This is a genomic window from Streptomyces roseicoloratus (genome assembly GCF_004117935.1).
GTDB lineage: Bacteria > Actinomycetota > Actinomycetes > Streptomycetales > Streptomycetaceae > Streptomyces > Streptomyces roseicoloratus.
Window position 1 is genome coordinate 57,672 of record NZ_SDOY01000131.1, and the last position, 57,671, is coordinate 115,342.

A 57,671-nucleotide genomic window follows, 5' to 3' on the forward strand; every position below is an offset into this window, starting at 1 on the left:
GGCCGTCGCCCACCAGGTCGCCGAGATGGCCACCCGCACCGAGGCCGCGCGGCTCCTGGTGTACGCGGCGGCCGAGGCGTACGACCGGGGCGACCCGGACGTACCGCGCCGCGCGGCCATGGCGAAGCTGCTCGCCACCGAGACCGCGCAGTACGTCGTGGACGCGGCGGTGCAACTGCACGGCGCCCGCGCCCTGCAGCGCGGCCACCTCCTGGAACACCTCTACCGCGAGGTCCGGGCGCCGAGGATCTACGAGGGCGCCACGGAGGTGCAGCGCACCATCATCGCGAAGGAGCTCTACCAACGGCGTCGGCCCGCCACGCCCGCACCCACGCCGGAGCCGCCCTCCGCACCTTCCCAGCCCCCCGCGCCACCGCGGTACCCGGCACCTCCGCAGCCTCCGGAGACCCCAGCGCCGCCGCAGTCCGCCGCGCAGCCACAGCCCCCGGCATCTCCACAGTCCCCCGCCACTCCCTCCCTCGGAGCCGTGTCATGAGCCTGCACCGGCACAACCCGGCCGACCTGTCCCCGCCCACCGGGTTCTCCCACGCCGTCACCGCCACGGGCACCCGGCTGGTCTTCCTCGCCGGACAGACCAGCCTGGACCGCGACGGCAAGGTGACCGGCGAGACCCTGCCCGAGCAGTTCGAGACCGCGCTCGGCAACCTGATGGCCGCCCTCCGCCACGCCGGCGGCTCGCCCGCCGACCTCGCGCGGGTCACCGTCTACACCACGGACGTCGCCGCGTACCGCCGCCACGCGCACGAACTCGGCCGCATCTGGCACCGGTTGGCCGGCCGGGACTATCCGGCCATGGCCGTGATCGGGGTCGTACGCCTGTGGGACGAGCAGGCGCTGGTCGAAGTGGACGGCTTCGCGGTCGTCGACTGACGGCCCCGGACGGCCCGTAGGCCGCGCCGACGCGCCTCCGTACCGCCTCCGTACCGCCCCCGAGCCGCCTCCCTCCCGCCCCCGAGCCGCCTCCGTCCCGCCCCCGAAGAGATCAACTGGTCACCTCTGGGGGCGGGGCTTAGTGTCGAAAGGTGGACTGACCGGCCCACGGCTCCCCCAGGTGAGCGATGTGCCATGAGCAATCCCAAGCCGACCACCCCGCAGAAGACCGTCGCCCGCAAGGCGGATGGCGACGGCAAGGGCATCGCGCTCTTCGTGATCGCTTCCTGCCAGCTGATGGTCGTCCTCGACATCACCATCGTGAACATCGCGCTCCCGCACATCCAGAGCGCGCTCGACTTCTCGACGACCAGCCTGTCGTGGGTGGTCAACGCCTACACGCTGACCTTCGGCGGTCTGCTGCTCCTCGGCGGGCGCACCGGCGACATCCTGGGGCGGCGCCGGGTCTTCGTCTTCGGCGTCCTGCTCTTCGGACTCGCCTCGCTGTTCTGCGGACTGGCGCAGGAGGAGTGGCAACTCCTCGCCGCCCGCGCCCTCCAGGGCGTCGGCGGCGCCATCGCCTCGCCGACCGCGCTGTCCCTCATCACCACCACCTTCGAAGAGGGTCCCGAACGCAACCGTGCCTTCGGCGTGTTCGCCGGTGTGTCGGCGGGCGGCGGCGCGATCGGCCTGGTGGCCGGCGGCATGCTCGTCGAATGGCTCGACTGGCGCTGGATCTTCTTCGTCAACGTGCCGATCGCCCTGCTGATCGCCTTCCTCACTCCGCGCCACGTCAAGGAGTCGGAGCGGCACCCCGGCCACTTCGACCTCGCCGGCGCGCTCACCTCCACGCTCGGCATGGTGGCGCTGGTGTACGGCTTCATCCGGGCCGCCCAGGAGGGCTGGCGCGACCCGTACACGATCGGCTCGTTCGTCGCGGCGATCGTGCTCCTGACCGGGTTCATCCTGATCGAGCGGCGCTCCCAGCAGCCCATCACACCGCTGCACATGTTCGCCGACCGCAACCGCTCGGGCACGTACGCCATCATGCTGTGCCTGGCGGCGGCGATCTTCGGCATGTTCTTCTTCCTGACCCTCTTCGTCCAGCAGGTCCTCGGCTTCAGCCCGCTGGCCACGGGCTTCGCGTTCCTGCCGGTCAGCGCGATCATCGCGGTGGGCGCGGGTCTCACCTCCAACCTGCTGCCCCGATACGGGCCGAAACCCTTCATGGTGACGGGCTCCGTGTTCGCGGCGGTGGGCCTGTCGTGGCTGACCCTGACCGACGTGCACTCCACGTACGCGGGCAGCATCCTCGGGCCGATCCTCGTCTTCGGCTTCGGCATGGGCCTGATGTTCGTCTCGCTGACGATCATGGCGCTGTCGAACGTCGAGCAGCGCGAGTCCGGCGCCGCCTCCGGACTGCTCAACGCGACCCAGCAGGTGGGTGGTTCGCTCGGCCTGTCCATTCTGGTCACGGTCTTCGGCACGTACAGCCGTGACGAGGCGCAGACCCAGGTCCCCGCCTTCCTCTCCCAGGCGACCCCGCTGCAGAAGGCGGCGTTCGCCCGCACCGGCGAGCTTCCGCCGCCGTGGGGCAACGAGGTGCTGACCGCCGGCGTCTCGGCGGGCTTCGTCACGGCCGCGATCTTCGCCGTCGTCGGAGCGCTCATCGCCCTCTTCGTGATCAAGGTCCGCCCCTCGGACATCGAGCGCCTCAAGGGCGGCGCGGGCATGATGCCGGGCGGCTGAGCGGCCCCGGTCGCGACGACGGCGGCTCGGTCGACGTCACGGGGTGGCGTCGGGGGCACGGGGTGGCGTCGAGGGACCAGGTGGCGCCGGGGCGAGGGACCGGGTGGCGCCGAGGAGAGCGCCGGATGGCGCCGGCGTCGCCAGACATCGCGAGTCGACGCCGGACGTCGCCCGGTCGACAGGCGTCGCCAGGCGTCGACAGGCGTCGCCAGACGTCGTCAGACGTCGAGCGTCGACGGGCGGGCGATCGGGTGAGCGCGATCGGGTGAATTCGCCCGACTGCCGCGCCGCGCTGATCCGAAGGAGTGGCGGCCGGTGCCAGTCTGACCGCCATGATCAACCGTCGTACGTTCATCCATATCTCCGGCGCGACAGCGGCCGGAACGGCAGCCGCGACCAGCCTTCCCGGAGCCGCCCAGGCGGCACCGGCCCGCCCGGCCCCCGGGGCCGCACCCGGCCGCGCGCCGTCCGGCTCCGCCCGCGCCGAGGCCGCCCTCACGATGGCGCGCCGGGTGCTGCTGACGGACGACAAGCACACCGATCTGACCCTGCGCTATCTGCGGCTCCTCACCGGCGACGCCCGCCTGCCCCGCAAGGCCAGGCGGCGGGTGGTCGTCGTGGGCGCCGGTGTCGCCGGGCTGACGTGTGCCCGGCTGCTGACGGCGGCCGGACACGACGTGCGGGTGATCGAGGCCAACAGCAACCGGATCGGCGGGCGGATCAAGACCTTCCGCGGCGACGTCTGGCAGGACCCGCGGCTGCGCGCCGAGGCCGGGGCCATGCGCATCCCCTCGACCCATGTGCTCACCCTGGCGCTCGCGGACTCGCTCCGCGTGGCCCGCAGGCCCTTCCACCTGCTCGACGTACCGCCCTCTCCGGACCTGGTCTCGGGCGACAGCCGGATCACGTACCGCTCGTGGACCGGGGAGACGTTCGCCACCGGCACCCGGGCGCCGTACCGGGCGACGGCGTCCCAGGGCAGCCGGTTCCTGCACGTCAACGGGCAGACCGTGACCAAGGCCGAGTACCTGCGTGACCCGCGGCCGATCAACAAGAGCTTCGGCTGGGACAGCGCGACACCCGCCTCCCAGGCCTGGGCCGAAGCCCTGGAGAAGACCCGCGCCTACACCCGGACGCGGAAGGCGGACGGGTCGTGGGGGGAGAAGCCCATCGTGGAGCGGGTGGAGGGCATGGCCCGGCTCCTGGACGACCTGGGCGACATGTCGCTGCACCAGTACCTCACCGGCGTCGCGGGATGGGACACCGCCCAGATCCAGGCCGTGGGCACCCTGGAGAACCTGACCAGCCGACTGTCCTACGGGCTGCTGCACTCCGCCTTCGGCGCCCTGGACCTCAACCCCTCCATGACGTACTTCGAGTTCACCGGCGGCACCGACACCTTCACCCGGGCCCTGTCCCGCGGCCTGCGGATCGAGACCGGCCGCGTCCTGACCGGCGTGAGCCGGCACGGCAGCGGCGTCACCCTCCACGCCGCGCCCGAGACGGGCCCCGAGGACGAGGCGTACCAGGGCGGCACGGGACCGTCGCGGTACACGTACGAGGCCGACGCCGTCGTGCTGGCGGTGCCCTTCGCCGCGCTCCGGCACGTCACGTTCGATCCGATCCTGCCGTACGGCAAGAGGCGCGCCGTCATCGAACTCCACCACGACACCGCGCACAAGGTCCTGGTCGAGTTCACCCGCCGGTGGTGGGAGTGGGACGAGGACACCTGGAAGGCGGAGCTGGGCAGCGCCTACCGGCCCGCGCCGCACGGCCCGGCCGTGCCGGCCGTCGGCGGCGGCTGCGTCTCGGACGAGGCCTGCCGGTTCGTGTACTTCCCGTCCCACCCGTCCGACGACGGCGCACCGGGCGGCGTGGTGCTGGCGGCGTACAACTGGGCGGGCGACGCGCTGCGATTCGACGCCCTGACCCCGCAGGACCGGCGCACCGAGGCCCTCGACCACCTCGCCTCGCTCTACGGCGACCGCATCCGCCGGTACGCCACCGACCGCTGCGTCTCCCAGTCCTGGCTGCGGAACCGCTGGGCCCTCGGCGAGGCCGTCATCGAGACGCCGGGGCAGCTCCTCAGCCTCGGTCCGCACGTCGCCGCACCGGTCGACGACGTCCTGTACTTCGCGGGCGACCACTGCCAGCCCCGCTACCACGCCTGGATCGCCGGAGCCATCGCCTCCGGTACGGAAGCGGCACTCCAGGTCACCGATGCCCCCTGACCCCGGCCACGGAGCCGACCCGCACCGCCCGGGCGTTGCGGGAGGAGCGAAGAAACGTTGATCCTCACCTTCACCCTCATCCCCGCCGTCACCGTCCTCTACAGCGTCGGCCTCCTCCTCGCGATCGGCCGGCGCCCCGATGACGACTCGTCACCGCACGCGGCCCTCACCGCGGTCCCCAACGTCCTGTCCGCCGTCTTCATCCTCCTGTCGAGCTTCGAGGTCGTCACCGGCTGGGCGAACCGCACGGCGGACGAGCCCACCAGGCCGCCGGCGATCGTCTTCATCGTGAACGTGGTCGCCGCCGCCGCCCTCCTCGCCTACCCGGCCCTGGCGGGCCTCTCCAACACCCGCCGCCACCGCGTCCTGCTGGGCCTGTTCGCGGTCCAGGTGGGCGCGATCCTGAGCTTGGCCTGGTACCTGCAGAACTGAGGCCCGGTCCGGCACGGACCGACGGCGCCCCGCCGGCTCCGACGGGGCGCCGCGGTGCTTCCCGTCCCTCTCCGACAGCAGCCCGGACACGGGTGCCGCACCGTTCGGCGTATGACGACACGTCACGACCACGCCATGCGTGCACAAAATTCACATAACGGACTGTCAGTGCACGGGCACGTGGGGTCGGACTGCCCCCGTGCGGGAAGGCGAGGGCCTGCATGGCGAGCGGTCGCACGGTGGCGAGGGCGAGGTCCAGGACCAGGGCGGGAGCCGGGTCGGGGTCTGGGGCGGGTGCGGGGGCGGCGGTGCTGCGGCGGCGTACGGCCGCGTACGCGATCCCCGGCGTGCTGGTGGGGGCGGTGCTCTCCGGAGCGTCGGCGCTGCCCGCGACGGCGGCGCTTCCCGCGCTCCCGGACGGGCTGGGCAGCGGATGCGTCCACGGGACGTCGCACCCTACGGACCGTCAGGCGGCGCTCGGCGAGGCGGGTCGTCGGGCGCCCGGTGAGACGGCCCGTCAGACGCTGGGCGAGACCGGCCCTCAGGCTGCCCCGGACGGTCGGCGGGACTGCGCGACGGAGGAAGGCGGCTCGTCGCGAACCGGCGGCTCCGGGGCCGGGCCCTCCCGCTCACCGGAAGCGACGACCGGGCCCCGCACCCCGAACGGCGACCGGGAGGAGGACGGCCCGGTGACGGGTCGCCAGACGAAGCCGGGCGCGGGGACGACAGCGGCGGGAGCGACGGCTGCAGAGAAGCCGGGGGCGGAAGCGACGGCCGCGGGGAAGCCGGGGGCGGGAGCGACGGCCGCGGGGACGGCGACATCGGGGAAGCCGGGGGCGGTGGCGACGCCTTCGGGAAGGCCGGGCGCCGACACGCCGGCTGCTGCCCCGCCGGGCGCCGGGCCCGCGGCCACAGAGCCGGCCCCCGGCGGCACCACAGGCACCGGCGGTCGGGGGCGTGCGCCCGGGCGGGCCGACCTCGTGGTCCTTCCTCCCGTGCGGCCGCGTGCCGTGGCGCCCGGCGAGACCTTCGACTACCGGATCTCGGTGGTCAACCACGGTCCCGCGCAGGCGAGGAACGCCATGGCCACCGACACGCTTCCCGCCGTCCTCTCCTTCGTGTCCTCGAAGGACGGGTGCACGGCCAAGGGCCGGAAGGTGACCTGCGGTCCTGTGGCGACGCTGGACCCGGGGCAGACCGTCTCGTGGGTCGTCACCGTACGCCTGGACCCCGCGTACACCGGCGACGGCTCGGACATCCTCAACCAGGCCACGGCGACGTCGGAGACCTCCGACCCGGACCTCAACAACAACACCGGCCCGCACCCGGGCGCCGGTCCGCCGGACGGCAAGGTGGAGCGTCCGCGCGCGGACGTCGCCGTCACCAAGGAGTTCGCCGGCAAGGAACCGGTGGTGCCGGGCACGGTCTTCGCCTACACCCTCACCGTCCGCAACCACGGCCCCTCGCAGGCGACCGGCGTGCGGCTGACCGACCGGCTGCCGAAGGGACTGGCCTTCGCGGACTCCCCGGACGGCTGCACGGGCGAGGCCGGTGCCTACGGCGGGACCGTCGCATGCCCCGAGCACGCGGCCCTCGCCCCGGACGGCCGCGTGACGTACACCGTCCGGGTCAGGCTGGCACCCGGATACACCGGCGACGGCTCCGACCTGGTCAACCGGGTACGCGCCGGGGCGAAGACCGACGATCCGAACCACTCCAACAACACCGCCGAGCTCACCGGACTCCCGGGCGAGGGCGGAAAGCCCGCCCCGGCATCGGCGGACCTCGTCCTCGGCAAGCGGTACGAACTGCCGCGCGGCGTCGACGCGGTCACCCCCGGCGACACCTACGCCTACGTCATGACGGTCCGCAACCAGGGTCCGTCCACGGCGCGGAACGTCACGGTCACCGACCCGCTGCCCCGCGCGCTGTCCTTCGCCGGCTCCCCGGACGGCTGCCGGGCCGACGGCGCCACGGTCACCTGCGGCGGCTCGGCCGCCCTCGCGCCCGGCGAGACGGCCGAGTACCGCATCACGGTACGGCTCGCCCGTGACTTCGACGGCGACTGCGCCACGGTCGACAACACCGCCCGGGTCGCCTCGGCGGTGCACGACCCCGACACCGGGAACAACACCGCCACCGTGGGGAAGAAGACGCGCACGGTCGTCGGCGACTGCGGCGTGCCCATCCGGCCGCGCCCCAAGCCCTCGCCGACCCCCACGCACGACGACCACCACCACCATCACGACCACGACCACACGCTCCCGGACACCGGGAACGGCGTTCCCGTGTGGCTGCCGATGACGTCGGGCCTGGCGCTCCTCGCCGGCACCGGCCTGGTGCTCCGCGCCCGCCGGCGCCGTAAGCCCTGAGTCGCCCCGGGCCGCCCGCTCCGACCCACGACCCGGGCGGCCCGGCCCGGGCAGGCGGGGCCGAGCCACCCGGCCCGGGCCGCCGCGGTGCGAACCACCGCGCCAGGGCCCCCGCGGTCCGAGCCACCCGGCCCGGGCCGGCGGAGCCGAGCCACCGCGCCCGGACCAGCGGGCCCACCCGTCGCGCTGCCGCCGTCGCCGTCGCCGTCGCCGTCGTCGCGGCCGTGCGACCCCCACGCCACCCTTCCCCGCATGCCCCGGCATCCCCGCCGGGGCGGAGAGAACAGGAAACGATGCCGATGGCAAGAAGGAGAACCGGGCGGCCCCTGCCGTGGCTGGCGGGTGTGATCGCGTGCGTGCTGCCGCTGTGGGGCGCGACTCCGGCCGTGGCGGTCGGGACGGCCGCGACGGCGGCGGCGCCGCAGCTCGAGACGAGCGTGACGCGCGCGGCCGGCCCCGGCGCCGCGGGCCGGCTGGTCCCGCCGGGCGGCCTCATCACGTACACGCTGACGGTGACCAACAAGGGTCCGTCGGTCGCGCGGAACGTCACCGCGACCGACACGCTGCCCGAGAACATCGTCTTCGAGTCCTCGAAGGACGGGTGCACGGCCGTCGGCCAGAAGGTCAGCTGCGGCCCCGAGGCCGAACTCGCGGTCGGCAAGTCGAAGACCTGGACCTTCGTCGCGCGCCTCAAGCCCTCGTACGAGGGCACCGGTGACGACCTCGGCAACGCGGCCGTCACCGACTCCGGGACCACCGACCCCGACAAGGAGAACAACACCAACCCGCCGGTCGTCCCGCCGGGTCCGTTCGACCCGAAGGCCGACCTGGTGGCCACCAAGTCGGTGGTGCAGACGAAGGCCGTGGCACCCGGCGAGTCGTTCTCGTACACGCTCACCGTCACCAACAGGGGCCTGTCCGACGCCCGTAACGTCAAGGCCACGGACACCCTGCCCCGGCAGCTCAACTACGTGTCCTCCGACGACGAGTGCACCGAGACGCAGCAGAACGTCACCTGCGGCCCCGTGCCGGTGCTGGCGCCCGGCGCGTCCGTCAGCTGGACGTTCGAGGTCCAGCTCGACCAGGCGTACACCGGCGACGGCAAGGACCTGCCCAACACGGCCACGGCGCGCTCCGACACGCCCGACCCGGACACCCGCAACAACACCTCCGACCAGGTCTACCCGCAGGTGGACACCCCGAAGGCGGACGTACGGATCGACAAGACCACCGTCACCGACATCCCGGTGGCGCCCGGTGAGACGTTCCAGTACGCGGTACGGGTCACCAACGACGGCCCGTCGCGCGCCGAGGGCGTCAGCATCGAGGACACCCTGCCGAGCCGGCTGACCTTCGTGGAGTCCCCGGACGGCTGCACCGCCCTCGGACAGCGGGTGAGCTGCGGCACGCTGGCCACGCTCGACGCCGGCGCGTCCAGGACCTGGATCTTCACCGTCAAGCTCGACTCCGGCTACACCGGTGACGGCTCGGACATCCAGAACATCGCCACCGTCACCTCCGAGACGAGCGACCCCGACACGAGCAACAACACGAGCAGGCCCGCGGGCGTGCCCGGCAACAAGGTCAACCCGCCGACGGCGGACCTCAGCGTGGTCAAGGAGCCGGTGGGCGACACGCCGCCCGTTCCCGGCACGGAGTTCCAGTACCGGATCACCGTGGCCAACGACGGCCCGTCCTCGGACGCGCACAGCGTGACCCTCACCGACAAGCTCCCCGAAGAGCTGACGTACGTCTCCACGACCCCGTCCGGCTGCACGTACGACGGCGACGTCGTGCGCTGCGCCAGGACCACGCCGCTGAAGGTGGGCGAGAAGGTGGAGTACCTGCTGACGGTCAGGCTCGACCCCTCGTACACCGGGGACGGCACCGACATCCTCAACGGCGCCACGGTCACCGCCGCGAACATCGACCCCAACAGCAAGAACGACACCAGCACCACCAAGCTGCCCGGGGGTAGGACCGGCACCCCGAGCGCGGACCTGAAGGCGCAGAAGAAGCTCGGCAGCAGCACGCCGATCTCGCCCGGCGAGACCTTCCCGTACGAGATCACGGTCACCAACCACGGTCCGTCCGAGGCGAAGGACGTCAAGGCGACCGACACGCTGCCCGCCCAGCTCTCCTTCGTGAGCTCCGCGAGCGGCTGCACCGCCGCCGGCAAGACCGTCACCTGCGGCCCGGAGGCGAAGCTCGGCCCGAACGAGTCGAGGACCTGGACCATCACGGTGAGGCTCGCACCCGACTACACGGGCGACGGCTCCGACATCACCAACACCGCCACCGTCTCGTCCACGACCGCGGACCCGGACAGCGGCAACGACTCCAGCACGGTCACGGGCGTGCCCGGCAGCAAGGTCGACGAGGCGAAGGCCGACCTCGAGGTGGACAAGGAGGCCACCGAAACGAAGGAGGGCACGAAGTCGCCGGGCCCGGCGCAGTCCGGCAAGGACGCGTCCTCCGCGGACCCGTCCCGTAAGGACCCGTCCCGGAAGGATCCGTCCGACGCGGCCAAGTCCCGTAAGGACACGTCCCTCACGGGCACGTCCTCCACGGGCACGTCCTCCACGGACACGTCCGCCAGGGACACCTCCGGCACCGACTGACGCACACGCACGGCGGCGGGTCACACCCACCGCTCAGCGACAGCCCCGGCCGGGGAACCGGCCGGGGCTCCCGGCGAGGGAAACGGTTTTTCAACGTGAAGAACACCTCATCAGGAACCCGCCCGTACGGGCGACGCACCACGCGGCGGCCCCGCCTCCTGGCGGCGTTGTGCACCGCGGCCCTCACGGCCGCCGCCCTCACCGCCGCCGCACCCGCACCGCACGATGGCCGGCAGCCACCGGGCCCGCCCGCCGCCGCTTCCGCTCCCGGTGCCCGCGACACGGCGGCCCGGCTGGCGGACGCCACCTTCCCCGTGCACGAGCCGTTCGACGGCGCCGACGGCATCGGCAGCACCTCCGGCAGCGCCACCTACGTCAAGGACGGCTGGTTGCGACTGACGAACGCGAACAACAGCCAGGCCGGTACCTGGCGGATGAACGACGCCTTCTCCTCCAGCCTCGGTTTCCTGGCCGAGTTCAGCTACGCCTCCTGGGGCGGCAAGGCGTTCGAGAGCCGGCGGGGCGACGGCCTCGCCTTCTTCCTCGTGAACGGCGCGGCGGCCAACGGCGTCGGCCAGTTCGGCGGAGCGCTCGGCTACGCCTGCTCCCGGACCACGTCCAGCTCCACCAACCCCTGTGTGAACAACGGCCTGCCGGGCGCCTATCTCGGCATCGGGTTCGACGAGTTCGGCAACTTCTCGGACCGCCTCGTCGGCAACGGAGGTCCCGGCCCGGCGCCCAACAGGATCGTGGTGCGCGGCGGCGGCAACGGCACCACGGGCTACCGCTACGCCACCGCCGCCGCGGGCCCGGGCGGCACCGTCGAGACCACCGGCCAGGGCGACTACCGCACCGTCCGGGTGCTCGTCCTCCCCTCGGACGGCAAGGTGCTGCTCAGCGTCTGGTCCGACTCCGGACCCGGCACCACGATGCAGAAGGTGATCAGCGACTACGACATCACGAAGATCACCAGCCAGCCGAGCCTGCCGTCCACCCTCAAGATCGGCTTCTCGGCGTCCACGGGCGGCGCCACCAACAACCACGACATCGGCGACCTCAAGGTCAACGTGCCGGCGAACCTGTCGATCACCAAGACCGCCACACCCGCCTCGGTCCCGGCCGGTTCCGGCAAGGTCACCTACACGGTCAAGGTGGCCAACGACGCCACCAACCCGGTCCCCGGCGCCCGCGTCCGCGACGCCGTCCCCGGCCTGAGGGACGTGACCTGGACCTGCACGGCCACCAGCGGCAGCGGCTGCGGCGCGGCCTCCGGCTCGGGCCCGCTGGACACCACGGCGGACCTGGCCCGCGGCGGCACCGTCACCTACACGATCACGGGCACCGCCCCGACCTCGCCGACCACCCTGACCAACACGGCGGCGGTCACCGCCCCGGCCGACCGCACCGAGATGGACACCACCGACAACGCCGCCTCCGCCACGACCACGGTGACGGACGGCCCGGCCGACATCGCGGCGGAGAAGACGGCGGTGGGGGAGGGGCCGGTGACCCCGGGCGAAACCTTCCGCTACACCCTGACGGCCGTCAACAGGGGCCCGGCCGACGCCACCGACATCACGGTCACGGACACCCTCCCGACCCCCCTCGCCTTCCTGGCCTCACCCGACGGCTGCACCCACACCGGCCGGCAGGTCACCTGCCCGCAGCGCGGCTCGCTCCGGGTCGGCGAGTCGGCGAGCTGGACCATCGAGGTCCGCCTGGACCCCGCGTACGAGGGCGACGGCACCGACATCCGCAACACGGCCACGGCCACGGCCCGCCAGACGGACCCGGCCCCGGCGAACAACACGAGCACGGCGGCTGGTCCACCGGGCGGAGTGACCGAGGGCAAGGCGGACCTGACCCTCACGAAGACGGCGGAGGAGGGCGCCTGACGCCCCCTCGCGATCCCGCTACCGGGCTACGCCTGCCGCGTCAGCGCGGAGCCCAGGAACGGACTGGGCCGGCCGTGCCAGAAGACGTCCACGCTGTCCCGGGCCCGGGTGGCCGCCACGAACAGCAGCGAGCGGGCTCGCTGCATCTCGTGGCGGTACCGCACCGGATCGCTCGTGCGCAGCCGGCTGACCGCCTCGCGCGGCACCAGGCCGTCCGAGACACCCGCGATGATCATCCGCTGGTACTCGAGCCCCTTGAAGCGGAACATCGTGCCGACGTGCACCCCACCGTCGCCCTGGGGTCCGTCGGCACGGATCTCCACCGGCCGGATGCCGTGCGTGCCGAGCGTGTAACCGATCTCGGAGGCCATCTGGTTCGTCGGCACGCAGATGGCGATCTGCTCGTGCGGAATGCGCATGTCGGGGTCGGCGTCCCAGCTCTCGATGAGGGCCGCGATCCCTTCCCGCTCGGCGGCCCAGTCCACGAACGCGTGCCCGGACGGCTGCCGTCCGCTGAGCACGGACCGGTAGCCCGCCAGGGTTTCCTTGTCGCCGTCGAGGTCGTCGTAGTCCGTCTCGCCCAGGACGTCGAGGGCGGAGCGGAGGATCTGCCGTGTCGTGCGGTAGCTCAGGCTCAGCTTCGACGACCGGCCCCGGATGTTGACGCCCAGGCTGCCGAGCGTCACCTGGTTCTTGTAGATGCGCTGATGGGTGTCGCCGACCAGGAACAGGTCGTCCGCCTCCCGGGGCGCCATCGCGCGCAGCATCTTCCAGTGCGCGGGGCGCAGGTCCTGGGCCTCGTCCACCACGATGTGCCGGTACCGGAAGCGCAGCCAGCCGCCCGAGCCGTCCGCGACGTGGATGTTGTCGAGGCCGCCGGCCTCCTCCCGCTGACGTGTGAGGGAGAGGATCCGCTGTTCGCGGCCCATCTCCAGACGGGCGGCGCGCTCGGCGACCTGGTCCCAGGTCTGGCGCCCGAGCCGGTCGAGACGCTGGGTGAAGCGTTCCGCGAGCTGCCAGATCTCGGCGCGCTCGCCCCGGGTGACGTTCCGTCCGCGTCCGGCGCGACGGGCGCGGAAGTAGTCGGTGCGCGTGGCGACGGCCTGCCCCAGGATCACCTGGGTCCATTCGTCGTGCAGGAACTCGGGGTCCCAGCTCTCCTCGCCCAGCTCGTCGAGCAGCGCCCGCCATTCCCGTACGGCCTGGCTGTCGTCCATCACCTGCTTGCCGCTGCCGGGTTCGGCCTCGCGCACGATGCGCAGCGCCAGCTGGTCGACGTGGCTGACCTCGACCCGGGCCAGCAGCTCCTCGCCGCCCAGTTCCAGGAGCCGGGACCGGAGGTCCGCGGCGAGGTTCTTGTTGTAGGTGGTCAGCAGAACCGGCTTGTCACGGCCGGGCCGCAGCTGCCCCACCAGATGGCGCACCCGGTGCAGGGCCACGATGGTCTTGCCCGTGCCGGGTCCGCCGCCGACCCGGGTGGGGCCCGAGTAGCGCCGTTCCACGAGCTTGGCCTGGGTGGGGTGGAGGAAGACCTTCCAGCGGCTGAAGTCGCCGCCCTCCAGGGCTTCCCGTAGTGCCTCGTCGGAGGTGGTGACCACCGTGGCCGGGCGCTGTGCCGCCGCCTGGAAGTCGTCGGGGTCGACCGGTTCGGCGACGGCGACGGGCGCGGTCACCTGGTCGAGGACCTCGTCGTACGCCTTGCCGTCGAAGAGTGCGAGCAGCACTTCGCCGGTGAGCTGGGGCGCGTACTCGACCAGGCCGAGGAGCTGGTCCTCTGTGGTGAGCGTCCGGATGACCGGGAGCAGCGGTTCGGCGACGCCGAGCCCGGACAGCTGGGCGTCGGTCCAGGCCGCGAAGAGCTCCCGCGGCTTGGCCGCCTCGGGCGTGGGGGCCTCGGGTGCGGCCGGCGCCGGGGCGGGCGGGGCGGGAAGCCGGCGGAGGACGCTCTCCTCCACGACCTCCAGGTCGACGTACTCGATGCCGCCGGTGACCTGGTTGACCTGTGCGGACAGCCGGTCGTAGACGTCCTTGCGGTGCTTGACGGAGACGATCAGCCAGTCGTCCTCGGCGAGCCGGATCAGCAGCGCCCGGTAGTCGTCGCTGACGCGCGCCGACCACAGCCGGCTGTCTCCCTTGAGCTGCTGGAGCTTGAGGCCGGTGGTGTGCGGGTTGGTCTTGAACTTGTGCTGGAAGTCGAAGAAGGCGCCCTTGACCGTGCGGGGGAGCTTGAGGATCTCCTTGTCGGCCTTGTCGAGCAGGCGCAGCGTCACGCCCGAGGCGGTCATCGTGTGTGCTCCCCGTCACTGGTGCGGTCGTGGTTGGTGTCCCGGTCCCGGCCGAGCAGCCGGGCGGCCAGTTCGGCGGCGTCCCAGGCCGGCGCCGTACGGGCGTCCCAGCCGGCCGCGGCGAAGGCCTTGTCGCGGTCCGCGGCCTCGTGGTCGGGTTCCGGGCCGTCGTCGCGGGCGGCGAGGACCACGCCGACGCGGGCCGCGGGCCAGGCCAGTTCGGCCTGCCAGCCCCGCTCGTCGAGCTCGTAACCGTCCTCGGGCGCCGGCACTCCGGCCAGGGCCAGGGCCAGGGCCAGTTCGGCCAGGCCCGCCTCGTCGGGGTCGAGGAGTTCGAGCACCGGGTCCCAGCCCGGGTCCCGGCCGGCCGCCGGAGAGCCGACCGGCTCGGCGGCGGCCGCCGCCACTCCGGCGGAGGCCGCGGTGACCGCGGCCGCCGGTGTGCCGTCCCGGACGGCGCCGACCTCGACCGCCGCCGCCTCGGCCGCGACCGGTGCCGACTCCTCCCGGGGCAGCTCGGTCCGGGCGGACTGCAGCCATCCCTCGCCGCCGGTCACGGTCAGCGCTTCGGTGGCGAAGCCCTCGACGAGGCTCGTGGTGAGCTGGGCGCTGTCGCCGCCCCCGTGGTCCAGGAACTGCAGCACGTTGCTCCAGTACAACCAGGCCCGCCAGCGCCGCCGGTGGGCCCGCGCGTCGGCCAAGGCCTCGGCGCTGTCGTCGAGCACGGTCAGACCCGTCCACACCGGCGGGGTGCGCCGGCCGTCCGCGGCCAGGACGAGCCGGCAGCCGGAGGCGTCGGGCCCGTACACGAGCCGGACCGGTCCCGCCGGACCCGTGACCGTCCCGCCGCCCAGCGCCGACAGCAGGGCCGGCCCGAGGCCGTCCGTCCCGAGGGCGGCGGCGCGGACGCCGGCCGCGCCGACGAGCCCCGCGGCGGCGGCCTCGGCCCGCCGCTGCCAGCGCGCGGCGTCGGGCGTCCGCAGATAGGCGAGCAGGAGCCGGGCGGGGTTGACCCAGACGGCGTCGGACAGCTCGCCGGGCAGCCCTCCGCCGATGCGGCTGTAGTAGTCGCGGGCCCGGTTCTGCGCGTCCGCCGGGTAGGGCTGCCAGACCGGGTCGGCCGGGCCCGCCGCCGCGTATCCGGTGTCCCGTACGCGCTCGCGCCATTCCTTGACGTCGTCGTACGACAGCTGGAACACCCGCAGTCCCTCGCTGCGCAGACCGGTGCGCTTCGAAGCGTCGTCGGCCAGCCGGTTGTGCTCGGGGGTCGCGTGGTAGGCGAAGCCGTCGAGGTACACCGCGACGCGGGGGCCGGGCGCGTCGAGCCGTTCGAGGAGTATGTCGGGCCGGGTGCCGTCCAGCGCGCGCTGCTGCGAGACCCGCCAGCTCACGGTCGCCCCGTCTTCGCCCGTCAGCCGCAGGTCGAGCGCGTAGGTGCCGGCCGACGTGGTGTACGCGTCGGCGGTGGCTCCTGAATCGGCGAGCCTCGCCCACTCCTGGAGCGTCTCGATGAAGAGGATCTCCAGATCGCTCTCGGCCTGCCGCTCCAGCGGGATGTGCCGGGTCGTCGCGACGGGTGAGGTCCGCCAGCGCGAACCGTCCTCGCCGAGGAGGTCCTCCAGCATCTGCCGCACCTCGTTGCGGCTGACCTTGTCGTAGTCGGCCGCCGGCACGCGTCGCAGCAGGCACTGGTGGCAGCCGTCGAGACCCTTCTCGCGGCATCCGCAGTCCTCGATGACGTCCCGCGCCTTGAGCAGCACGTCCCGGAAGCCGTCCGCGGACGCGAGCCGGTGCAGATAACCGGTGCCTCCCGGGAGGCGGTCGTAGACCACGAGGAAGCGCCGCGGCCAGTCGGAGCCGTCGGCGCCCAGGTGGTCGGGCATCGTCGCCTCGGCGATGTCGATGTGGTCGGGATCGCCGCCGTACTGCGCCGCGATGCCTGCGAACAGCGCCGCGGTGAACGACGCGAGGCGCTCCTTGGCGCGGGCCACGGAGGCGGGCAGCAGAATGCGCACCGCCTCCGTGGTGAGCTCGTGCGCGAGCAGCAGCGGCACGTCCTCCCCCTTGCCCTGCTGCTCGGCCGGCCCGGCCGCCGGGGTCTCCCTGGTCCGGCGGCGCGGACACCACAGCAGGTGGTGGGCGGCGGCCGCGGTGCTCGCCGCGCCGGAGTCCGTCAGCGCGTGCTGGGGCACGTCCACGACCGGGCGGCCCTCGGCCGTCGCGCCGCCGCAACTGGTGCACACATAGAAGGGGTTGAGCCGCACGTCCGCACCGGCGAGCGGCACGGTGCTGCTGCCCTCCTCCCGGTCGAGACCCAGGTTGAGTGTGCGGATCTTCGCGTGCCGGGTGAAGTCCACGCCGAAGACGGCCGTCTCGTGCCGCCACGACCCGGGGGTGATCCGCTCCGGGTCGACGTCGACCGTCGTGAGCACCGCGTAGTGGCGGCGGTCCCGCTCGTCGCGGTCGTCCCGCACCCGGGCGTCGTCCCGCTTGTCACGGGAGACGACGCGCCGCGGCTGGAGCACGTACTGCACGCAGCCCGCGTCGGCGATCTCCCGCCCTCCGCAGCGGGGACACGGGCTGGTGTCCTTCCTGGCGTCGTGCGTGCGGACGTACCCGCACGCCGGGCAGAGCCGCCACTCGGCCCAGGCACGGCGGTCCGGGGTGCCGACGTCGAGCGCGCGCACCACGTGCCGGTAGCCGTTGACGTAGAAGCTGTTCCCTGGCGCCAGTTCGGTCAGGGCGAGCTTGCGGGAGCGTTCGTAGTCCCGCGTCTCGCTGCGGTACACCCGCTTGGCCGGGTCGCCCGCGGGGTTCTCCGGCCGGGTGTCCTCCTCGTCGTCCGGTGTCTCCGTCCAGTACAGCGTCGCTTCCAGCTGCGTGGTGGTGTCGGTGAGGCTGTAGTTCGGCAGCAGCCCGAGCTCCACCAGGGTGCCGTGCGCGCTCGACTGGCTCAGTTCCCGCAGCAGGTCCCCGGCGCCGCGCCGTTCGGCGAGCAGTTCCCGGCGTTCGCGGTCCTGGACGACGTCCGTGCGGACCAGGTGCTCGGCGGCCTCGTCGATCGCGGCGATCCTGCGCCGGAGTTCCTCGCGCCGGCCGGTCCAGTCCTCCTCCGCCTCCTGCAGCGCCCGGACGATGCCGCCGGTGGCGTACGCCCTGAGCTCGTCCGCCGCGTACGGCGACACGCCGCCGTCGGCATCGTCGCCGCCCCCCGGGAACAGGGCGAGGAACTCCTCGACCAGCGTGGCGCCGTGGGTCTGCGCGGCGTCCGCCAGATCCTGGCACCAGCCCGTGGTGCCGAACAGCGCGGAGGACAACCGGGGCACCGGCGGCAGGAGTTCGCCGTCGGAGGTCCGCAGCCCGCCGCTCGCCGCGAGGTCGAGGAGCCGGGCCGTGTACTGGCGGCGCAGGATCTCCACGGCCGACAGGTAGCAGCCGGGAGGAAGGATCGTCCCCGCGATCATCTCCGACGGCTCGTCCAGGTAGTACAGGTCGCGGGCGCGGCGCCCGCCGAAGGCGACCACCAGCGCGTTGCCCGTACGGCGTCCCGCACGGCCGGCCCGCTGCACGTAGTTGGCGGGGCCCTTGGGCAGCGAACCGAGCAGCACGGCGGACAACTCGCCGATGTCGATGCCGAGTTCCAGGGTGGGCGTGCACGACAGCACGTTGGGGTCGGTGTAGTGCGTGCCCGCCTTGAAGCTGCGCTCGACGCGCTCGCGCTCGGGCCTGGTGAGCATGCCCGTGTGCTCCGCGGTGACCACGCGGAACGTCCCGCCGGTCAGGTAGAGCCGGCGGTAGTAGTCGCCGGTGTAGTCCCGCTCGCGGACCGCCGAGCCGGACCCGGAGGTGCCGGCCCCGCTGCGCGGCATGCCGGGCTGGGGCGGGGTCAGCAGTCCCTTGCACCGGTAGCGCGGGCACGGGTGCCCGTACCAGCGGGTGCGGCGCTCCGGCGCCACGACCTGCTGCCAGCCGCAGTCCTCGCAGCTGACGAACGCCTTGTTGACGACGGCGTCGTCGAGCAGCCGTGCCTCGATGTGCCCCGGCTGCAGTCCGTAGAGCCGTGTCTGCCGGTCCCGGGCGGTGCGCACCGCGAGGACCCGCTCGTCGGCGAGGGCGGGCAGCAGCCGCCGCAGGTACTCGGTGGCGCCGGCGGCGTCCAGGCCGAGACAGCGGCGGGTCCAGTCCTGGTACCAGCCCAGCCGGCCGGTGATCGCGTCGAACTCCGACCTGTCCTTCTGCCCGTCCAGCAGGAAGCGGGGCGGGGCCACGCCTTCGGGGAACGCGGGCATGCCTTCCGGCCGGCGGCCGGAGATGAGGTACCGGTTGGTGCCGGCCTCCTTCATCCAGGTGTCGAGCCACCGGTGGTGCACCGCGCCCCGCAGCCGCAGCCGTTCCAGCAGGCCGCGGACGTAGGCGAGGTAGCGGTCGGGCGTGGGCAGCCCGCCGGTGACGAGGAGCTGGCCCGGCAGGGCCAGGTGGAGGTCGCGGGCGAGCGCCGTGACGCGCTCGGGCTCGGCGACGACCACCTCGGCCGCGGCGGTCCGCGTGAGCTCCAGGGTGCGGCCCATGCGGCTGCGCAGCCCGAACTCCATGACGGTGGCGAAGGCGAGACGCTCGCCGATCAGCTTCCACGTCCGCGCGTCGCCGGTGCCGCGTCCGGAGAGGAGCCGGTCGACTCCGGGTTCGTCGTGCAGGTCGGGCGGCACGACGGCGGCCAGCGCCTCGGGGTCGTCCACCGACTCCAGGACGTGCCCGATCAGGTCGTTGAGCGCGGTCGGCGCGCCCGACTCGTCCAGGTTGTGGGCGAGCAGCGAGCGCAGCGAGAACTTGTACGAGGCGTTGGCGACGTATCCGGCCCGGTGGGCCGCGTCCTGCGTGGAGTCGTTGAAGAGCAGCGTCTTGCGCTCCTCCGGTACGAGCGCGATGTCGCCGCCCGTGAACAGCTGGGTGACGGTCGCCGATGCGAGCGCCGCCTGCGCGGTGCCGAGGAAGCGGATGCTGTTGTCGGTGTGGCAGGCCGGGCAGCGGTCGTCCTTGGCGGCCCGGTCGGCCGACTTCTTGTCGAGCACGGCCAGCGCGAACCAGGCGTCGATCAGGTCGCCCGCGTCCGACGGCGTCGGCAGCCGGTAGGTGCCCTGCCCGCCGTCGAGGACCACCACCGACAGCGGGTCGACTCCGCCGCCATCCGACGGCCGCGCACCGGTCAGCGCGTCCAGCGTCTGCTGCCGTTCGCCCTGCGTGGCGGCGATGAAGTAGCGCAGGCGCCGCTTGTCCCGGCCCACGGACGCCCGCCAGATCCGGTCCTGCGCCATGACCAGCCGCTGCGGGTCCGCCTCGGGGGACAGCGCTGCCCAGCCGGAACGGCCGCAGTTGCGGCAGTACACCGCGGGCAGATGCACCTCGGCGGGCCGGACGGCGGTGTCGGCCCCGGGCAGCGGCTGCGGCCGTGCGGAGGGCGACGGCCAGCCGCCGGACGAGCCGTCGGGTTCCTCGTCGCCGACCGGTGCGGCGTGCACTGCGGCCCGGCGCGCCGCGGTGCGGTCGTCCTCGTACCAGCGGAACTCCGGCGCCGCTCCCACACCGCGCAGCACGCGGGTGACGGGCCGGATCCACAGGTGGGCCTCGATGTGCAGCAGCGGCCGCGGCCGGCGCTCGTCGGACTCGGGATCGCGCGCCGCCGACAGCAGGGCGACGAACCGGGACAGTGCCTGGAGCACCAGCTGCGGGTTCTCCCGCGCGGTGCGCCCCCACGCGTACCCGAAGCGGGCCAGCCGGTCCCGCAGCCCCCACTCGTCCAGCGGCTCTCCGCCGAGCAGCGACAGCACGCCGTGGGTGAAGTCGTGGCGTTTGAGCAGCCGTCCGATGCGGAAGGCGTCGAGGCCGGCGCGGCCGAGCAGCCGCTGCGCCAGCCCGTCCAGGTCCAGCAGACCGGGCTGGGCCTCCACCCCCGGACCGCCGGAACAGGCGATGACCTCCTGCGGCGTGGGTGGCTCGGGCAGCTCGTAGTCCACGGCGCCCGTGAACTCCTCGGCCGTCATCCGCTCCTCGCCGACCACCGCGTCGGCCGGGAACGGCATCCCGAACACCCGCGACGCCACGTCGAGGATGCCGCCCGTCTCCTTGCCCGCGGAGTCCGCCGGGCCCTCGCCCAGGGTCGCCGAGGTCGCCACCGGGCAGATCGACCCGAGCGGCCGGCCCGGCCGTGACGCACCGGTCGCCGCTGCCAGCCGCCGCAGCAGCATGGCCACGTCGGTGCCCTGCGCCCCGTCGTACGTGTGGAACTCGTCCAGCACGACGTACGTGAGGTCGGCGTCCTCCCACAGGGAGCGGTCCTCGCCGCGCTGGAGCAGCAGGTCGAGCATCTTGTAGTTGGTGATCAGCACGTCCGGCGGCGACACGCGCATCTCCTCGCGCCGGGTCATCACCCGGCGGAAGTCCGTGTCGGGCCGGTCGCCGATGTACAGACCGGCCGTCACCTGCGCCAGTTCGGGCCGCGCCAGGTAGTCGCCGATGCGGCCGGCCTGGTCGGTGGCGAGCGCGTTCATCGGGTACAGCAGGACGGCCTTGACACCGCGGTTGCCGCGAGCCCGCTCGCGGCGGCAGTGGTCGAGCACCGGGATCAGGAACGACTCCGTCTTGCCGGAGCCCGTCCCGGTGGTCACCAGCGTCGGCCGGGCCGGGCCGTGCAGCGTGGACAGCCGCGCCCATGCCCGGGCCTGGTGCCGGTACGGGGCGAAGCCGGGGAAGCCGGCCGTCCACTCCAGCTCCCGCTGCCAGCTGTCGTCGGCCACGTGGAACGGTGTCCGGATACGGAGGTACGGCCCCCGGAAGATCCCCGTCTCGGGATGCTCGAGGAAGCGTTCCAGGGCACGCCGGGTGCCCTCGTCGGCGAGGGCGTACGTCGTCGTGAGGTACTGCGTCAGACTGCCGCGCAACTGGGCAGCGGCCATGGTGGGCTTCACGACGGTCCCTTTCGCCTTGCCGATACCGCTGCCGAGCCTCACGAACAGTACCTCGGTGATCACAGCGCTTCCAGATTCATCGAAGTTTCAGTCATGAAGGCTGAAAAGACGCCATTTCGTGCGGCGGTGACACGGTGGATCCCGGAACGGACAACGGGACGGGCGAGGACAGGCGCGGCGAAGAGGACGCGGGCAGAGCCGAGGGGGAGCCGCCATGTCCGGACCGCTGTACGTTCCCGTCCTGCCGGCCAAGCAGCACGCCTGCCAGGCGTACCGGCAGCTGATCCCGTCCGTGCAGGCGGCCGTCGTGCCGCTGTGGAACCTTCCGCCCCGCGCGGGCGCCCATCCCGACGCACTCGCCGTAGGCGTACGGGACGATCTGTGGCGCGTGCGGAAGGCCCATCGCCATCATCCGGCCTGGGTCGACTGCCCGTTTGCCGACGAGACGCAGCAGTCGGCGCTGGCCGAGGCGCTGTCCGCGGACGCCGACGTGAGTCCGTTGCGCCCGGTGACGGGTCCCGACCGCTCGGAGGCCCACCAGGCCGCGATGCTGGAGCACGCCCGGTCCACGGGGAGCGGACTCGGCATACGCGTCATGCTGCCCGGCGAGTGGGACGACGCCGTCGGCCAGGGCGTCCGCGAACTGGTCGCCCGCGCCGGTCCCGCCGTGGAGACGGACCTCCTGCTGGACCTGGACGCCGTCCGGGCCGACCGGACCGACACGGCGAAGGAGTCGCTGCGCGCGCTCGAAGCCCTGATGCCACTGACTCCCTGGCGAACGGCCGCAGTCCTGGGCGGTGCCTTCCCCGCCGGGCTTCCGGAACACGGCATGGCCGTGGAGCCCCGATGGGACTGGCTGGTGCGGCGCGATCTGCACCGCGCCGGACGGGAGTTCGTCCGCGCCCTCGCGTACGGCGACTACGGCATCGACTCCACCACGGCGATCGCCCGCGGCCCCTCCACCGACAACGGCGGCGGCCCGCCCTGGGGCGTGCTGCGGTACACCACCGACGAGTCGTACGTTCTTGTGAAGGTGCCGACGCGAGGCCCCGACCGGTCCGCCTCCGTCCGGGCCGCCGCGCGGGACATCCTCGCCCTGCCGGACTTCCGGGGTCCGGCGGCGAGCGCGGGCGAGACCTGGCTGCGCGACTGCGCACGCGGGCACGGCCCCAAAGGCACCGGAAACGCCGGAGTCTGGCTGCGCGTCGGCAACATCCAGCACATCACGCACGTCGTCCGGAGCCTGCGGACCTGACCCCGCCGGGGAGCGGGCTCAGGCGAAGAGCGGCTCCAGCGTCACGTCACCCGCCAGGATCCGCCACGCCGGCACCCGGACCGTCCGCGCCACGGGTCCGGGCTTCGCGCCGGAGCCGCCGGACGACAGCCCGGGCAGCAGGTCGCCGCGTGCGTGCGTCAGACGCAGATGGCGGGCCGGGTCCTGCCCGTGCTCGGGCCCGGTGTCGACGAGGACGGCGGTGTTGGCGCCGTCCACCGTGAACAGCAGGTCGACGACGTGCCCGCCGACCACCGCCTCGCGCTCCAGATCGGTCACACCACGGCGCCCGAGGAAGTCCTGGAGCCGGTCCGTGAGCTCCTCACGGAAGGCGCTCCGGGGCCTCGCACCGAAGCCCGCACCGGGCCGGTCCGCCGAAGCCCCCGGCCCCAGTACCTGCGACCGCTCCGCGAGGAGCGCCGGAAGCCCCGACTGCCCCTGCCAGAAGGCATGGCTGCCCACCGTGATCAGCTGCGACTTCGCCCGAGTGACGGCCACGTTCCACAGGTTGACCTGGCTCGACACCCAGTGTGTCGTACGGGGCGGGGTGTTGTCGGTGGCCACCGGGCTGAGGACCATGACGTCCCGCTGCCCGCCCTGGAAGGCGTGCACCGTGCCGACCCGCACGCGGTCGTCGTCCGCCCACACCCGCGCCAGGGCGTCCTTCTGGGCACGGAACGGCGTCACGACGCCCACCGTCGCGTCCTCGGGAAGCCGCGCGAGCAGCTCGTCCACCGTCTCCCGCACCCGGGCGGCCTCCGCCGCGTTCCGCGAGGACCGGCCGCCCGCGCCCAGCGCGGACGCGCCGTCCGGCACGTCCACCCAGCCGAGGGCGGGGGCCGGACCGCCCGACCCGACCGGATCGAGCGCCGGAACCTGCTTCCTGACGTCGGTGAGGACCTGCAACTGCCCGGCGTAGCAGTGACCGTTGACGACATCGGCGATCGCCGGATGGCACCGGTAGTGCTCGTCGAGCAGCAGCGTCTCCTCGCCGTGCTGTGCCGCGGCGTGGTACGCGGAGTACACGTGGTAGGCGAGCCGGTGATCCTCCAGCTGCGCCGCGCTCAGCCCCGCCCGCACGCGGGCCTGCCGCTCCTGCTGCGCCGTGATCCCGGGAATGTGTCCGAGCTGCATCGGGTCCCCGATGATCAGCGCCCGCTTGGCCCGGAACAGCAGCGGCAGCACCGCCGGGATCGAGCACTGGCTGGCCTCGTCGATCACGACGAGGTCGAACAGCTCCGGGACCAGTTCGAGCTGACGCACCGAGTGCGTGCTGATGGCCCAGCCCTTCAGGTGCGCCATCAGACTGCGCTGGCTCTTCCAGAAGCCGGAGCGCCGGCGCAGGGCCTGAAGCCGCTGGGCCATCAGCGACCGCCCCCGCGTCATCGCCTCGGCGGACACGGCCCGGGCCAGCTCGCCCGACACCTCCGACAGACCCGCCCGGCTCTCCAGCCGCGCCTGCTTCAACGCCTCCTCGTCCAGGGCGAGATGCCCCGGTACGAGGCTCCTCAGCGCGCCCTCCACCCCGGCGGCCTCGGCCAGGGCGAGCAGCAGCTCGGGCGGTACGGGCCGTTCCGCGGCCCAGTCCGGCCACGCGCCCGTACCGCCCTCCCCGGCGGAGGCGACGAACGCGGACAGCGCCCGCCCCCTGCGCCACCGCCCGAAGGAGTACCAGCGCGCGACGGCGGCCCTGCGCGCCCGCTCCTCCCAGCCGGCGAGCGCAGCGCCCCCGCCTTCGGACCACACCCGCTCCAACAGCGCCACCGGCAGCCCGAGCTCGTCCGAGCGGCGCGCCCGCTCCCGCAGCAGCTCCAGCAGCCGCGCCTCCTCGCCGACCAGCCGCGCCGCCTCGGCCTCGTGCACAGCGGCCCGGACGTGCCGGTTCCTGAGGTCGCCCGCCACGGTCGCCGCACCCCGTGCCGGGGCCTCGACGGGCTCGGCGAGCAGCCGCTCCAGCTTCGCGGCCTCGGCCTCCAGGGCCTCGGAGTTCCCCGTCCGCATGAGCAGCCCAGGCGAGATGGCGTCGCAACGCTCGGCCACCACGTTCACGGCCTCGTTGTTCGTGGACGCGACAAGGACGGACTGCCCGGCGGCCACCGCGGTGGCGACCACCGCCGCCACCACCTCGCTCTTCCCGGTCCCGGGCGGCCCGGTGGACACCGTGAGCGGCCGGGTCATCGCCGACGTGATCACCCGCGCCTGGCTCTCGTTGCACGGCCCGGGGGAGACCAGGACCGGCGGCGCGTCGAGCCCGGCCGGTTCGCCGTCGCTCCCACCGGTGAGCAGCGCGTCCAGGGCGGTGCCGGGGATTTGGCCGGCGCGCGTGGACATCTGGAGCAGGTTCTCCACGAGCCCTTCCGACGCGGTCCGTTCCACACCCGAGGGCGCGAGGAGGACGGCGGCGTTGTGGGCCCCCGGACGCAGCGAGTCCATGACGGAACGCTCGCTGAGCGCGGACAGGTCGAGCGGCTCCAGCTCCGGGAGTTCGAGCCGCGTCAGGAGTTCCCGCACCGCCTTCACCATCTGGGCGGCGTTGCCCTCCTGCCAGGTCGGCTGCCAGCGGCCGAGCAACTCGGCCGCCTCCTCGTCCTCCAGCAGCTCCGTGAGCACACCGCTGTGCAGCGACGGCACCCCGCTCGGCCGCAGCCGGTCCCGCCCGTCCTCGTCGGGCGCCAGCTCCATCGGCTGGACCAGCAGCGGCGCGATGCGCACGGCGGCCCGCCGACCGCCGTTCCCGCCGCGCTCGGGCAGCGTGACGGCCGGATACCCGTACCAGTACTCCTGTAGCCCGGCCTCGTCGACCTTCGCGCCGGTGCTCTTCGCCTTGGGCAGTCCACCGGGCGCGGGAAGACCGGACCCCAGTCCCGACTGGATCGTCTCCGGCCCCTGCCCCAGCAGGAAGTAGTCGGAGTTCCGGCCACTGTCCCGGTCCGGCAGCATCTTCGACTCGGCCTGCGCCCGCAGGCAGTGTGCGTAGTAGCGCAGCAGACGCTCCCGGTCCACGCCGTCGTGCGCGTCCTGCGCGACGAGGCCGCGGGCCTTCGACAACGCCGGGGAGACCGGGGGAGCGCCACCGGCCTCCGGCGGCGGCTCGGGGAGCTGGACGGTCCGCGCCACCGAGCGGGCCAACGGCAGGGAATGCGTGGCGCGGATGGTGGACTTGGTGGGCCGCTGCTCCTCGGGCACGCCGATGCGCACCATCTGCGCGGTCAGGTACTCGAACAGGTCGTCCGGCGTGATCCAGCCGCTGTCCTTGATCCGCCCGCTGCGCAGCCCCTCGACGATCTCCCCGGTGAACCGCGACGTGCCGAGCGAGGAACCGGCCGGAGCCAGCGCCGAGGCCGCCTGGAGGGCGTCCGAGGCGGTGATGAAGTACACGCCGGTCGGCCGCAGCAGCGTGCTGGGTGCGGGACGTACGCCCCCGTCGGCCGCTCCCTTGGCCGTCCAGCCCTGGACGACGGAGCCACTGGAGCAGCAGTCGAGCAGCACGACCTTCGACGAGGCCCGGCACGACGTGAGCATCCGCTCCAGGAACTCGGCCGGCACGGCCGTACCCGGCAGGTCGTCCGGATCGGCGTCCCGGGTCAGGAAGTACAGCTGCCCGTCCGCCTCGCAGAACTCCCCGTGCCCGCTGAAGTAGAGCAGCGCCGTCTCGCTGGCCTGCCGCTCCTCAAGGAACGTCTCCACGGCGTGCAGCATCTCGGCCCGCGTCGGCTCCGCGACCATCGCGCAGTCGTTGTACATGCCGATCTCGGTGCTCTCCAGCACCGCCTGCATGTAGTGCAGGTCCGCCCGCACCGCCGGCAGCTCGTGGTATCGCCCGTCGTCGTACGTGGATACGCCGATCAGCATGGCGTACCGGTCGTTGTCACTCACGTCGTGCCGGGCCCGCCCTGCGCGCCGTCCCCCTCCGTGGGGCCGGAGTCTCCGTTGAGGAACCGCTCGATCTGCGCGTCGTCCGCACGGGCCTGCTTCCCGGAGATGGTCAGCGTCGCCCCGTCGGGCCGCGTGACGACGATCGTCCGCTGCGGCACGCGCGCCAGCCACAGCTGAAGCGCGGCGGCGACCAGGGAGCCGCCGCCGAACACCAGACCGAGGAGATCGGCGACCGGCCCGCCCTTGTCGGTGGTGGCGCCGGTGGTCGCGGGCCCGGCCGGAACGTCGAGCGCGGCCTGCGGGTCGGTCTCGGCGAGGGCGGCGAGCAACTCGCGGGCTTCGCGCCGCGCGCGCAGCGGATCTTCGTCGACGATGGAGATGCGGTAACCGGCGGCCGGGTCGGTGTGATGGGTGCTGCTCACGTGCGCTGTTCCCCCTTGGGCTCCCCCGTGCAGTGCACACACGGACGCACGACCCTAGCGACATGCGCGGACAGACCGTCGGCCAATTTCCGAAAACCCGCTGGTCATTGGCGCGAAAGGCACACCTCGGCCCACACGGTCTTTCCCGGAGCGCCCACGCGCGGCGCCACCGCCCACCGACTCGCCAGCCGCGCCACGACCAGCAGCCCGCGCCCCGACTCGGCGTCCGCAGGCGGCTCGTGGGAGGAGAGCAGCGGTACGCGCTCGGTACGGGTGTCGGTGACCTCGACACGCAGGGTGTCCGCCGAGTCGGTGAGCCGGAGCTGGAAGTCCCGCCCGGACACATGCCCGTGACGCACGGCGTTGCCGGTCAGCTCGGCGGCGATCAGCGTCATCGTCTCGTTGGCGGTCGAGGTGTACGGGTGCCCCCAGCTGTCCAGACGGTGGGAGACGAGCCGCCGGGCGAGACGGGCGCCGCGCGGGGAGGACGTGAAGCGCATCGCGAACTCAAGGGCGGTGGATACGGGGGAAGTTTCGCTGTTCATGAGACACAGGCTGGCGCGTGCCGCTTACGCTGAGTAAGGCCCGACGTGCGTACAGGGGGTAGCGGTAGGCGCGGTGTCGGTGCCTGTAGGCGGCGCGGAGCGTGACGGCCGACGCGGAGCGGCGTTGGCCGGTGGAGGTGATGGTGGGCATGAACGAATCCACCCAGCGGGCAGAGGACGACGACCCGGCCGGCGACGCCGCCGCACCGGATCCAGGCTCGGGCATCCTGCGCGTCTTCGGCCGCCAGCTGAAACGGTTCCGGGTACGGGCCGGGGTGGAGCGGGCGGAGTTCGGGGCGCGGCTGGGGTACTCGGCGTCGACGATCGCGGCGTACGAACAGGGGCGGAGGGTCCCGCCGCCGCGCTTCATCGACCAGGCGGACGAGTTGCTCGACGCGGGCGAGGTCCTGAAGGAGATGAAGGAGGAGGTTGCGCGGGCGCAGTACCCGGCATTCTTCCGGGACGCGGCGAAGCTGGAGGCGGAGGCGGTTGAGCTGCACGTGTACGACACGCATGTCGTCAACGGCCTCTTGCAGACCGAGGAGTGCGCCAGGGCGGTGTTCGGCATGTGGCGGCCGCTCCTCGATGAGTCGGTCATCACGGAGCGGATCGCAGCCCGATTGGCCAGGCAGCAGATCTTCTCCAGGCGCCCACACCCGCACGTGAGCTTCGTGATCGAGGAGGCTGTACTTCACAAGCGGCTCGGCGGACGGGACGTCTGGCGAGGCCAGCTGGAGCACATCCTGCTGGTCAGCCAGTCGCGCAACGTCGAGGTCCAAGTGATGCCGCTCGATCGCGAGGAACATGCGGGCCTCGCAGGGCCTTTCACCTTGATGGAGATGAAAGACGGACGCAGGATTGCCTACGCAGAGGTGCAGAGCGACAGTCGTCTGCACACCGAGCGGGGCAAGGTCCGTGAGCTGGAGGCTACGTATGGCAGCCTGCGTGCTCAGGCCCTTACACCGTGGGATTCGCAGGCCCTGATCGAGAAGTTGCTGGGAGACCAATGAACGCGAAGAAGCCCAGGCGCGAGAACAACACGCTTGCCTGGTTCAAGAGCAGCTACAGCGCCGGTGACGGTGGCCAATGCGTCGAGGTGGCCGGGTGCCGGAGCTGTGTCCACGTCCGCGACTCCAAGGACGCGGGCCGCCCTGGGCTCGTGGTCGGCACGTCCGCCTGGACGGCGTTCGTCGGCTTCGCACGGCGGTAGAACGACAACGTGGCTGCCCCGGACCTCGAAGGGTCCGGGGCAGCCGCATGTCACGCCGCGCTCGTCCCGGCCGCCTTCCGCGCCGGAGGCGTCCAACGCCCGAGCTCGATCTCCTTGTCCAGCCGCGCCTGGAAGTGCGCGTGCGCCGCCCGCATCTCGGCTTCACGGTCGGCCTTGTAGAAGGGCCCGACGTAGCCGGCGGGGGGCGGGGTGTTGGCGGGGTCGGCGAGGTGGGCTTGGAGATCGAGCCAGTCTTGCTTGGTCTGGCCGTGACCGTAGGTGTTGTGGTTCGCGGCAATCTTTCTGCCGTCGGCGTCAAAGTACATCGCTGATTCGTAGTCGGCTAGGACCGGATAGCGGGATTTGTAGATTGCGACGAGCTGGTCAGCAGTAATACCGAGCCAGACAGAAACGAGGGAGTCGAGTTCGACTAGGGCCGCGCGGCGTTCGTACTCGCTACGCAGGGGAGTGCGGTATTCCCAAGTGGAATCGAGGTCGGCGCCGAGCGGCTTGAGATTCGGCCAGTGGTGGTTTGCCCACTCCTCGTAACCAGCCCAGCGCGGGTCGAAGAGCTCCTTCCAGAGGGGGGAGTAGTGGCTTGTGAGGGTGTTTAGGCGGAGGGTGCGGAGGAGGAGCGCTGGCGCAAGAGGGTGGGCAGGGTCTACGGCGGGCATTTTGTGCGCTTCTGCGACTCGAAGGTCTGAACGGTCTGTGATCCGCAGGAGATAGTCCAGTGGTAGGGCGGCCCAGAACCCGGCAGTAAGGGCGGTACGGCGATTGTCCGCCAATGCCATTGAGTTGACGGCGTCAATGTGGGCAGTGCCTGGTGGGATTATGGCGGCGAACAAGCTGCGGTTGCCGTCAAAGTCGATCATGCGGCGCCAGGCGAGGCGAAAATGCTGGGTGTAGCGCTTGCCGCCCCAAACCTCTTGCGATGCCTGGTATCGATCGAGGGTGCATGAACGCACGTAGTTCGTCCGTGGGACATGATCGGCGCCCAACGTGTGAGCAGGAGTCTCGAACCAGTCGCGAGGTGACTTGCATGGGATCTTTGGATTCTGGGCGAATGGAGTTCCGACCAGGAAGTGGGGCCCTTGGAGTACGACTTCGTCGATGCTGTCAATGTCCGTTGTGGACCAGCGAATTAGGCCGTCCTTCTTGGCGTTTGTCTCGTTGTACCCTTGAGTGATGGAAGTTGCATGTGCTGCAAGGCGATTGGTGACGAGCGAAAGCGTGGAGACGGCCCCTTGTTCCCTGATGGTGACGGGGTAAAGCAGCGGAGCTTCGCTGTCGGGGATCATATTCTCGCCGGAAAGGCGATTCCATTCGGCTAGGCGGATTGCATCTACGTGGATGAGGCGGTCGCGGTGGGGGCGGCAGTCCCATTTGCCGTCATGCTTAATCCCGGGCAGTGGACCGCGGCCATCGTGGGTGATTGATGACGTAAGCGTCTCGGGCGAGTAGAGCCAACTGACGTGAGTGAATCCGACAGAATTGGAGGAACCGTAGACGTTGACGCTGAATTTGCGTGTCGGCCCGACATCTTCGAACAGCTGGAGGCGGTTAGAGAAGTGTGCGTGCATTCGCAAATGCTTATAGGCCGCCTTTCGTAGGGGTCCTTCCTTTACGCCGCTGAAGTGGCTATCGGGATGGATTAGCCCCGTGGTGCCCGCATGACTTGCATGACGCCACACCTGCGTCATGAACGCGCGGTAGAGGTCTGGGCGGGTCTTGGTGAGCAGGGGGTACATCGGCTGGGAGGTGAGGAGCGCGGCTGTAGCGGAGGTGCCTACTAGATCATCAAGGATGAAAGCAGTGTTCTTCCCGTCCTTGAGCGTTTCGGCCTTGCGTAGGCGCCACTCCTCCGCTCCGGGCTTCTCGGACAGTTTGAACCATGCCTCCAACTCGGCCAGAGCCGCATCCTCCTTCCAATCCGGCCTCACCCACGGCGGATTCCCCACCTGCAGATCAAACCCACCCCGCCCCCCGAACACCTGGGCGTACTCCAACTCCCAGTGGAAGAACCCCTGCCGCTTGGCCACATCCCCCGCGACCCCCACCCACGGGAACCGCCCCTCCAGCCAGTACGACCGGTCCATGCCCATCCAGTCCGGCAGCTCGTCCTCGTACCGCTCCAGGTCACCGAGCGAGTCGAACGACGCCACCAGCGACTCCGCCGGCACGTCGTGCGTGCCAAGCAGCGCCTCCGCGAAGTCCAGCCAGTCGTCCAGGTTCGCCAGCGGGATGACCTCGCGGCGCTGGCCCGCGAAGGACTGCTCGCCCTTGCGCGTGCCCTTGCGCCGCTTGTCGATGTCGCCGCGCCTTACCTCCTTCACGGTGACGTTCCCGAGGAGGTCGACCTCCTCGTACGTACGGATCACGTCCGACGCCCCGGATTCCGCAGCAGCCCCGCCCTGCGACGCTGGCACGACCTCCGCCCGCTGGTACCGCGCGTCCGTCCCGTCCAGCAGCGCAGCCTCCTGCACCGGCCAGAACCAGAGCGCGCACCACGTGTCCATGAGCTTCTTCAGCCGCCAGTACGGGGTGTCCACCGCCGTGAGATCGGCCAGCACCTTCTCCCGGGGCACGGCCTCCTTCGGCCGGCGCAGCCACTCCGGCTCCGCCTCCCACACGTCCACGCGCCGCGAGATCTCACGCTCGGAGATCGTCAGCCGCTGCACGACCAGGTCCCACAGGTACTCGGCCCGCCGCGCCAGGCCCTGCAACCGGGCTGTCTGCTTGGCCGTCGGGGACTTCGTGACCGCCTTGCGCCACGCACCGAGCGCCTTCGCCGCCTCCGGCGCCAGCGCCTTCGCCTCCTTCTCGGCGGCGACCGCGCCCCACTCCTTCGCCGGGAGGAGGAAGTGGTGCACCGCGCCCTCCGGCAGCGGGACGCCCGCCTGCGCGTCGGCGAGCGGGTAGCGCTCCGGGGGCGTGCCGAGCCAGCCGCCCTTCTTCAGGCGTTCGGGGCCGTACACCTCGCGCCGGCCGCCGATCAGGGAGTTGCCGCGCCGCAGGTGGAGGCCGAACCAGGGGGCCTCCATGCCGGGGTGCATGGTGTTGAGCCACAACGACACCTCGGCCAGCTCGACGGCCGTCTCGTTGAGGTCGACGCCGTACGAGTTGTGCAGGGCGATGTAGGCCTTGACCCTCTGGAGTTCGACGGCGTACTGCTCGGTGTCGATGGAGCGGCCGAGCTCCTTCTGCCGGCGCCGCAGGTACTCTGCGGCGACCTGATTGATGGCCTCGTTGAGGAACGCGCCCGAGCCGAGGGCCGGTTCGCAGATCTTCCAGTCGAGCAGCTCGCGCGCCTCGGTGACCGTGCCGTCCTGGTCCAGGCGGTGCTGGAGGGCCAGCTGCACGGTGACCTTGGTGAGGGACTCCGGGGTGTAGTAGGAGGCCGAGGTCTGGCGGTCGCGGCCGGAGAGCCGGTAGACGAACGAGCCGGGGGAGTACCGGACGCGCAGCTCCTCGCCCGTGTCCCGGTCCGGGCGCCGGACGAAGACCGTGTCCGGGTACTCGTCGGCCTTGGACTTGGGCACCAGCCAGGAGCCGTCCTTCGGGTCGCCGCCCTTGGCGACCTCGTACAGCTCCTCGCCCGCGATGAAGCCGGAGTACGACATCAGGCCCTCGTACACGGCGCCGAGCTGGTTGATGCCCAGCTGGGCGTACGAGATGAAGCCGCCGCGCTCGCCCTTCTTGCCCTTGGTGAGCATGAGCTTGTGCAGGACCTCGTACAGGGTGGCGTTGCGGAGCCGGGTGTCGAGGTAGCGGACGCGCTCGCCGCGCGCGAGGGCCTCGTCGGCGTCGTGACGGGGGTCGACGACGGCGTCCGCGCCGATCAGCTTGATCGAGTCCCGCTCGAAGAGCGTGGAGTGCAGGGGCTCGAAGCGCAGGCCCAGGTCCTCGCTGGTCTTCGCGCCGACGGCGCCGACGCCACCGACAGTGCCGGCGGTCTCCGCCGTCTTGGCCGCCTCGCCGTGGGTGCGGCGCGGCCGGTAGCCGTCCTGGACCTTGCGGAACAGCAGGTCGAGGGACTCGTACAGGTAGAAGCCCCGGCGGGACTTCTCGTCGACGAGGTCGCGCTCCGCGACGAGTTCGCCGAGCCGGCCGAGGCCGTAGCCGAGCTGGTACTCGGGATAGTCGGACGGCAGGATGCCCAGCTCGGGGCGGGCCTCGGCGTACAGCAGGAACAGGATGCGGTAGAGGTAGCGCAGCGACTCGCGGGTCAGCTGGCGGCCGAGTTCGGGGAGTTCGCCGATGTCCTGGGGGCGTACGCCCTGCTCGCGGAGGCGTTCCAGGACCTCGTTGGCGATCAGTTCGACGCTCAGCCGCAGGCCGTCGCGCAGCTCGCTGGAGACGCCCACCGCGTGTTTGGTGGACTTGCCGACGAGTTCGGCGAGCGGGTTCTCGCCGCCTTCCTCGGGGGTGCGGAGCGAGTCGGCGCCGAACAGCGCGGCGACGGTGTCGAGTTCGCCGCCCGGTCGGGTGTCGTTGCGCTGGAGCGCGATGTCGAGGGAGACGGCGAGGTAGCGGCCCTCGCCCCACGCCATCCGGTCGGCGAGGACGACGACGCCGCCGACGAGCAGCAGGACATAGCGCGGGGCCTCGTCGCAGGCGAACAGGAACGAGGCCAGCTTGGAGCCGGTGACGAGGCTGTTCGAGCCGTCGAGGACGACGGGGTCGAGAAGGCGGCCCGGGCCGTCGGGGTCCAGGGCGGCGTCCGCCTCGGCGGCCCAGCCGCAGTCGAGGGCGACGAGGCCCTTCTCGGCGTGCGCGACCGTGATCTCATGGCTCTGGCCCGCCCGCCAGACGGTGAGGTTGCCGGGCTTCGCGTCGTAGCCCAGTGCGCGCAGGACCTCGGCGTTCAGCGCGTGTACCCGCTCCCGCCAGGCGGGGGCGTCGTACGTCAGCGCGTCGTCGCCGGTGTCGGGCGTGGAGGCGGTGCCCTCGGCGTCCTCGGGGAGGGCGAAGAACGAGCGGGCCCGGAAGTAGTCGCGGCGCAGTGCCCGGAGACCGGCCCGCGGAGTGACCGGCAGGGCCTGCTTGGTGTCCTCGCGCAGAGGGTCGAGGCTTTCGGCGGACGCCGCCTCGCCCGTCCCGGCCGGGGGCTTGGCGGCCTCCTCCCGCTCCTTCCAGGTCTGGAGCAGGCCCGTCTTGAGGTCCTTGGGCAGCACCTCGGCGAGGTAGTGGGCCGAGAAGTAGTCGCCGCGGTTGACCAGGGAGTCGTACGTCATGACAGTGGCTCTCTCAGAGGGCGGCGGGCGCGGCGGACGGGGCGGAGGACGCGGCCGGCGGTGCGTCGGGGTCGGGCAGCAGCACCGCGAGGACGCGGAGCATCGGGCGCTGCCCGGTGGTCAGCAGGTCGTCGGCGAGGTCGGTGAGCCGCCGCTTGGTGTGCTCGCCCGCCAGCGTGGGCTGCTCCCAGTCGCCGAGCCGCAGCTTGTGGCGCTCGATCGACTCGCGCAGCGGCCGGTCCCAGGCGTCCCGGTGCCGCTCCATGAAGGCCTCGGCGGCCTCCAGTACGGCGGGGATGGCGGCGGCCGGCGGGGCGGGGTCCCGGTGGCGGAGCTTGTTCGCCATCGTCGGGCCGACCCCGGAGCGGCGCAGCAGCGACACCATGTCGTCGTCCACGGCCCCGCTGCCGGTCACGCCCATCCACTTGACGACCGTCGGCCGGCCCAGGGCGTTCGAGTACACGCCCTGGACGAGATAGGTGGGCTCCGCCACCTCGGCCGTGATCATCGGCGCCTCCTGGCGTCCGAGCCGGACGAGGACCTTGTCCGTCAGCCACTCGACGACCGGGTGCAGGTCGGTCAGCAGCGAGATCTCCGGCCAGCTGGAGGTGGAACCCGCCTCGCGGGCCCGCTGGAGCGACTGCTGGGCGAGACGCCGGTTGAAGGTGACCAACAGGCGTTCGCGCAGCCGCTGTTCGCGCAGGTAGTCCACGGGCAGCGCCTTGAGGCGGTGGAGGAGGTCGGCCGGGGGACGGAAGGACAGCAGGCCCGACTGCTCGTCGCGGTCGAGCTCCAGACGGTCCCGGGCGTCCGGGTACACCTCGCGCAGCGCCTCGTCCAGGAAGTGGGCGGTCGAGTCGAAGAGACGGGGGAGGACGGAGCCCGTGGCCTCACCCGTACCCGCGCCGGTAGCGCCGCCGGCCGTCTCGGGGGCGGACGCCCCGCCGGCCTCCGCGGCCTCCGCCTGCGGCTCGTCACCGACCGCTCCGAAGAAGTCCGCCAGGAAGTCGTCCATGGCATCCGTGCCGGCGTCCTCGCCGGACCGGCGACCGTCGAGGGACTCGTCCACGGTCCTGCCGCGCAGCAGATCCTGGATGAGGGACTTCTCCTCGGCCTCCGCGCGGTAGAGGCCGGTGACGGCCTCCGCCGTCCCGAGCGAGCGGTGCGCCTGGTCCTCGCGCTCCAGAAGCCGCTCGGAGACCAGGGTGTCGTCCTTCGCGCCCTCCGTGCCGCTGGTGAGGATCAGGGCGCGGAACTGCGGCGGCTGGGCCTGCCCGTAGCGGTCGATGCGGCCGTTGCGCTGCTCGATGCGGATCAGCGACCACGGCACGTCGTAGTGGACCAGCTGGTGGCACTGGCGGTGCAGGTTGACGCCCTCGGAGGCCACGTCGCCCGTCAGCAGGATCCGTACCGGAGCGCCGGCCAGCCCGAACTCCTCCACGACCCGCATCTGCTGCTCGTCGGACAGACCGCCGTGCATGACGCGCAGGCAGTCCTTCGCGGTCCGGCCCCGGAAGCCGAGGGCGGCGGGCAGGACGGTCGCCAGCCACTCCAGGGTATGGACGCGCTCAGAGAAGACCACGACACGGGTGTCGGAGGACGGGCCGACGCCGATGCCCTTCAGCTGCTCGACCAGCGCGGCGAACTTCGCCGAGTCCGCCTCCGTCAGGTCCGCGGTCAGTTCCGCGAGCCGGCGCAGGGCGGCGAGCTCCGCCGTCGTGGCCCGGGGGTCGTCCTTCTTCTCCAGGGTCTTGATGCGGGCGTTCACGGTGGCCTTGAGCGCCGCGTGCGAGGAGAGGAAGGACTTGAGGAGCGTGTACGGGAAGAGGGGGACGGAGCTCACGGACGGGCTGCCGTCGCGCGGCAGCCAGACGGCCGCCAGCTCCTCGAAGATCCGCTCCTCGGCCGGAGTGGCGGGGCAGTGTACGGCCTGGGACGGTCCGCGGTCCGCCCACTGGCCCTTCATCTGCTCGCGGACCTCGGTGCTGACCTTCGTACGGCGGATGAAGAGGTGCTCGATGTCCTCGGCCCGGTAGTTCTCCGGGTCGCGGATCGCCGCCGGGTCCAGCAGGGCGATCAGCTCGGCGAACGACCTCGCGTCGCCGTTGTGCGGCGTGGCGGACGCGAGGATCAGGGCGTCGGTGCGCGGCGCCAGGGTCTGGGCGAGCTGGTTGCGCAGGGAGCCGCGGTTGATCAGGTTGTGCGACTCGTCGATGACGACCGCGTCCCAGCGGATCTGCTCCAAGTGGTGGCGGTACTGGTCGGTGTTCTTCAACGTGTCGATCGAGACGATCACGCGCTTGAAGAACGTGAACGGATTCCGCCCGGCGGGGATCTCTCGCTGGATGCGCTCGATGCCCACCGAGTCGAGCCGGACCAGCGGAATGGCGAACCGTGTCCACAGCTCGTGCTGGAACTGCTCCAGGACGTGCTGCGGCGTGACGACGAGGATGCGCTCGCCCCGGCCGCGCCGGATGAGCTCCGCGAGCGTCAGACCGATCTCCAGCGTCTTGCCCAGGCCCACCACGTCCGCGATCAGCAGCCGGGGACGCAGATTGGCGCCGGAGAGCGCGAGTTCGGCGGGGCGGCGCTGGTAGGGGAGCGGGTCCAGGAGGAAGGACTCCGCGAGCGCGAGCCGCCGCTCGGACTGGGGCAGCGCCGTGCGGCGCAGCACGGCCTCCAGGAAGAGCCGGGAGCGCCGGTAGGTGGGGGAGTCGTCCGCGATCAGACGGGTGTCACGCGGGTCGATGAGCTCGACGGTGTCCAGGCCGGTGAAGAACACGGCCTCCTGGTCCCGTACGAAGTCGGACACCCCGACCACCTCGACCCGGGTGCCGTCGTCGGCGGTCGGCACCGCGTTCCTGACCAGCCACACCTCGTCGCGTACGAGCACCTGCGCGCCTGCCGGGAACTGCTCCCGCCCCGCCGCGTCCGACGCGTCGCCGTGCTGCTCGGGGCTGGTCTGGACGGCGGTCACCCGTGTCCTCCTGTGGTGATTCGTGACGGTGGTGGCAGGCCCCTCAGTATCGCGGGGCCATCGGCAGCGCAGGTCCATCGGCATCGGGAGCCCGCCGGTGTCAGAACGCGGCCTGGGCCGCGTACACCTCGCGGAGCCGCTGTGCGGTGATCCGGGCCTGGGCGGAATGCAGCCGCTGCCCGGAGCGGCCGCGGGGAGCGCGCGGAGGGGCCGGCGGGGTGGACGACGGGCTGTCCGTGTCCGGGGCGGGTTCCGGGGCGGCGGGTGCGGACGAGGGCACGCCGGCTCCGGACGGCGGCGCGGGACCGTCGACGAGCGTCGGGGGCGGCTCGGTGGCGGCCTGCTCGTCGGCGTCAGGCGCGGGGGCGGCCGGCGGGGTCACGTCCGGGGAGAGCACCACCGCGTCCGGGGAGAGCGCCACGGTCGGCGCTGTCGTCGGCGAGGTGGGGGGCCCGGGAAGCGCCGGGGCCGCCGGGACGGTGGGCGGCAGCGGGAGGGCGACCGTCGGCGGCAGGCTGTCCAGCGCATGTGAGGGAGCCGCCGTGTGCGTCGTGAGCCGACGCCGTGCCTGGGCGACCTTGAAGCCCTGCGCCTCGATGACCGCCCGGCACCGCTGGACGACGTCGCTCAGCGCCGGCCGGTCCTCGGCCCGGTGCGCGAGCATCGCCGTCAGCAGGGGCACCAGCTCGTCGGGGACCCCCGACAGGTCGGGAGCCGTCTCCGGGTCGGTGACCTGATGGAAGAGGACGTGGATGTTCGCGGCCTGGTACGGCAGGTGCCCGGAGACGGCGAACAGCATCACGGCGCCGAGCGCGTGCACGTCGACCGCGGAGGTCAGCGGCCGGTCGCCCCGCGCCTGTTCGGGCGCCATGCAGGCCGGGGTGCCGACCACCGTGTTGGGCGCGGTCAGGGACACGCTCGACTCGGCGAACACCGCGAGCCCGAAGTCGATGACCTTCGGCCCGTTGGGGCCGAGCAGCACGTTCGCGGGCTTGAGGTCACGGTGCAGCAGACCCTGCTTGTGCACCGTGGCGAGCGCCTCGGCGAGCGTCGCCCCGAGGGAGGCGGCGAGCAGCGAGGGCAGCGGGCCGTGCAGGGCCACGTGCCGGCTCAGGTCGGGGCCCTCGATGTACTCGGTGGCCAGCCACGGAGGATCGGCCTCCGCGTCGGCATCCAGGAGCGCCGCGATCCGCGCGCCCCAGATCGTCTTGAGGATCTCCACTTCCTGGGCGAAGCGCTGCCGGGTCTCGGAGTCCACGACGGACGGCTTGATCACCTTGACGGCTGCGGGCTCCCCGCCGGGTGACTCGCCCAGGTACACCTGCCCCATGCCACCGTGCCCGATACGGCCGAGCAGCTCGTAGCCGCCCAGCTCGACGGGGTCATGCGGGCTGAGGGGAGCGATGTGCACGAGGGGCCTTTCTGCTCGTGAGCGTGAGGACGGAGCTGCGGACGGAGCTGCGGACGGAGCTGACGTGTCCGGTCGCACCGCACACGGTATCCGGCCGAAGACCGGTGCCGTACGGGCGCGGAGGCGGTCGGCTATCCGAGGTCCCGCCTGCGCTCCGCGAGACTCCGGACCCACAGCTCATGGGCCCGCCGTGCCTCGTGCACCGACTCGCGGGCGAAGACCTCGTCGGTGAAACCCACGGCCGCGACCTGCTCCACCACGCGGACGAGGTGAGCGGCCACCTCGCGCAGGCGCTCGGCGTGCGCCGCGCGCAGCCGTGGCGCCAGCTCCTCCTCGCGAGCGGCCAGTGCCATCAGGTCGTCGAACCCCGCGTCGTCCGCGTACGCGGAAGGGAGACCGGGAAGATCCGCCCCGGTGAGGCGGCGCACCACCGGCAGGGTGCGCTCGGCCGCTTCCTCCCGTCCGAGGACACGATGGAGCAGCTCTCGGGCCTGGTCGGTGCCGCGGACGCGCGCGGAGACCGCGTCCAGGGCGTCCAGCTCCGGGCCGACGCCCTGCTCGTCCTCCGCCGCGAGCAGGCCGCTCAGCCGGGCGGCGATCGCCTGGCCCGTGGCGGACGCCTCGTCGATGACGTCGTAGCAGGCGTCGAGTTCCTCGAAGGCGCGTTCCGCCGTGCGGATGGCGGCCGTCACCATGGCCGCGGTGTCGCCGTCGAACCGGCCGACCGCCTGGGCGAGCTGCGAGGACGTCATGGACACCGCTGCCAGCAGGTCTTCGGTGTGCCGCTGCCTGGCCGGCCCGCTCGTCGTTCCGGTGCCCACCGTTCCCCCCTCGCCGTGCCGGTGCTCCGCTCCCGATCATGGACGTCGGCGGCCGCACACGGCAACGCGCGGCCGGATCTGTGCCGACCGAGGCATCGGAGTTGGCCGGAAATGCACGAAGCGGTGCCGAAGTGGATCACGAGCGCCCCACAATGCACCCGGCCGAACCCTCCGATCCAAGGACACCGATGCTCGATTCGTACCCGGAGTTCCAGCTGCGCCTTCCGTACGGCGGACCCACGGCCAGAGGCCGGCTGCTGTCCGAGAGCGGGACCAACGGCAGCCAGAAGATGGTGGTGCTCGCGGGCTCCCCGGCGCGACCCGACGTCGTCCCGTCGTTCCCGGAGAAGACGCCTTCCTCGCACCGGCTGCGCGAACGGCTCATCGCGGACGGGGTGATACGCGAAACCTCCACGTGGCCGGGCTGGCTCGAAGTGGTCGAGGACGTGGAGTGCAACTCACCCTCCGCAGCGGGGGAGATCCTCCTGGGCCGCAGCTCCAACGGGTGGATGGAGTGGAAGACCGAGGACGGCCGGCCGCTCGCCGACTTCCTCGGCCAGGTGTGGTCGGGTCCCAGCCGCGCCTGGCTGGTGCGGGGGCCGCACTCGGCCGGCCCCGACCTGTTCCGGCGCGCGTGGCTCCCCGAAGGCCGGGTGTCCCTGACCGCCGCCCACCTGCGCCCGCTCGCCACCCAGGGCATCAGCAAGGAACAGCTGCGCACCTTCGTCGACGAGGACTACGGGTCGACGGCGACGTACACCGAGAAGCCGCAGCTCGTCGAGGAGCTGCACGCCTTCCTCTCGAGGATGCGCCCGGGCGACACGGTGTGCGCGCTCTCCGACGGCCGGCTCCACACCGGCAAGATCACCGGCAACGTCGAGCACCTCGTCGCCGACGACGGAAGCCGCGTCCTCTGGCGCCCCGTGGAGTGGGGGCGCGACGGCTTTCCGCTGAACGAGCTTCCGCAGGAACTGCGTCAGAAGCTTGCGCTGCGCCACGACGTGGTCGACCTCACCACCGTCAAGGCCATCGTCGACGGCCTCGGGGTCAGCGACGAGGAGCTGGTGGAGGAAGCCCTGGCCGACGGCTCCGTGATCAGCGCCGAACCCCTGGCGGTCACCGCCCGCCGCGACGTCGAGCTGCCCGAGCCCACCGAGGAGCTGCGGAAGGAGCTCCACGTGCACCACCTCGCATGGCTGCAGGAGATCAGGCAACTGCTCCACGACGAGAAGCAGCTGATCTTCTACGGCCCTCCCGGGACGGGCAAGACCTTCCTCGCCCAGGAGCTCGCCGCGTTCTTCGGCGGCGGGCCGGAGCAAGTCGAACTGGTCCAGTTCCACCCGTCGTACTCCTACGAGGACTTCTTCGAGGGCTTCCGCCCCCGCGAGGACCCCGATACGCACGAGGTCGCCTTCCGGCTCACGGCCGGCCCCCTGCGGGAGTTCGCCGAACTGGCCCGCAGGCAAGGCAACCGGCACATCCCGCACTTCCTCGTCATCGACGAGATCAACCGGGCCAACCTCGCCAAGGTCTTCGGAGAGCTGTACTTCCTCCTCGAATACCGCGACCGGTCGGTGCGGCTGACCTACTCGGACGAGGACTTCTCCCTGCCCCGCAACCTCTTCGTCATCGGCACCATGAACACGGCCGACCGCTCGATCGCCCTCGTCGACGCGGCGATGCGCCGGCGCTTCGCGTTCGTCGAGCTGTCCCCGCGCATCGATCCGACCCGAGCGCTGCTGCGTTCCTGGCTGGAGGCCGAGGAGAAGGACCCCGAACCCGCGGACCTGCTCGACGCCCTCAACGCCCGCATCGACGACCCCGACTTCAAGATCGGACCGTCGTACCTGATGAAGCCCGGCGTCTACCGCGAGGGCGGACTGGAACGGACCTGGCGGACCAAGATCCTCCCGCTCCTGGAGGAGCACCACTACGGCGAAGGCATGGACATCGAAGGCCGCTACGGCCTGCCGGCACTCCGCAGGGCGCTCGCGGCACGCACCACCTCGCCCGAACCCGGCGACGGGACCGACGCGCAGTGACCCCCGACATCCCGCTCGTCGAACACGGACCCGCGCGCTCGGTCCGGCTCCACGACGCCGTGGGCCGCGCACTGGCCGCCTCCAGAATCCTGGAAGAGGCCGGGCCCGACCCCTACGAGCCGGGCACCTGGCGACTGCGCGCCGGCAGCAGGGTGGGCGCCGTCACACTCACCGTCCCCGGCGGCGAAGGCGTCACGGTGCGGATCACCCCCAAGGTGCCGATCGCCCGCCTCCTCTTCCTGCTCGGCTACAGCAGCGACCCCCGGGGCTGGTGGGACGGCACCGTGGAGCTGGCCGCGCACGACGACCTCCTCCCGGCGTTCGCCCACGCCGTCGAGCGCCGGATCGACCGCGCACTGCGGCAGGGCCTGCTCCAGGGCTACCGGACGGCCGAGGAGTCGTCCCCTGTCGTACGCGGTCGGCTCCGTGAGTCCGAACAGATCCGCCGCCGGTTCGGCATGCCCGTGCCCGCGGAGGTGACGTACGACGAATTCACGACGGACACCACCGAGAACCGCATCCTCCGCACAGCCGTCGACCGCCTCCTGCGCCTTCCTGCCGTCCCCCGGACCGTCCGGACACGCCTGACGCACCAGCGATCCCGGCTGGCGGACGTCACCCCGCTCCCGCCAGGCCGGACACTCCCGGCCTGGCGCCCGACCCGCCTCAACGCCCGCTACCACCCGGCACTCCACCTCGCCGAGACGGTGCTGCGGGGCTCGTCGTCGGAGCACCTGCCCGGTGGGCTGCGCATGGACGGATTCCTCTTCGACATGAACGGCGTCTACGAGGACTTCGTCTGCACGGCCCTGCGGGAAGCGATGCGCGCCTTCGGCGGCCGCAGCGTCCTCCAGGCACGGAACCTCCACATGGACGAAGGCGCATCCATTCGCCTGCGCCCCGACTTCGTCTGGTACGGAGAAGCCGGCGCACCGGAGATCGTCGCGGACGCCAAGTACAAGGCCCGCCGAAAACAGGGATTCCCGAACGCGGACCTGTACCAACTCCTCGCCTACTGCACGGCCCTGGGTCTGCCCGAAGGACACCTGGTCTACGCGAAGGGCAACGCCCCGCACACCAGCCACCACGTCCGCCACGCCGGAACCGTCCTCCACCAGCACGCCGTCGACCTGAACCAGCAGCCCACGGAACTACTGGCCGAGATCGCCGCGCTGGCGCGGCGCATGCTTCCCCACCACCTTGGCGAAACGCCCGGCGGGGGCGGTGAACCCACCACCGCCCGCCGGATTCCGCGTCCTGCGTCAGAAGTTGTCCCAGTTGCCCGAGACGGGCTTGGCGTCTGTCGTGCCGAAGACGAAGGAGCGGTCGGCGACGTTGTCGCCGTGGGAGTCGTTCAGGTGGAACATCGTGGCCGAGGGACTCCGGACCCCGGTGGTGCCGTCGCCGTCCCAGTCGCCGACGACAGGGCGGTCTCCAACGCTGCCGTAGCTGATGGTGTACGTGTTCCACCGTCACCGGTACCACCCCGCCGGAATGGGGCCGTTCCTTGCGGACGATCAGACGCAGTCCCTCCGGCCAGCCCTTGAGCCCGTCGCCGTCGGGGTTCGGCGACCCAAACGCCGTCGCGGATCTCTCCGTCCGGCTCGACGGCCGTCGTCCACGCGGCGGGCGGGACCTTGGAGACGGCCCTGAAAGCGCGAGGCTAAGGAGCCCGGGGCACGATCCGCGTGCCCTACCGGGGCGGCTGGAGCGCGATCCCGGCCGGGAAGCAGGCCGTGAACACCTCCCACGCCAGGATCCGAGCCGTGTCGCGAGCAGGCCAACGCCACCCTCAAGAGCTGGCGGCTCCTGCGGAAACTCCGTTGCAGCACTACCCGCGTCACCGACATCGTCAAGGCCGTCCTGATCTTGCAGTTCGCCATGTCAGCATGACGTCGGCGAAGCCCGCAGTACGGACCAGGGCAGTACCGACGTCGATTACACCAAGGGAGCCAGCGCACTGTGGCAGACCTCAGGGTCACCTACGACAAGACTGCGAATGCGGCGTACGTGTACTTCACCGAACCGCAGACGCGCGTGAAGTCCACGCACACGTACCCCTGCGATCCGGTGGACGTCGACGGCATGATCAACCTCGACTTCGACGAACACGGCCGCCTCATCGGTGTCGAGGTGTTGGCGGCGAGTTCAAAACTGCCTGAGTACCTGCTCCAGTCCGCGGAGCGCCTGGATACCGAAGGTGCATAAGGCATGCGAAGTACGGCCATTGAGGCCACCTCGCCGCGCCTTACCCCAGGTTGGAAAAGGCTCACTGCCGCACCCCTCTGCCCGGTCTCGCACAGGTCGGAGGGATGCGGCAGTGTTGCTTTCGCGGGTCAGATGTCCCTGAAGATCTCGATCTGCGCGCCCACCGAGTTCAGGCGTTCCGCCAGGTCCTCGTAGCCGCGGTTGATGACGTACACGTTGCGCAGGACCGACGTGCCCTCCGCCGCCATCATCGCCAGCAGGACGACCACCGCCGGGCGCAGGGCCGGGGGGCACATCATTTCGGCGGCGCGCCAGCGGGTGGGGCCCTCCACCAGGACGCGGTGGGGGTCCAGGAGCTGGAGGCGGCCGCCGAGGCGGTTGAGGTCGGTGAGGTAGATGGCGCGGTTGTCGTAGACCCAGTCGTGGATCAGGGTCTTGCCCTGCGCCGTGGCCGCGATGGCCGCGAAGAAGGGGACGTTGTCGATGTTGAGGCCCGGGAAGGGCATCGGGTGGATCTTGTCGATCGGCGCCTCCAGCTTGGAGGGGCGGACCGTCAGGTCGACCAGGCGGGTGCGGCCGTTGTCCGCCGGGTACTCGGGGGAGCGGTCGTGGTCCAGGCCCATCTCCTCCAGGACCGCGAGCTCGATCTCCATGAACTCGATCGGGACCCGGCGGATGGTCAGCTCGGACTCCGTGACCACCGCGGCCGCCAGCAGGCTCATCGCCTCGACCGGGTCCTCGGAGGGCGAGTAGTCGACGTCCGCGTCGATGTCCGGGACGCCGTGCACGGTGAGCGTGGTCGTGCCGATGCCCTCGACCCGTACGCCCAGCGCCTCCAGGAAGAAGCACAGGTCCTGGACCATGTAGTTGGACGAGGCGTTGCGGATGACCGTCACGCCGTCGTGGCGGGCGGCGGCCAGTAGGGCGTTCTCGGTCACCGTGTCGCCGCGCTCGGTCAGGACGATCGGGCGGTCGGGGGCCACGGACTGCTCGACCTGGGCGTGGTAGAGACCCTCGGTGGCGGTGATGTCCAGGCCGAAGCGGCGCAGCGCGATCATGTGCGGCTCGATGGTGCGGGTGCCGAGGTCGCAGCCGCCGGCGTACGGCAGCTTGAAGCGGTCCAGGCGGTGCAGCAGCGGGCCCAGGAACATGATGATGGAGCGGGTGCGGATCGCGGCCTCGGCGTCGATGGACTCCATGTCCAGCTCCGCCGGCGGCACGATCTCCAGGTCCACGCCCTCGTTGATCCAACGGGTCCGGACGCCGATGGAGTTGAGGACCTCCAGCAGGCGGAAGACCTCTTCGATGCGGGCCACCCGGCGCAGCACCGTACGGCCCTTGTTGAGGAGGGACGCGCACAGGAGGGCCACGCAGGCGTTCTTGCTGGTCTTGACGTCGATGGCACCGGACAGGCGGCGGCGGCCGACGACGCGCAGGTGCATCGGGCCGGCGTAACCGAGAGACACGATCTCGCTGTCGAGCGCCTCGCCGATGCGGGCGATCATCTCAAGGCTGATGTTCTGGTTGCCGCGCTCGATCCGGTTGACGGCGCTCTGGCTGGTGCCGAGGGCGTCGGCCAGCTGCGTCTGGGTCCAGCCACGGTGCTGGCGGGCGTCACGGATGAGCTTGCCGATGCGTACGAGGTAGTCGTCTGCCATGCCGTCACGTTATCTCAGATATGAGATGCGCCTTGCGGTGGGGTAGGCCATCAGAGTGACGGGCTCACGGTGACAGGCTGTGCGCCACCGGGTGGTGCGGCTGGTAGAGCGGAAGTTCGGTTCCGCTCGGCAGCCGTACGGCCCCGACCAGTCCCCAGCCCTGGTCGCTGACGGGCCGTGAGACCTCGGCCCCGCGGTCCTCCAGCGCCTTCAGGGTCTCCGCGATGTCGTCGCACATCAGGTAGACCTCGCTGCGGGGTTCGCCGTCCGTGGGGTGCATGGCGATCTCGGCCGGCGGCAGCTCGAAGATGAGCCACCCCCGCCCCGCGTCGACGTGCGCGAAGCCCAGGACGTCCTTGAGGAAGGTGCGGTCCGCCTCGGCGTCCCGGCTGTAAAGGATCACGTGCGCGCCGCTGAACATGCCTCAATCGTCCTTCGTCGTCCGCTTTGCGGCAATCGCGCCACGCCCGTACGGGGGTTTATTGGTGTATTGCGGTGCCTGTTGGTGCCTGTTGGTGCTTATCGGTGCTTGCCTGTCGGTGCCTGCCCGCCCGTCGGCGCCCGTCGGTGCCTGTCGGTGCCTGCCCGTCGGCGCCCGTCGGCGCCCGTCGGCGGCTGTCGGTGTCCACCGGTGCTCGGTGGGGCGTATGGGGGTCAGCTTGCTGTCGGTGCTTCGTGCAGGCGTACGCGCTGGATCTGGCAGGCCAGTGCCCGGCGTCGCGATGCCGGGACCGCCTCCGCGCCCCGGCCCGCCGTCGCCAGGACGTCGAGGCCGCGTGCGATCCGGTCGTACGTGTTCCGGTACGCCGCGAACGGCGGCTCCGCCCCGTACTCCCGCAGGTCCTCCTCCATCAGGCGTCGCAGCGCGTCCACGTTCTGCGGCGTGAACCGCTTCCGGCCCCGGGCCAGCGCGTGCACCAGGCGCGAGCAATGGGCGCCGTCGTCGAGCGCCGCCGAGAGTTCCTCGGCCAGGCCCCACAACCGCCCTTCCAGCCAGGGTGTGTCCCACTGGTCCAGTGACGCGTCCGCCGCCGGCGGCGCGTCCTCCCCGGCCGACGCCCTGGTCACCTGCTTGGACACCGCCGGCTGGCTCATCCCGGCCAGCCGGGCCAGCCGCTCCTGGGTCCAGCCGGCGCCGGCGAGGAGTCGGATCATCTCGGCGCGCAGGTGCCGCATCTCCTCGCCCGCGCGGATGATCTCGTTCATCCCCGCGAACATCCGCGCGGCCTGCTCCTCGGTCATCTCCTCGGGCGTCCGCCCGGCGGCCCACGCATCCGCCGTCGCCGCGGACGTGCGTCCGGCGCCGCTGCCCGTTGTCTCCCGCTCGGTTGTCACAACCCAGTTATACCCGGACCCGCCGGCTTCCCGGCAGGGGCTCGACACGACTTATAACCAGGTTGTATGACTGGGTTATGGCCTCCGCTCCGCACACCTCCGCCACCTTCACCGCCCCCGACGGCACCCGCCTCGCCCACCGCCTCGCCGGCTCCGGCGACCCCCTCCTCTGCGTCCCCGGCGGGCCCGCCGACTCCGCCTACCTCGGCGACCTCGGCGGGCTCGCCACCCACCGCACCCTGGTCCTTCCCGACCTGCGCGGCACCGGCCGGTCCCCGCGGCCCGCCGACCCCGCCGGCTACCGCTGCGACCGCCTCGTCGACGACATCGAGGCCCTGCGGGCCCACCTCGGTCTCGAACGCGTCGACCTGCTCGGCCACTCCGCCGGAGCGAACATCGCCGCCCAGTACGCGGCCCGGTATCCGCATCGCGTGGCGCGCCTGGCCCTCGTCACGCCCGGCCTGCGTGCCGTCGGCGTCGACATCACCGGCGACGCCCGGCTCGGCCTCGCGCGCCGACGCGCCCACGAACCCTGGTTCCCGGCGGCCTTCGCCGCCCTGCGGGCGATCAACAGCGGAAACGGCGGCACGGACGCCGACTGGGAGGCCGTCGCACCCTTCCGGTACGGCCGCTGGGACGAGGCGGCCCGCCGTCACGAGGTCGCGAGCCGCCCCGACAACCCCGAGGCCGTCGCCGGCTTCGGCGCCGGCGGCGCCTTCGGGCCCGACCGGATCCACGCCACCCGTGCCGCGCTCGCCACCCTGCCCGCCCCCGTGCTGCTGCTCGCGGGGGAGTTCGACCTCAACAGTCCGCCGGGCGCCGTGGCGGAACTCGCGGGTCTCGTGTCCCACGCCGTACTCCGCGTCCAGCCCGGGGCGGGGCACTACCCCTGGCTGGACGACCCGGCCGCCTTCGTCGCGTCGGTGACGGCGTTTCTGGACGGCGCCTCTCGGTGACGGTCATCCCGGCAGCGCGTTCCGTGGGGTGCTTGTCGGTGGCTCTCGCCGTGGGACCTCACGCGGCCTGGCTCAGCCGAACGCGAGGGCCGCCGACGCGTCGATGAGGGCGAGACGGCCCCGGTCGGCTCCTCGGGTCCGCGCCTGTGCCACGAAACCTCCCAGCTCGGCGCGTACGGTGGCCGAGTCGATGCGCCTGATCACGGGCAGCGTGGCCTCGACGATCCGACAGGCGTCGTCGAGTCGGCCGACACCGGCGAGCGCCGTCGCCTGCCGGACCGCGAAGCGGGCCCGGGAGTTGCTGTCCGCCGGGACGGCCGGCCCGAGGCCGAGTCCGGCGGCGGAACGGCCGGGGGCGGAGAGGTCGGCGGCGGAACGGCCCGGGGCGGAGAGGTCGGCGGCGGAAAGGCTGGGGGCGCTGAGCTCGGCCGCGGAAAGGCCTGTGGTGGAAAGGCCGGCGGCGCTCAGCTCCGCGTCGAAAAGGTCGGCGGCGAGCTCGAAGCGACCCAGGCTGAGCATGCAGGACGCTGCGATGAGCCGAGGGTTGCCGTTCTCGGCCCGCGGACCCCAGTGAGGGCTCCGGCCGCCGACGGCCTCGGCGGTGTGGCTTCCGAACCGCGCCAGCGCCTCCCGGCAGGCCTCCGCGTCGCCGCGCCGCGCATGCGCCTGCGCCGCGCGCCGCGCGGCCTGCGCGCGGATCACCGGGTCGGCCGCCGGGTGCGCGGCCGCCTGGTCGGCGAATCCGATCGCCGCACCGCTGTCACCGCGGTGCTGGGCGATGAACGCCCTGCGGACCAGGGCGTACGCGGCCACCGTCTCGTCGCCGCCGCGCGCACCCCAGCGGACCGCGGTGTTCGTCCAGCGCAACGCCTCCGCGGGGTTGCCCGCCTCCTGTGCCATCCAGCCCGTGTACTCGGCGAACGTCGAGGCCAGCCGCCAGATCTCGGCACGCTCCTCGCCGACGGCGAGCGGACCGGCGTCCGTCAGGATCCGGAGGATCGACTTCAGTGACGCGGTGACGAACCTCGGCCCGGTGGACCTGCCGATGTCCTTCAGTTCGCGCAGGACCCGCTCGTATCCGGCGACCACCGGGCCGGCCTCGACGACCTCCTCGGCCGGGACGCCCCTGCGCCGAGGCGCCGCCAGCTCGGCGAGTTCCCCGCCCGCGCCGAACGCCGCGTCGCAGGCCGCCGCCACGGCGGGCGTGGGGTTGCGCAGTCCGCTCTCCAGGTTGCAGATCTGCCCGTCGGAGACGTTCGCCCGCCGGGCGAGCTCGCGCACGCTCCACCCCCGACGCGCCCGCAGCGTGGCCAGGACGACGCCGAAGTCGCCCGGCGGCAGACGGGTACCGGCCGATCTCCACGGCGAATCCGCCGCTGCCGGAACCGGCCGAGCCGGACCGGCCCCCGCCGCAACCTCCCGCGCTTGACCGGCCCCCGCCCGGACCGCCCGAGCCGGAACCCTTCCTCCCGTGCTGTCCGCCGCGTCCATACCCGCCAGCGTACGGAGCCTTGCGGCTGCTATTCAATCCTCGCTGAATAGCAGCCGCGCGACTGTTCCGCCCCTATGGTGAGCACCATCCCTGACGTCAAGTCCCGCCAGAGAGGGGGCACTTGTGCCGCGCGTCTTTCTCAGCTTCCGCAAAGCGGACTCCCGTTGGATGCGAGACCGCGTCCACCGCGAGCTGTCCGACCGCCTGGGTGCCGACGAGATCTTCAAGTCGGGCCGGTCGATTCCGCCCGGGGCCGATTTCGCCGAGATCCTGCGGCGGCAGGCCGCCGAGTGCGAGCTCATGTGCGTCCTGATCGGGCCGGGGTGGCTCGACGCGCGCGGCGAGGACGGCGTCCGGCTGCTGGACCGGGACCACGACTGGGTCCGCCTGGAGATCGCCACGGCTCTCCGGGCGGGAAACCGCGTCGTCCCGGTCCTGCTGGGTGACGCGACGATGCTGCCCGACGCCTCGGCGCTGCCCGCCGAGATCGCGGAGCTGGGGCGCCTGCAGTTCCTCCGCGTTCCGGAGACCCATCTGCCGGCCGGGCTGGCGCACCTGTGCGACGCGGTGGCCGCTCTGCTGTCCGGTGCCGGGCCCGCCGCCGGATCCGGGCCGGGCACGGCGCAGCCTCCGGATGCCGCGCCGGCCGCCGGCCCGGCGCCGTCGGTGACCATGACGGCCCATGTGACCGGCGGCGGCAGCTCGTACATGGCGGCCCGTGACCAGACGATCAGGCCGGCGTGAGGGACGGACGACGATGAAGCATCCCGGAGCGGACGACGCCCGCCGGATCGGGCCGTACGCGCTGCTCGAACGGCAGGGAACGGCCGGCGGGAACGACGTCTTCACGGCGCGTACGGACGCGGGGCGACTCGTCACGGTCACGGTCGTCCGAAGCGAACTCGCCGCGGACCCGGGCTTCCGGGACCGGTTCCGCGCCGCCGTCGAGGCGGCACGGACGCCGGCCGCTGCCCCCTTCCTCGCGCCGGTGGTGGATGCCGACTCCGACGCGCCGCTTCCGTGGCTGGCGACCGAGTTCACCGCAGGGCTGCCGCTACGGCATGCGGTGGACCGGCACGGCCCGCTGTCCGAACCGGCTCTGCGGGTCCTCGCCGACGGCCTCGGCCGGGCGCTCGCCGCACTCCACGCGACCGGAACGGTCCACGGAGAGGTGAGCCCGGACTCGGTGCTGCTCACCATGGACGGGCCCCGCGTCAGCGCCCTGGGGATCGCGGGAGGCACCGGCAGTCCGGCACCCGCAGCGACGGACGACATGGTCGACCTCGGTTCGACCGTGCTGTTCGCTGCTTCCGGAGGCGAGCCGGACCTGGGTGCCCTGCCCGTGTCGCTCCGCGAGGTGATCGGCGGCTGCCTGTACCCGGAACCGCCCGACCGTCCCACCGCGCAGCAGCTCGTCGACTATCTGGCACGTCAGAACCTGCCCACCCTGCAGGGAAGTTGGCTGCCGCCGTCCATGACCGCCGACATGGCTGCCGCCGCCGCGGCGGCCGGATCGGCATCCGTACAGACCCATGCCCACGCCGCCCCAGCCAACCACAGCGCCGGAGCCGCCCACGCCGCCCCAGCCGCCCAAGGCGGAAGCCAAGCCGCCCACGCCGCCCCAGGCGGAAGCCAAGCCGCCCAAGCCGCCCCAGGCGGAAGCCAAGCCGCCCAAGCCGCCCCAGGCGGAAACCACGCCGCCCAAGCCGCCCACGGCGGGAGCCCCAGTGCCCAAAGCGGCCAAAGCGCCCCTTGCGACCCGCCCCCGGCCCCCGGCCTGCTGCTTCCGCCGCCGGTGATCGCCGCCGACAGAGGTGTCAGCCGCCGGAAGCTGATCATCGGGCTGGCGGGAGGCGCGGCCGTGCTCGGCGGATCCGCGGCGGCACTCGCCTTCTCCGGCGACCCGTCGCCGACGGCCGGAGGCCGGGCCGGCGGACCCGGCGCCACCGCGCGGCCGGCCTCCCCGTCCGGCGCGCCGGCGACGACCTCCGCTCCTTCCGCGTCGCCGTCCTCGGCGGACGGACCGGAACCGGTCGTCCTGACCGCACCCGACGCCGTCCCGGCCTGGTCGCGCACGGCGAAGCACGCCCCCACCTGTCTGGAAGCCACCGACAAGGTGGTCATGGTGGTCACGAACACCGGCACGTCCTTCCTGAACACGGCGACCGGGAAGACCGCGTTCTCCGGGTTCGACACGACCAACGACTCCGGCGTGACCAGCCTCCAGTACCCGACGGCGTACGCGGACGGCGTGTTCTACCTGCTCTGTGAGACACCGAAGGCGAACAGTCTCCTGGCGGCGTTCGACGCCGCCGACGGCAAGCTGAAATGGGCGACCGAGATGGCCGACGCGGGTCCCGGCGGCGGCAAGCACACGGCGTTGTACTCGAGCCGCTACGTGGCGGCCGCGGGGAGCACGGTCTACGTGTGCGGGACCCTGCTCGTGCTGGACGGGAAGTTCTCGGCCAAGGACCCGACGACCGGCTACATCCGCGCGTTCGACGCCGCCACCGGCAAAGGGCTCTGGCGGGTGACGGGCACGGACATCAACAACGTGCTCGTACCGCCCACCGGTCCTCACCTGCTCGCCACCTCGGCCCTTCCGGCCGCGAAGTCCGGCCGCGTCCAGATGATCGACGCCGGCCGTAAGGGCGCCCGCGGCTGGAAGAAGTCCGTTCAGGGCAACGGGTTCTACTTCAGCCCCGGCTGGCCGCTGACGTGCCACGCCGCCGGGACGTTCCTGTTCGCCGGCGGTGGCGGCGGAACGCTGTTCGCCGTCGACCCCGCCACGGGCCGTGAGAAGTGGCACCGGCTCTTCCAGGCGAAGAGCGGGGACCCGGCGCGGATCGGCCCCCCGTTCCCCAGCCTGGACGGTGCCACCGTGTACGTGGGGGTCGGCAGGGACCTGGTCGCCCTGTCCACGGCGGACGGCGCGCTCCGGTGGGTCGCCAGGCTCGACGGGGCCGGCGAATCGGGCATGTCCAACCTGTTCAACGTCTCCCTGAGGATCGGCGGCAGGAGCGCGCAGTGCTCGGCCGACACCGTCTTCGCCACGGACAGCGCCAAGACGCTGTGGGCCATCGACGCCGACACCGGCAGGGCCCGGTGGAGATACCGCGACCCCGGGCAGCCGGACGCGGGTTTCCGGTGGACGGTCGGCGGCGACCGCGTCTTCGTCGCCTCCCATCTGACCATGACCGCGATCGCGGCCCACGCACGCTGAGCGACGAGGAGAGGACGAGGACATGGAGACGAGCGTGGAACTCGCCGGACTGGCATCGGTGGCCGCGGCGCGCCTGATCGATCTGCTGGCGACGGACGGCTGGGCCGCCGTCAAGGCCTCGGTCCTGTCGCTGTGGCGGTCCGCGCATCCCGAGCGCGTCGAGGAGGAACTCGACGACGCGCGGGGCGAGTTGATCCAGGCCCGGCAGACGGGCGACGGCCAGGAGCTCCAGGGGCTGCTGGTCGCCGAGTGGCAGGCCCGCATCGTCCGGCTGCTGGCCACCCGGCCGGACGCCGTCGACGAACTGCGCGCGCTGTTCGGCGAGGAGCCGCACGCGGCCGGAAGCCAGGACCGGCAGATCACGGGCTCGATGACGCTGGAGGCACACGTGACCGGTGGCGACGCGTTCCTGGCCGGGCGCGACATGACCGTCACCAGGGGCGGACAGCAGTGACGGAACGCGACACCGGTGCGGCGCCCTCCGAAGGGCCGCCACCCTGGCAGCCGATCGACCTGAAGGCGACCGTGACGGGAGGGGGCAGCTCCTTCCAGTCCGCCGGCGACATGCACATCCGCTTCGGGTACGAGGGGCGCGTCACCGTGCCGGGCCCCGGCGCCGACCGGGTGCCGTGCCCGTACCCGGGACTGGCCCCGTTCGACGAGGGGTACAAGCAGTGGTTCCACGGCCGTGAGCGCATGGTGCACCTCGTGTGCGAGCGGATGGACGCCCGGATGCGCGAGGGCGGCCCGCTGGTGCTGATCGGCCCCTCCGGGGCCGGGAAGTCGTCCCTGCTCGCGGCCGGTGTGCTGCCGGCCCTGGACGAGGGCCGGCTCCCGGTCGCGGGTTCGAGCACCTGGCCGCGACTGCTGCTGACCCCCACGGCCTCCCCGGCCCTGGCGCTGGCGGCCGCCGCCGGGCTGGACGCCGAGACCGCCCGGAACACCGCACCGCGGTGGCGGGCCGACCCCGAACGGTGCCTCGAAGAGCTGCGCGCGATCGCGGGGTCCGCCGACGCCGCAGGGTGCCTCGACGAGCTGCGCGCGATCGCCGGGTCGGCCGACTCCGCCCAGCGCCCCGACGAGCCGCGCGCTGTGGTCGGGTCCGCCGATCCCGTACCGCGACTCGATGAGCTGCGCGCGATCGTCGGGTCGGCCGATCCCGCACAGCGCCCCGACGAGCCGCGTTCGATCGTCGGGTCCGTCGGGTCCGCCGACCCCGCACAGCGCCCCGACGAGCCGCGCGAGACCGCCGGATCCACCGGTCCGACGCCCTCGGAAGAGCCGCCCGCCGGGGGCCTGGTGGTCGTGGTCGACCAGTTCGAGGAGCTCTTCACGGCCTGCGGCGACGAGACCGAACGGCAGTGGTTCGTCGACGTACTGGACCGGCTGGCCCGGCCCGAGGGCGGTGCGGTCGTGGTGCTGGGGGTGCGCGCGGACTTCTACGCCGCGTGCACGGCCCATCCGCAGCTCAGAGCGGCGCTCCGGGCCGGGCCGGTCCTGCTGGAGCCGATGACGGAGGACGAGCTCAAGGACGCGATCCGGCGCCCGGCCGCCAGCGTGGGGCTCGACGTCGAGGACGGCCTGGTGGAGGTGCTGCTGGCGGACCTGGGCGCGGTCGGGGGACCGGTCGGGACGAGCGCCACGGGCCGGCTGCCGCTGCTCGCCCACGCACTGCGGGCCACCTGGCAGCAGCGCCACGGCCACACGCTCACCGTCGACGGGTACCGGGTCACCGGCGGCATCCAGGGCGCCGTCGCCACCACGGCCGACAGGCTCTACGAGACGCTGCCGCCACCCTGCCGGGAGGCCGCGCGGTGGGTGTTCCTGCGGCTCGTGATCGTGGGGCGCGACGCCGACGACAGCCGCCGGCGCGTCCGGTACGACGAACTGCTGCGGGACGCGCCGGACCGGGAAGCGGCCGGCACGGTCCTGGACGACTTCACCCACGGCCGGCTGCTGACCCGGGAACAGGACACGGTGGTGATGACGCACGAGGTGCTCATCCGGGCGTGGCCCCGGCTGCGGGGCTGGATCGAGCACGACCGCGGCGGCAACCTCGTACGACAGGATCTGGAGGAGGCGGCCAGGCTCTGGGAGCAGACCGACCGGGAGGCGGCCGCGCTGTACCGCGGCAACCGTCTGGAGACGGCACTCGACTGGGCCGCGACGCACGGGCCGGAACTCAGCGTCGTCGCCCGGGCCTTCCTGGCGGCCTCCCGCCGCCACCGGCGGCGCGCGCAACGGCTCCGGCGCGCCGCCGTCGCCACGATCACCGCCCTCGCGGTGGTCGCCTCGCTGGCCGCGGGGATCGCCCTGCGGCAGGAGGCCGAGGCGCGGAAGGCCGCCGACGAGGCCCTGGAGGCCCGCGACCAGGCGGTCACGGCCGCCGTCACCTCCGCGGCCGTGCAACTGGCGTCGACCGATCCCTCGCTGTCCGCTCAACTCGCGCTGACCGCCTACCGCATGGATCCGTCCGAGGAAGCGGCGTCCCGGCTCGTCGCGACCGAGAACACGCCGCTGGCCACCCGGCTTCCCGGACCTTCGGGAGGGCCGCCCGGCTGGGTGGGGACCGTGGCCTACAGCCCCGACGGGCACATGCTGGCGGCGGGGAACCACGACGGCAACCTCGTCCGGCTGTGGGACGTCTCCGATCCCGGCCGTCCGGTGGCGCTGGGCGGACCCGTGCCCGTGGACCGTTCCGTGAACGGGATCCGGTCGCTCGCGTTCGGCCCGGACGGGCGGGTGCTGGCCGTCGGCGGCCACACCAGCGACAAGGGCGACTCGGGTTCCGGCGGATTCGTCGACCTGTGGAGCCTGACCAGTCCCAGCCACCCGGTCCTGCTCGGCCGCCTGAAGAGCCCCGGCGTCAGCGACTGGGACGCCGCGTACGCCGTCGAATCGCTGGCCTTCAGCCCGGACGGCCGCATCCTGGCCGCCGGACGGCGCGCGGGACTCGTCAGCATGTGGGACGTCACCCGCCCCCACGACGTCGACCCGCTGCCGGCGCCCCTGAGCCTCGGCTGCCCCGACGTCTTCTCCCACCGCATCGCGTTCAGCCCCGACGGCCGTACCCTGGCCGCCGCATGCGACGACGACGCCGGCACCATCCGCCTGTGGGACACCAGCGACCCGGCCCGTCCCGGTCGCGCGCGGTCCCTCACGGCCGGGCGTGACGTCAACTTCCTGGCGTTCGCTCCGGACAGCCGCACGCTCGCCGCCGGAGCCGGCGACAGCAAGGTCCACCTGTGGACGGTCGCGGGTCCCGGCCGCCCCACCCCCCTGGGCAAGCCGCTGACGGGCCCCGCTCAGCCCGTCATGTCGGTGGCGTTCAGCCCGGACGGCCACACCCTGGCCGCCGGCAGCGCGGACCACACCGTCCATCTGTGGAACGTCAGCCACCCCAAGGCCATCGTCCCGCTGGGCCGGCCGCTGACCGGCCCCGGCGACGCGGTGACCGGAGTGGTGTTCAGCCCGGACAGCCGCACCCTCGCCGCCGGGAACGGCGACGGCAACGTCGATCTGTGGCACCTGCCGCCGACCCGGATCATCGGCGCCGGCGGCAACGTGGCGTCCGTGGCGTTCAGCCCGGACGGGCGCACCCTGGCCGCCGGGAACCAGAACGGGGCCGTCTCGCTGTGGAACACCGCCGACCCACACTTCCCCGCTCCGCTCGGTGATCCGCTCACCGGTCCCAAGGAGCCGGTCAACGCCGTGGCGTTCAGTCCGGACGGGCGCACCCTGGCGGCGGGTGACAGCGGCGGCACGGTCACGCTGTGGAACGTCGCCGATCCCGGCCGTCCCGTCCGCCTCCGGGAGACCCTCACCGGGGCGGACGGTCTCATCTTCTCGCTGGCGTTCAGCCCGGACGGCCGCACCCTGGCCGCGGCCGGTGACGACGCGTCCGGCGGCATCGCCCTGTGGGACGTCAGCGACCCCGCGCACCCCGGCACCTCGTCCCGCATCTCCAACGAGCGCACGAGGTCCGTCCAGTCCCTGGCGTTCAGCCGCGACGGCACGATGCTGGCGGCCGGCGGCGACGGCAGCAACGGCGAGGTCGGCCTGTGGAGCACGACGGAGCCCGGGGCCCGGATCGGGCAGCCGATCCGGCAGCCGACCGGCACCAGCACCTGGGTGGCGTTCAGCCCGGACGGCCGCACGCTCGCCACCGGGAACAGCCGCGGCACCGTCACCCTGTGGGACGCCACCGACCCCCACCGCCTCACGCGCAGGGGCACACCGCTGACGGTGCCCGGCGGCAGCCTGTGGTCGGTGGCCTTCAGCCCCGACGGGCGCACGCTCGCGGCGGCCGGTCACACCGACGACGGCACCATCCACCTGTGGAACGTCACCGATCCCGACAATCCCGACCCGATCGGCCGCCCGCTGACCGTGGAGACGGGGTTCGTCGCCGTCCTCGCGTTCAGCCCGGACGGCCACACGCTGGCCGCCACCACCGACGACGGGGTGGCCACGCTGTGGGACCTGAACGTCGAGTCCGCCATCAACCGGGTCTGCGCCGGAAGCTCCGGCGCCCTGACCCAACAGCAATGGAGCCGCTACGTCCCCCAGCTGCCGTACGACCCCCCGTGCGCGTCCGCACGGTAGGACGACGTCGGGTCGGCCGGGATCCGGAAGGGACGGACGGCCTGGACGTCAAGGCACGGGGTTCGGGCCCTGCCGGGCATGACCGACCGCCGGTGATGTACTAGTGTTATCTCGACATCGAGATATCTGCCGAGGCGCACCGCTGCCGCCACCCCGGTAAGGATTACCTAACTTAGCCTTACCTTAGCGGATCGACGACGTGTACGTGGCGGCAGGATGCGGTGGAACGCGCACATATATGAAGGAGACTGTCGTGTCGGCGAACAGCTTCGACGCCCGCGCAACGCTGCGCGTGGGTGACGAGTCCTACGAGATCTTCCGCCTGGACAAGGTGGAGGGCTCGGCCCGGCTCCCCTACAGCCTGAAGGTTCTCCTCGAGAACCTTCTCCGCACCGAGGACGGCGCGAACATCACCGCCGACCACATCCGGGCCCTCGGCAACTGGGACTCGCAGGCCCAGCCGAGCCAGGAGATCCAGTTCACGCCGGCGCGCGTGATCATGCAGGACTTCACCGGCGTCCCCTGCGTCGTCGACCTCGCCACCATGCGCGAGGCCGTCGCGGCGCTCGGCGGCGACCCGGCGAAGATCAACCCGCTCTCCCCGGCCGAGATGGTCATCGACCACTCCGTCATCGCCGACAAGTTCGGCACCAACGACGCCTTCGCGCAGAACGTCGAGCTCGAGTACGGCCGCAACAAGGAGCGCTACCAGTTCCTGCGCTGGGGCCAGACCGCCTTCGACGACTTCAAGGTCGTCCCCCCGGGCACCGGCATCGTCCACCAGGTGAACATCGAGCACCTGGCCCGCACCGTCATGGTCCGGGGCGGCCAGGCGTACCCCGACACCCTCGTCGGCACCGACTCGCACACCACCATGGTCAACGGCCTCGGCGTGCTGGGCTGGGGCGTCGGCGGCATCGAGGCCGAGGCCGCCATGCTCGG

The 57,671-nt window shown here is 72.4% G+C and carries 33 protein-coding genes and 2 pseudogenes (2 of these 35 cut by a window edge); 21 read left to right on the forward strand and 14 right to left on the reverse strand.

What is annotated here, in order from left to right:
• From ESG85_RS19500 to ESG85_RS19535, 8 genes are all read left to right on the forward strand, one after another.
• Nucleotides 1–496, forward strand: partial view of an acyl-CoA dehydrogenase family protein gene (locus ESG85_RS19500; RefSeq protein ID WP_246095162.1) — the 3' end only. The gene continues 1,058 nt to the left of window position 1, outside the view; the window shows 496 of its 1,554 coding nt (coding positions 1,059–1,554); its start codon lies beyond the left edge, outside the window; the stop codon is at nucleotides 494–496.
• Nucleotides 493–891 (forward strand): RidA family protein, encoded by a 399-nt coding sequence (locus ESG85_RS19505; RefSeq protein WP_128980964.1) that lies wholly within the window; start codon nucleotides 493–495, stop codon nucleotides 889–891. Before ESG85_RS19500 ends, ESG85_RS19505 begins: the two co-directional genes overlap by 4 nt.
• A 195-nt stretch (nucleotides 892–1,086) precedes the next feature.
• Entirely contained in the window at nucleotides 1,087–2,640 is a 1,554-nt protein-coding gene (locus ESG85_RS19510; RefSeq protein WP_128980966.1) for an MFS transporter, read from the forward strand.
• A gap of 332 nt (nucleotides 2,641–2,972) precedes the next feature.
• Complete coding sequence (locus tag ESG85_RS19515) at nucleotides 2,973–4,871, forward strand: flavin monoamine oxidase family protein (RefSeq protein WP_128980969.1); 1,899 nt, start codon at nucleotides 2,973–2,975, stop codon at nucleotides 4,869–4,871.
• Between the two features lie 57 nt (nucleotides 4,872–4,928).
• The gene (locus tag ESG85_RS19520) at nucleotides 4,929–5,303 is read left to right on the forward strand and encodes a hypothetical protein (RefSeq protein WP_128980971.1); all 375 of its coding nucleotides are present in this window, start codon (nucleotides 4,929–4,931) and stop codon (nucleotides 5,301–5,303) included.
• A 221-nt stretch (nucleotides 5,304–5,524) separates the two neighbouring features.
• Nucleotides 5,525–7,675: a DUF11 domain-containing protein gene (locus ESG85_RS36660; protein ID WP_281288059.1), complete on the forward strand. Its 2,151-nt coding sequence runs from the start codon at nucleotides 5,525–5,527 to the stop codon at nucleotides 7,673–7,675.
• Nucleotides 7,676–7,974: 299 nt separating this feature from the next.
• Nucleotides 7,975–10,296, forward strand: coding sequence for a COG1361 S-layer family protein (locus ESG85_RS19530; RefSeq protein ID WP_219825201.1), 2,322 nt, complete (start codon nucleotides 7,975–7,977; stop codon nucleotides 10,294–10,296).
• Nucleotides 10,297–10,391: 95 nt separating this feature from the next.
• On the forward strand, nucleotides 10,392–12,191 hold the full coding sequence (locus tag ESG85_RS19535) for a lectin-like domain-containing protein (protein WP_128980975.1): 1,800 nt from the start codon (nucleotides 10,392–10,394) through the stop codon (nucleotides 12,189–12,191).
• Between the two features lie 26 nt (nucleotides 12,192–12,217).
• On the opposite strand, the gene ESG85_RS19540 is transcribed toward ESG85_RS19535, so the two are convergent.
• Together ESG85_RS19540 and ESG85_RS19545 are read right to left on the reverse strand one after the other, a co-directional pair.
• A complete protein-coding gene (locus ESG85_RS19540) occupies nucleotides 12,218–14,476 on the reverse strand; it encodes a UvrD-helicase domain-containing protein (RefSeq protein ID WP_128980977.1) in 2,259 nt (752 codons plus the stop codon).
• Nucleotides 14,473–21,438, reverse strand: a complete 6,966-nt coding sequence (locus ESG85_RS19545; protein ID WP_128981186.1) for a DEAD/DEAH box helicase — start codon at nucleotides 21,436–21,438, stop codon at nucleotides 14,473–14,475. Before ESG85_RS19545 ends, ESG85_RS19540 begins: the two co-directional genes overlap by 4 nt.
• Nucleotides 21,439–21,652: 214 nt before the next feature.
• Here ESG85_RS19545 and ESG85_RS19550 point away from each other — a divergent pair, with 214 nt between their 5' ends.
• Nucleotides 21,653–22,693, forward strand: coding sequence for a beta family protein (locus tag ESG85_RS19550; protein WP_128980979.1), 1,041 nt, complete (start codon nucleotides 21,653–21,655; stop codon nucleotides 22,691–22,693).
• Between the two features lie 18 nt (nucleotides 22,694–22,711).
• Here the strand turns inward: ESG85_RS19550 and ESG85_RS19555 are convergent, their stop codons facing one another.
• From ESG85_RS19555 to ESG85_RS19565, 3 genes are all read right to left on the reverse strand, one after another.
• Complete coding sequence (locus ESG85_RS19555; RefSeq protein ID WP_128980981.1) at nucleotides 22,712–26,587, reverse strand: caspase, EACC1-associated type; 3,876 nt, start codon at nucleotides 26,585–26,587, stop codon at nucleotides 22,712–22,714.
• Entirely contained in the window at nucleotides 26,584–27,009 is a 426-nt protein-coding gene (locus ESG85_RS19560) for an effector-associated constant component EACC1 (protein WP_128980983.1), read from the reverse strand. The genes ESG85_RS19555 and ESG85_RS19560 overlap by 4 nt, the downstream gene beginning before the upstream one ends.
• Before the next feature lie 104 nt (nucleotides 27,010–27,113).
• Complete coding sequence (locus tag ESG85_RS19565) at nucleotides 27,114–27,554, reverse strand: ATP-binding protein (protein ID WP_128980984.1); 441 nt, start codon at nucleotides 27,552–27,554, stop codon at nucleotides 27,114–27,116.
• A 149-nt stretch (nucleotides 27,555–27,703) separates the two neighbouring features.
• Here ESG85_RS19565 and ESG85_RS19570 point away from each other — a divergent pair, with 149 nt between their 5' ends.
• A complete protein-coding gene (locus ESG85_RS19570; RefSeq protein WP_128981188.1) occupies nucleotides 27,704–28,564 on the forward strand; it encodes a helix-turn-helix domain-containing protein in 861 nt (286 codons plus the stop codon).
• On the forward strand, nucleotides 28,561–28,764 hold the full coding sequence (locus ESG85_RS19575) for a DUF397 domain-containing protein (RefSeq protein ID WP_128980987.1): 204 nt from the start codon (nucleotides 28,561–28,563) through the stop codon (nucleotides 28,762–28,764). Before ESG85_RS19570 ends, ESG85_RS19575 begins: the two co-directional genes overlap by 4 nt.
• 50 nt (nucleotides 28,765–28,814) lie before the next feature.
• Here ESG85_RS19575 and ESG85_RS19580 read toward each other — a convergent pair whose 3' ends face one another.
• The 4 genes from ESG85_RS19580 to ESG85_RS19595 all read right to left on the reverse strand — a co-directional run bounded on the left by ESG85_RS19580 (nucleotide 28,815) and on the right by ESG85_RS19595 (nucleotide 39,210).
• The gene (locus ESG85_RS19580) at nucleotides 28,815–34,001 is read right to left on the reverse strand and encodes a class I SAM-dependent DNA methyltransferase (protein WP_128980989.1); all 5,187 of its coding nucleotides are present in this window, start codon (nucleotides 33,999–34,001) and stop codon (nucleotides 28,815–28,817) included.
• Between the two features lie 13 nt (nucleotides 34,002–34,014).
• Nucleotides 34,015–36,978, reverse strand: a complete 2,964-nt coding sequence (locus ESG85_RS19585; protein ID WP_246095164.1) for a DEAD/DEAH box helicase — start codon at nucleotides 36,976–36,978, stop codon at nucleotides 34,015–34,017.
• Between the two features lie 100 nt (nucleotides 36,979–37,078).
• Nucleotides 37,079–38,389, reverse strand: coding sequence for a serine/threonine-protein kinase (locus ESG85_RS19590; protein ID WP_128980991.1), 1,311 nt, complete (start codon nucleotides 38,387–38,389; stop codon nucleotides 37,079–37,081).
• Between the two features lie 131 nt (nucleotides 38,390–38,520).
• Complete coding sequence (locus tag ESG85_RS19595) at nucleotides 38,521–39,210, reverse strand: hypothetical protein (protein WP_128980993.1); 690 nt, start codon at nucleotides 39,208–39,210, stop codon at nucleotides 38,521–38,523.
• Between the two features lie 188 nt (nucleotides 39,211–39,398).
• Here ESG85_RS19595 and ESG85_RS19600 point away from each other — a divergent pair, with 188 nt between their 5' ends.
• Both ESG85_RS19600 and ESG85_RS19605 read left to right on the forward strand, forming a co-directional pair.
• Nucleotides 39,399–41,252 (forward strand): DUF4357 domain-containing protein, encoded by a 1,854-nt coding sequence (locus tag ESG85_RS19600; RefSeq protein WP_128980995.1) that lies wholly within the window; start codon nucleotides 39,399–39,401, stop codon nucleotides 41,250–41,252.
• A gap of 59 nt (nucleotides 41,253–41,311) precedes the next feature.
• A complete protein-coding gene (locus ESG85_RS19605; protein WP_342781367.1) occupies nucleotides 41,312–42,799 on the forward strand; it encodes an McrC family protein in 1,488 nt (495 codons plus the stop codon).
• On the opposite strand, the pseudogene ESG85_RS36020 reads toward ESG85_RS19605, so the two are convergent.
• A pseudogene (locus tag ESG85_RS36020) lies at nucleotides 42,723–42,897 on the reverse strand (IS1380 family transposase); the annotation flags it as partial. The gene ESG85_RS19605 and the pseudogene ESG85_RS36020 sit on opposite strands and share 77 nt — an antisense overlap.
• A gap of 22 nt (nucleotides 42,898–42,919) precedes the next feature.
• On the opposite strand from ESG85_RS36020, the pseudogene ESG85_RS19615 reads away from it, so the two are divergent.
• A pseudogene (locus tag ESG85_RS19615) lies at nucleotides 42,920–43,145 on the forward strand (transposase family protein); the annotation flags it as partial.
• A gap of 69 nt (nucleotides 43,146–43,214) precedes the next feature.
• Entirely contained in the window at nucleotides 43,215–43,460 is a 246-nt protein-coding gene (locus ESG85_RS19620) for a DUF2283 domain-containing protein (RefSeq protein ID WP_128980999.1), read from the forward strand.
• Nucleotides 43,461–43,588: 128 nt separating this feature from the next.
• On the opposite strand, the gene ESG85_RS19625 is transcribed toward ESG85_RS19620, so the two are convergent.
• The 3 genes from ESG85_RS19625 to ESG85_RS19635 form a co-directional block, all read right to left on the reverse strand.
• On the reverse strand, nucleotides 43,589–45,118 hold the full coding sequence (locus ESG85_RS19625) for a helix-turn-helix domain-containing protein (RefSeq protein WP_128981001.1): 1,530 nt from the start codon (nucleotides 45,116–45,118) through the stop codon (nucleotides 43,589–43,591).
• A 64-nt stretch (nucleotides 45,119–45,182) separates the two neighbouring features.
• Nucleotides 45,183–45,539, reverse strand: a complete 357-nt coding sequence (locus ESG85_RS19630) for a VOC family protein (protein WP_128981003.1) — start codon at nucleotides 45,537–45,539, stop codon at nucleotides 45,183–45,185.
• A 233-nt stretch (nucleotides 45,540–45,772) separates the two neighbouring features.
• Entirely contained in the window at nucleotides 45,773–46,360 is a 588-nt protein-coding gene (locus tag ESG85_RS19635) for a sigma-70 family RNA polymerase sigma factor (RefSeq protein WP_128981005.1), read from the reverse strand.
• A 170-nt stretch (nucleotides 46,361–46,530) separates the two neighbouring features.
• Between ESG85_RS19635 and ESG85_RS19640 the strand changes: the two genes are divergently transcribed.
• The gene (locus ESG85_RS19640) at nucleotides 46,531–47,409 is read left to right on the forward strand and encodes an alpha/beta fold hydrolase (RefSeq protein ID WP_128981007.1); all 879 of its coding nucleotides are present in this window, start codon (nucleotides 46,531–46,533) and stop codon (nucleotides 47,407–47,409) included.
• A gap of 72 nt (nucleotides 47,410–47,481) precedes the next feature.
• Here the strand turns inward: ESG85_RS19640 and ESG85_RS19645 are convergent, their stop codons facing one another.
• The gene (locus ESG85_RS19645) at nucleotides 47,482–48,750 is read right to left on the reverse strand and encodes a helix-turn-helix domain-containing protein (RefSeq protein WP_128981192.1); all 1,269 of its coding nucleotides are present in this window, start codon (nucleotides 48,748–48,750) and stop codon (nucleotides 47,482–47,484) included.
• 274 nt (nucleotides 48,751–49,024) lie between these two features.
• On the opposite strand from ESG85_RS19645, the gene ESG85_RS19650 reads away from it, so the two are divergent.
• The 5 genes from ESG85_RS19650 to acnA form a co-directional block, all read left to right on the forward strand.
• Nucleotides 49,025–49,645 carry a toll/interleukin-1 receptor domain-containing protein gene (locus ESG85_RS19650; RefSeq protein ID WP_128981009.1) on the forward strand — a complete coding sequence of 207 codons (621 nt, stop codon included), beginning with the start codon at nucleotides 49,025–49,027 and terminating at the stop codon, nucleotides 49,643–49,645.
• Between the two features lie 13 nt (nucleotides 49,646–49,658).
• Nucleotides 49,659–52,124 (forward strand): outer membrane protein assembly factor BamB family protein, encoded by a 2,466-nt coding sequence (locus ESG85_RS19655; RefSeq protein WP_128981012.1) that lies wholly within the window; start codon nucleotides 49,659–49,661, stop codon nucleotides 52,122–52,124.
• A gap of 22 nt (nucleotides 52,125–52,146) precedes the next feature.
• On the forward strand, nucleotides 52,147–52,578 hold the full coding sequence (locus ESG85_RS19660) for a hypothetical protein (protein WP_128981014.1): 432 nt from the start codon (nucleotides 52,147–52,149) through the stop codon (nucleotides 52,576–52,578).
• Nucleotides 52,575–56,729, forward strand: coding sequence for a WD40 repeat domain-containing protein (locus tag ESG85_RS19665; protein ID WP_128981016.1), 4,155 nt, complete (start codon nucleotides 52,575–52,577; stop codon nucleotides 56,727–56,729). Before ESG85_RS19660 ends, ESG85_RS19665 begins: the two co-directional genes overlap by 4 nt.
• A gap of 253 nt (nucleotides 56,730–56,982) precedes the next feature.
• A protein-coding gene (acnA, locus tag ESG85_RS19670; RefSeq protein ID WP_128981018.1) for an aconitate hydratase AcnA crosses the window boundary here: on the forward strand, nucleotides 56,983–57,671 show its start. Its footprint extends 2,026 nt past the window's final position; the window shows 689 of its 2,715 coding nt (coding positions 1–689); its start codon is at nucleotides 56,983–56,985; the stop codon falls past the right edge of the window.

Coding starts and splice junctions, on each gene's coding strand:
- ESG85_RS19635 (WP_128981005.1), bottom strand. CDS start 46,360: ATGACCGAGGAGCAGGCCGCGCGGATGTTCGCGGGGATGAACGAGATC.
- ESG85_RS19575 (WP_128980987.1), top strand. CDS start 28,561: ATGAACGCGAAGAAGCCCAGGCGCGAGAACAACACGCTTGCCTGGTTC.
- ESG85_RS19640 (WP_128981007.1), top strand. CDS start 46,531: ATGGCCTCCGCTCCGCACACCTCCGCCACCTTCACCGCCCCCGACGGC.
- ESG85_RS36660 (WP_281288059.1), top strand. CDS start 5,525: ATGGCGAGCGGTCGCACGGTGGCGAGGGCGAGGTCCAGGACCAGGGCG.
- ESG85_RS19600 (WP_128980995.1), top strand. CDS start 39,399: ATGCTCGATTCGTACCCGGAGTTCCAGCTGCGCCTTCCGTACGGCGGA.
- ESG85_RS19565 (WP_128980984.1), bottom strand. CDS start 27,554: ATGAACAGCGAAACTTCCCCCGTATCCACCGCCCTTGAGTTCGCGATG.
- ESG85_RS19630 (WP_128981003.1), bottom strand. CDS start 45,539: ATGTTCAGCGGCGCGCACGTGATCCTTTACAGCCGGGACGCCGAGGCG.
- ESG85_RS19570 (WP_128981188.1), top strand. CDS start 27,704: ATGAACGAATCCACCCAGCGGGCAGAGGACGACGACCCGGCCGGCGAC.
- ESG85_RS19510 (WP_128980966.1), top strand. CDS start 1,087: ATGAGCAATCCCAAGCCGACCACCCCGCAGAAGACCGTCGCCCGCAAG.
- ESG85_RS19540 (WP_128980977.1), bottom strand. CDS start 14,476: ATGACCGCCTCGGGCGTGACGCTGCGCCTGCTCGACAAGGCCGACAAG.
- ESG85_RS19660 (WP_128981014.1), top strand. CDS start 52,147: ATGGAGACGAGCGTGGAACTCGCCGGACTGGCATCGGTGGCCGCGGCG.
- ESG85_RS19580 (WP_128980989.1), bottom strand. CDS start 34,001: ATGACGTACGACTCCCTGGTCAACCGCGGCGACTACTTCTCGGCCCAC.
- ESG85_RS19550 (WP_128980979.1), top strand. CDS start 21,653: ATGTCCGGACCGCTGTACGTTCCCGTCCTGCCGGCCAAGCAGCACGCC.
- ESG85_RS19655 (WP_128981012.1), top strand. CDS start 49,659: ATGAAGCATCCCGGAGCGGACGACGCCCGCCGGATCGGGCCGTACGCG.
- ESG85_RS19505 (WP_128980964.1), top strand. CDS start 493: ATGAGCCTGCACCGGCACAACCCGGCCGACCTGTCCCCGCCCACCGGG.
- ESG85_RS19625 (WP_128981001.1), bottom strand. CDS start 45,118: ATGGCAGACGACTACCTCGTACGCATCGGCAAGCTCATCCGTGACGCC.
- ESG85_RS19530 (WP_219825201.1), top strand. CDS start 7,975: ATGGCAAGAAGGAGAACCGGGCGGCCCCTGCCGTGGCTGGCGGGTGTG.
- ESG85_RS19515 (WP_128980969.1), top strand. CDS start 2,973: ATGATCAACCGTCGTACGTTCATCCATATCTCCGGCGCGACAGCGGCC.